Origin of the sequence: Paucihalobacter sp. (assembly GCF_036825875.1) — a bacterium.
Lineage (GTDB): Bacteria > Bacteroidota > Bacteroidia > Flavobacteriales > Flavobacteriaceae > Paucihalobacter.
In genome coordinates this window covers 1-57,671 of record NZ_DAISXK010000013.1, presented here as the reverse complement: position 1 = coordinate 57,671, position 57,671 = coordinate 1, and the positions used below count along the sequence as shown (strand labels likewise).

Genomic DNA, 57,671 nt, shown 5'->3' with positions numbered 1-57,671 from the left:
AAGCGAATTAGGAAAAGGCTCAACCTTTTTCTTTGAAATCCCCTTAACCTACTCCCCAGATTCTGTTAAAGTTAAAACAAATAGTCACGCTAAAAAAATTGAAGCATTGGATTTAAGTAACATTAAAATTTTGGTGGTTGAGGATAATAAAATCAACCAAATGATCACTAAAAAGATTCTAAATAAAATGAATCTAGAGTGTGAGATAGTTGAAAACGGCGAGGATGCTGTAGAACACGTTAAAAAAACGAATTACGACGTGGTTCTAATGGATATTCACATGCCTGGTATAAGTGGTATTGAAGCAACAAAAATTATAAGAACCTTTGATAAGGAGCTTACAATATTCGCCCTTACAGCGGTGACTCTTGAAGATAAAATGCAAGAATTTGACGATGCTGGATTTACCGATATTATTTCGAAACCGTTTAAACAAGACGATTTTGAAAAGAAACTTTACAACGCGTTAAAGAAAACTCAATCGTCGAAAGCCTCTATTGAATAATAACCTTTGATGTAGGCTTCGATGCTTTTATTAAATTCTGAAGCATTGTCTAAAGTAACAGTTATTGGCAAATAATATAAAAATGTTAATGTTCCCAGTTTTGGTTGTAACCTAACGAAATCTTTTTCGGTGGTTACAAGCATTTTTTTTGTCGCTAATAATTTAATGTCTTCCTCTGTAAAATGATGATGGTCCTTATACGACAAATGTTCAAATTCTAGTCCCTTTCCATTTAAAAAATCAACCAAAGGCTTTGGATTGGCAATGCCGGTAACCAGAGTAAATGGCGAACCTTTTAAACTATTTAAAGACAATTCAGACTGTTGGTTTATAAGGTTCTCACTGTAATTAATACTGCTGAAATGAATAGATTGGTCTTCATGTAACTTCAATCTACTTCCTATTTGTAATTTTTGAGCTTCTGAAAGTTGCGGCGGACATTTCGTAACAACAATTATCTGAGCTCTTTTTGCACCCACAATTGGTTCTCTTAAATTCCCAGTTGGTAACAATATGTCATCCACATATAAATCGTCAAAAGCAGTTAACAGCATATTGAATCCTACTTTCACTTTCCTATGTTGAAAGGCATCATCGAGCAAAATAACTTCTGGTTTTTTATTTAATTTTAATAATTTATTGATGCCGCGCACCCGGCTTTCATCGACTGCTACAATCAAATTTTTATGCTTTTTATAGAATTGAAGCGGTTCGTCACCAATAATTTCTGAATTTGAGGTTTCATCTGCTAAAACAAACCCTTTACTAGTTCTTTTGTAACCACGACTTAAAGTAGCAACTGTAAAATGTGGTTGCAGTAGATGAATTAAATATTCAATCATTGGTGTTTTACCAGTACCACCAACAACCAAATTTCCTACACATATAATCGGATAATCAAAGGATTTAGATTTCAATAAACCCCAATCAAAGCATCGATGATACAACCAAGTCAGTATCCAATAGAATGGCACCAGTACAATGGCTATTTTTCTAAGTATCTTCACGGTAACGAAAGTATAATATTTTATCTTTGGTACAAACAAATATGTTATGATTATACAGGATGTAATGGACTTTCTAGAGGAATTAGCACCTTTAAAATACGCTGAAGACTTCGATAATGTTGGTCTGCTGGTAGGTAACAGAAATACCAAAATCACCAATATTTTAGTAAGTCTTGACACCTTAGAAACGGTAATAGATGAAGCGATAGAAAAAAATTGTAACCTCATCGTCAGTTTTCACCCGATAGTATTTAAAGGGCTGAAAAAATTAAACGGCAATAGCTATGTAGAACGTAGCGTAATTAAAGCCATTCAACATAACATTGCCATTTATGCCATTCATACAGCTTTAGATAACGCATGGACTGGCGTAAATGCCATTCTCTGCAAGTCTCTTAACCTAGAAAAACAAAGTATTTTAGTACCAAAAAGCGATACTATTCATAAGCTGGTCACCTTTGTTCCTAAGAAGGAAGCTGAAAAAGTGAGAACTGAATTATTTAAAGCTGGTGCTGGCAGTATTGGTAACTATAACAATTGCAGTTTTAATGTGACTGGTCTTGGTTCGTTTGAAGGCAATGAGGATTCAAACCCAGTAAAAGGTAAAAAAGGCCGTCTTCATTATGAAGAAGAAACTATGATTTCAGTAACTTTTCAAAAGCATTTAGAAAAACCCATTCTTGAAAACCTATTTGAGCACCATCCTTACGAAGAAGTAGCTTACGAAATTACTACACTTAATAACTACAATCAGCATATTGGTTTAGGTATGATTGGCGAATTAGCTGCAGAAATGCCAATTGCACAGTTTTTAGAAACCGTAAAAACAACCCTAAAAATTCCCATAATCAAACATTCAGAGTTATGTAAAACACATATAAAACGCGTTGCCGTTTTAGGAGGTTCGGGAAGTTTTGCCATTAATAATGCCATAAACGCAAAAGTCGATATTTATTTAACAGCAGATTTAAAATATCATGACTTCTTTAGTGCTGAAAATAAAATAGTTATAGCCGATATAGGTCATTATGAAAGTGAGCAATTCACAAAAAACTATTTAGTGGACTATCTCTCAAAAAAAATTACTAATTTTGCACCTGCCTTACAGGAAAGTAAGGTGATGATATCAACCACAAATACAAATCCGGTAAAGTATTTTTAATATGGCAAAAAAAGCTGAACTTTCTGTTGAAGAACGCTTAAGAGCATTGTACGACTTACAATTAATTGACTCTAGAGTAGATGAAATAAAAAATCTTAGAGGTGAATTACCACTGGAAGTGAGAGATTTAGAGGATGAAGTTGAAGGCTTGAACACACGACTGGAAAAATTAGTATCAAGTCTAGAGTTGGTTGATGATGAAATAAAAGGAAAGAAAAACCTTATTGAAGAAGCTAAAGTTCTTATTAAAAAATACAACGAACAACAAAAAAACGTTCGCAACAACCGCGAATACAATTCCATCACTAAGGAAATTGAATTTCAAGATCTAGAAATTCAATTAGCGGAAAAACACATCAAGGAATTTAAATTTCAAATCGAACAGAAAAAAGAAGTTATTTCCGAAACAAAGGATAAGCTTAAAGACCGTCAAGCCCACTTAAAACACAAAAGAAGTGAGTTAGACGCCATCATGGCCGAAACCCAAAAAGAAGAATTAGCACTGATTGAAAAATCACAAGAGTTTAAAGATAAACTCGAAGATAGATTGGTAAACGCCTATTTAAGAATCAGACAAAATGTGAAAAATGGTTTAGCCGTTGTACCCGTTGAAAGAGGTGCTTCTGGAGGTTCGTTTTTTACAATTCCGCCGCAGGTTCAAGTAGAGATTGCAACACGCAAAAAAGTAATTACTGACGAACACAGTGGCAGAATTTTGGTTGATCCAGAATTAGCAGAAGAAGAAAAAACTAAAATGGAAAAACTTTTTGCAAAATTGTCATAAAGCATCCTAAAACATAATAAAAGCCTCTGATAACCTCAGGGGCTTTTTATTTAGTATAATTTTAAAACTTTTGATTCTTATAAATTATACTTTTATAAAAAAAATGAAAATGAAAAAATTAAATCTGTTAATAGCTTTTGTAATCTTGTTTAATTGCGAACACAAGGCACAAGTAAATCCAAAACAAGAAGCCGTTATAAATGCCGTACCCATTGAAGTGCCGCTAGAAAATGGGATGGCACGTGCCTATTTTGCCAGTGGATGTTTTTGGTGTGTAGAAGCCATTTACGAAAGTGTAAACGGCGTAGATGAAGTAATAAGCGGCTATTCTGGAGGCTATACCAACAACCCAACCTACGAATCCAGTAACACCGGAACAACAGGTCACGCCGAAGCTGTTGAAGTCATTTACAATCCGAAGGTTGTTAGTTTTGAAACCTTGGTGGATGTGTACTTCGCCTCTCAAAACCCAACCCAAGTTAACGGTCAAGGTCCTGATAAGGGTTCTCAATACCGCTCCATTATTTTTTATCAAAACGATGAACAGAAACAGATAATTCTCAATAAGAAATCAGCTTTGGCAAAAAAACTTAATGCCAATATTGCTGCTGAAGTATATCCGTTTCAAAAATTTTGGATTGCCGAAGATTACCATCAAGATTATGAAAAACGCAATCCAGGAAACCGTTACATCATAGGTGTCTCCATACCAAGACTGGAACGTTTTCAAGCTAAAATGCCCGAGGTGTTAAAAGAAAAACATTAAATTTTCGTTGCTTTAATATCGAAAATTAAAGGATACAACCTGTCTTTCGTTGTGTACATTCCTGATTTGGTTATTTCCAAATTAGGAAGTACATTATATGGACTTTCATCATATTCATTCAAGTAATCAATGTGTAGTCCTGCTTCTGTTAGTGCATTAATCACTTCGCTTAAACCGTGGTTCCAACCGTATTCTTCACTAATCATTTTAGAGGCTTGATTGGCATAAGTGCCTTCATAGACTTCATGAATCACTTCATCTTGCATATAACCGTATTTCATTATAGGATTGGAATTTTGATAATCAAACATCCATACAATAGGATGAAATTCAACCATATAAAAAACGCCACCTGGTTTTAATCGCTCTGCAATAATCCTTCCCCAAGGTTTCAAATCTGGTAACCAGCCAATCACACCATACGATGTAAAGACAATATCAAAAGTATTATGGATGTAATTAGAAGTATCCAAAACGTTGCATGCCACAAATTCAGCATCGAGATTTAATGCTTTGTTTAAGGATTTGGCCAGAGCAATACCTTCATCACTTAAGTCAATACCAACACATTTGGCGCCAGCTCTAGTCCAACTCAAAGTGTCCTGACCAAAATGGCATTGTAAATGCAACAGGGTTTTTCCTTTAACATCTCCCAAAGCAATTAATTCGTATGGCATTAATGAGGATTTCCCAGCTTTAAAAGCTTCTATGTTATACATTTCACTTTGTGCATGCACCTTAACCTTTTTGTTCCAAGTTTCCCTATTAACTTTAAAATAATTAGTGTTATTAGTCATGGTTATGTAATTTTGATTGAAAATTAAAACATCTTTTTAATATGAAACAATTCTACTTAATTATTTTATCAGCCGCGTTACTATTGGCTTGTAAGAATGATACTTCAAAAAATGTCGAATCGGAAGCTGAAACATCCGTTCTAACAACCGCTGAAAAAATAGCCAATGCACATGGTTTTGAAAATTGGAAACATGTTTCTGAAATCAGTTTTACCTTTAATGTAGATAGGGATACCACCCATTTCGAACGGCAATGGACGTGGCAACCAAAAACTGATGACCTTAGAATGATAGCAGGCAGCGATACTATTTCGTTTAATAGGAATAATTTAGACAGTATTAGCACCGTTCATGATCGCGCTTTTATCAATGATAAATATTGGCTTTTAGTGCCATTTCAACTGGTTTGGGACAGCAATGCTAAAATTTCTGAAATCATAAAAACAGCAGCGCCAATTAGCAAGGATACGCTCAATAAAATAACAATTACCTATTCGGAAGTTGGTGGTTATACGCCAGGCGATGCCTATGATATTTTCTTTGATGACACCTTTTTAATTCAAGAATGGATTTTTAGACGTCAAAATGCCGAAGAGCCATCGCTTGTGAACACTTTCGAAAATTATACGACAATTAAAGGACTTAAATTCGCCCAAGACCATAAACAAAAAGACGTGAATTGGAATTTAAACTTCACCGATATAGAAGTGAAACATTAGGTATCAAAATTGGTGCTTGTATGCTTTCCGTCGCAGTAAGGTTTGTTATCAGAGGCACCGCATCGGCAAAAAGCTGTTGTTCTATTTTTTGTTTCAGCAGTTCCATCTTTGAGTGTAACGTTTATAGTACCATAAACTAGAAGTGGTCCGTTTTTTAATACTTCAACCTTGGTTTCCATAGATTGCGCAGATTGATTATCAGCACCATTCATAAAATAACTCAAGGCACCAGAAGGACATTGTTTAACAGTTTCAACCAAAGCCTTTGTGTTAGCTTCCTTTATTTTTATCCATGGCCGCTCGTTAGGTTTAAAAACGCTGGGCAGGCCTTTTACGCACATTCCAGAATGAATACATTTTTCAGCCTCCCAAACCACAGTCACTTCACCATTTGAATAATTTTTTATTGAACTCATAATTAAAATTTTATTTAAATATACAAAAATATTATGTTGATTAATCTTCCATTTCGAGTGTTCGTTTCTAAGGTTAAAATCCTTATTTTTGTTAGAAATCAAAAATAGACACCTTGTTTGACTTCAAATCTGGTCTGGAATTCGCACTACAACAGGACCAAAACGACCAACTTTCTAACTTCAGGACCCAATTTCATATTCCGAAGGATGACATTGGTAAGGAGATGGTTTATATGACCGGTAATTCCTTAGGACTACAGCCCAAAATAACCAAAGCTTACATACATCAAGAATTAGAGGATTGGGCAAATCTTGGAGTTGAAGGCCATACGCAAGCAAAAAACCCCTGGATTGATTATCACAATTATCTCACCGAAACCATGGCGAGTATTGTTGGTGCGAAACCGCTTGAAGTAGTAGTGATGAACTCACTTACCGCAAATCTTCATTTTATGATGGTTAGTTTTTACCAACCAACAGCAAAACGTTATAAAATTTTAATTGAAGCCGACGCCTTTCCCAGTGATAAATATGCAGTAGAATCGCAGTTGCGCCATCATGGTTACGACGATAAAGAAGGTTTAATTCTTTGGAAAGCACGAAAGGGCGAAGAACTTTTAAATTATGAAGATTTAGAAAGCATTTTAAAAACCCATGGGGACGAAATTGCACTGGTCATGATTGGTAGTGTTAATTATTATACTGGGCAATTTTTTAATTTAAAACGCATTACCGATTTAGGACACACTTACGGATGCATGGTCGGTTTTGATTGTGCCCATGGCGCTGGAAACGTTCAACTCAAACTACACGATTCAGGTGCCGATTTTGCAGTTTGGTGTACCTATAAATACCTTAATTCGGGTCCTGGAAGCCTGGCTGGTATTTTTGTTCATGAACGCCATGCAAACAGAAAAGACCTCAACCGATTTACAGGTTGGTGGAGCCACAATAACCAAACGCGTTTTAATATGCGCGGCGAATTCGACCAACTTCCGGGCGCTGAAGGTTGGCAAATGAGTAACCCAGCTATCTTATCGATGGCAGCAATCCGAGCTTCTTTAGATGTTTTTAAGGATGCTGGTTTCGATAAACTTTGTAAAAAATCACAACAACTGACTGGCTATCTTGAATTCTTGATTACCGAGCTGAAAAATCCAAATATAAAAATCATAACACCTAAAAATCCTGACGAACGCGGGTGCCAACTTTCAATCCAAGTGAAAAACGCAGATAGAAGTCTTCAAATTAAACTATTACAAGCAGGCGTCATAACCGATTGGCGCGAGCCTGATGTGATTCGATGTGCTCCAACCCCGCTTTACAACAGTTTTGAAGATGTGTATAGAATGGTTGAAATTTTAAAAAATCTACTCAATGGGTAATCATAATAAACAACAAAATGTTCTTATTATTGGTGCTGGCCTTTGCGGCGCTTTATTGGCTTTGCGTCTTGGTCAACGGGGCTATAATGTTACGGTTTACGAAATGCGTCCCGATTTACGCAAGGTAGACATCGCAGCAGGGCGGTCTATCAATTTAGCCTTTTCCGATCGCGGCAACAAAGCCATGAAACTGGTTGGCATTGAAGATAAAGTAAAAGCACTCTGTATTCCAATGAACGGACGCATGCTACATGATATTAACGGAAACACAATGATGTCTAATTACAGTGGCAGAGATCATGAGTATATCAACTCAATTTCACGAGGCGGACTCAATGCTTTGTTATTAGATGAAGCTGAAAAACACAAGAATGTAAAAATTCACTTCAATAAAAAATGTGAATCTGTCGATTTCGAAAAAACAACGGCTTTTTTCAAAGACACCCTTTCAAATAAAGAATTTATAGAAGATGCCGACACTATTTTCGCAACCGATGGTGCGGGATCGGCCATGCGTAAAAGTTATTTCCTCAGCAGAAAGTTTTTGTTTAGTTTTTCGCAAGATTATTTAACGCATGGTTATAAAGAACTAAGCATTCTACCAGACGAAAATGGTGGATACAAAACCTACAAAAACGCATTACATATATGGCCTCGAGGCGATTTTATGGTTATTGCTTTACCTAATTTAGATAGTAGTTTTACGGTGACCTTATTTTTAAGTTATGATGAAGGCACCTACAATTTCAATAATTTAACCACTCCTGAAATCGTAACTGAATTTTTCCAGAAAGAATTCCCCGATGCCTTGGAATTAATGCCAAATCTAGTAGACGACTTTTTTGAAAACCCAACAGCACCGCTGGGAACTGTGAAATGTTCACCTTGGCATTATAAAGGAAACACCCTATTAATGGGAGATGCAGCACATGCCATTGTACCATTTTATGGACAAGGTATGAATGCATCCTTTGAAGACGTGGTTGAATTGGATGCTATTTTGGATACGTACGAAGGCAACTGGGAAACTGTTTTTACTGAATACCAAAAAACAAGGAAAAAAGATACCGATGCCATTGCTGATTTGGCCATAGATAACTTTCACGAAATGAAAGACCACGTGGCCAATCCCATTTTTCAGGAAAAACGAAAAATTGAAATGATGTTAGAAAAAGAATTTCCGAATGACTATTCCTCTAAATATAGTTTGGTTACCTTTAATGAACAAATTGGTTACAGAGAAGCCATGTTAAAAGGTCGCGCTCAAGATAAGGCTATTCTAAACATGTTGGCAGATGGCAGTATCTCAGTAACCGACGAAAGCAAAGCAATTTTAAATAAAGTAATAAGAGCAACACAAGCAATTTTAGAGGATGATAATATTGCAGGATTATAGCTTATCCTTATCTTCCATAAGGGAAAGCATCGGTTTGAATATTATAAACATATTAGCATAAGAGACAATCTGAAGACAGCTTCTCATTTTTGGAAAAAGCAATTAAAAGTTGGGGTAATTGTCTTAGAACAAATAATTAAGGTAATACACATGAGTAAAAAAAATGATGAGATTCCTGCTTCCGCAGGAATTAATGTAACACCAAGAGGCGCGTACCCTCACACCAAACGCGTTGGCGATTGGATTTTTGTATCTGGAACCAGCTCGAGAAGAGCTGACAATTCTATTGCTGGGGTGGATATTATAGACGACATGGGAACCAAACATCTGAACATAGAAGTACAAACCCGTGAAGTCCTAAAAAATATAGAAAGAAATCTAGCAAAAGAAGGTGCCACACTTAGGGATGTGGTAGATGTCACCACCTTTTTGGTGAATATGAATGATTTTGCAGGCTACAACAAAACTTACGCTGAGTTTTTTAACAAAGAAACCGGACCAGCACGTACAACGGTTGCAGTACACCAATTACCGCATCCCGATTTGGTAGTAGAAATTAAGGCGACTGCGTTCCTGCGATCCCGATAGGAATTGGGAGGAACCTTATATGCACAGACCTCACAGGTTTTAAAAATCCTGTGAGGTCTCAAAAACTTAACAAACCATAAGTTTAAAATGACCATAAAAAACTTTATAAACGGTAAATTTGAAAACCCAATACACAAGCATTGGATAGACAACTATTGCCCAGCAAACGGTGAAGTTTATGGTAAAACCCCAAATTCATCTAAAGAAGATGTTGAAAAAGCCTATCAATCTGCCCAATCTGCCTTTAGGCTGTGGTCGCAAACCACTTTAGATGAACGCAGTAGAATCCTCATAAAAATTTCGGAATTATTAGAAGCCAACATACAACGGTTTGCTGAAGCTGAAAGTAAAGACAATGGTAAACCCGTCAGTCTTGCAGCAGCAGTAGATATCCCAAGAGCCGCCAGTAATTTCCGATTCTTCGGAAATGCCATTACGCAGTTCGCCAGTGAAAGTCATGAAAGCGTTGGTCAAAACGCTATAAACTATACCTTACGTCAACCCCTTGGTGTTGTAGGCTGTATTTCACCTTGGAACCTTCCACTCTATCTTTTTACATGGAAAATTGCCCCTGCCATAGCTGCAGGCAATTGCGTGGTTGCAAAACCCAGTGAAGTGACACCGATGACTGCTTATCTTTTAGGTGAAATTTGCAACAAAGCCGGATTACCGAAAGGCGTTTTAAATATTGTTCACGGTATGGGAACCACAACAGGTCAAGCTATTATTGAACATCCAAGCATCAAAGCCATTAGCTTTACTGGCGGCACGGCAACCGGCGCACATATCGCCAGAATAGCGGCACCCATGTTTAAAAAATTGTCCCTTGAATTGGGCGGCAAAAATCCCAATATCATTTTTGCTGACTGTGATTATGACGAGATGCTGAAAACTACTGTGCGCTCATCCTTTGCGAACCAAGGTCAGATTTGTTTGTGTGGAAGTCGGATTTTTGTAGAAGCCTCAATTTACGATAAATTTAAGATAGATTTTGTTGCTAAAGTCAAAGAACTCAAGTTGGGTCATCCGTCGGAAGCATCAACCGATATCGGTGCCATAGTTTCAAAACAACATCTCGAAAAAGTACTTACATATATTGAAATTGCCAAACAAGAAAATGGTAAAGTGCTTTGCGGCGGACAAAAAGTTACGATTGAAGGCTTTGAAAATGGGTACTATTTACAACCAACTATTATTGAAGTCGACACCGACGAATGTAGTGTGAACCAGGAAGAGATTTTTGGTCCAGTTGTGACCATCATGCCATTTAAGAATGAAGATGACGTACTTGAAATGGCCAACAAAGTAAAATATGGCTTATCGGCAACGCTTTGGACCGACAATCTAAAGCGCAGTATGACAATGAGCAACGAATTACAAGTGGGAATTGTCTGGGTAAATACTTGGATGCTCCGTGATTTACGCACACCTTTTGGAGGCGTTAAAGCCTCTGGTGTGGGTCGCGAGGGTGGCTTTGAAGCCTTGCGCTTTTTTACTGAGGCTAAAAATGTGTGTATTAAATACTAAAGGCCCATCTTCCGTCTTCCCAAAGGGAAGAAACTTGATAGGCATTTAAAAAAATTATATATAAATTTACTTAAAAACTCTTGTAAAAGTCCTTCCCTTTGGGAAGGATTTAGGATGGACATAATATGAATCTAAACTTAAACAACAAAAACGCATTAGTCTGTGGTAGCACCGCAGGCATTGGAAAAGCAACCGCAATGGCATTGGCTTCTGAAGGTGCTAACGTAACTCTTGTAGCCAGAAATGAAGATAAATTAAAAGCTGTTTTAGCCACATTACCGCAACCGGGAAAACACAGCTACTTAGTGGCTGATTTTTCCAATCCAATAGATTTACAATCAAAAGTAGTTGCGTTTATAAATAGCAATCATGGTTTCCATATTGTTATTAATAATACTGGCGGGCCAAAAAGTGGCGCGGTCTTATCTGCTACTTTAGACACGTTTGAAAATGCTTTTACCAACCATTTAAAATGTAATCACGTCCTTGCACAAGCGACCATTCCTTTTATGAAAACGGAAGGTTTTGGACGTATCATCAACATCATTTCTACTTCGGTAAAAGAACCAATTCCAGGCTTGGGTGTGAGCAATACCATTAGAGGAGCCGTTGGAAACTGGAGTAAAACGCTGGCCTCTGAGGTGGCCGAATTTGGAATAACAGTCAATAACGTACTACCAGGGTTCACCGAAACCGAACGTCTTACTGAGATAGTAAAAGTGAAAGCAGCCAGCGAAGGTAAAAACATTGAGGACATGGCGGAAATTATGAAACATTACACGCCAGCAAATCGCTTCGCTAAACCCGAAGAATTGGCCGATGCCATTATCTTTTTAGCCAGTGAGCGTGCCGCTTATATCAATGGTATTAATTTGCCAGTTGATGGCGGCAGGACGAAAAGTTTGTAAAATAGTACGCTGGATTTATAAAATGAAAAAAAATCAATTGGTTTATAGTATCTTTATAACATTAAGTTTTGTTTAACTACAACTCAAATTCCCGCTTTGGGTTTTTCTCCTACCTGCATATAGCGCAGTCGATATGGAGAAATTAAAAAGGGTCACATCATGAGCAAACTAGTAACACCCATAAATTTTAAAACCTGGATAGAAGATCACAGGCATCTATTAAAACCACCAGTTGGCAACAAAGTGGTTTGGAAACATACCGATTATATCGTTATGGTTGTTGGCGGACCTAACAGTCGTAAAGATTATCATTACAACGAAACACCTGAATTTTTCTATCAGGTTGAAGGTGATATGGTACTTAAAATAATGGTGGATGGTAAGCCCGTTGAAGTACCTATTAATGAAGGTGATATTTATGTGCTGCCACCGAAGGTTCCGCATTCGCCGCAACGAAAAGCAAATACCGTAGGTTTGGTGATTGAATATCCACGCAGTAAAAAAATGAAAGATGCTCTAGAATGGTATTGTGAAAAATGTAATCATGAACTCTACAGAAAAACATTTAAATTAGACAATATTGAAACGGATATGCCCATTATTTTTGATAAATTTTATGGCAGCGAAAAGAAGCGTACTTGTAAAAAATGCGGCACGGTTATGCAACCACCCACAAAACCTGTTTAAATTTTAAAATGGTTTATTGAAACAATTATGAAACGAAAACTACGTATCAACGGTCATTCACATCTATTACCTTATCCTGAGGAAATTCCTCAGTTTATGAAGGATAAAGGTATTTTTTGGGTAGACAAAGACCGGAAATTCATGCTTCAAAAAGACTGGAACCGTCCAATTACAGACTCCAGCTTTTTCCTAGATGAAAAATTAGCGTGGATGGAACGTTTTAAACTGGACCATGCCGTAGTTTTAAACCTTTCCCAATTATACGGTAACGGTTTGCGAGTGGAAGAAATGAAACAAGCACTGCGCTTTCAAAACGATTTCAATGCGAGAATTCAACACGATAATCCCAGTAAATTCACCTGTGGCTTCGTGGTACATCCAGGACTTATCAAAGGAGCGCTATGGGAGATTGAACGCTGTGTTGAACAATTAGGTTTGCAGTTGTTGTGTTTACCAACACACTATATGGATACCATCGGTACCTGGCGTTGCATTTTCGACCAAGAAAACGAACCCATTTTTGAACTCGCAAGCAAATACAATCTTGCTGTTGAAATACATCCCTATGACGGTGAAAAATTTATAAAATTAGAAAACACCTCTTGGCGTTTTCATTTAATTTGGATGTTGGCACAATGTGCTGATGCCTATCATTTTCTAACCTTAAATGGCTACCAAGATAAATTTCCTAATATGAGAACATGCTTTGCGCATGGCGGACAATTAGCCCAAATAAATTTAGGAAGACGCATCCAAGGTTTTGATGGCAGACCTGATTTATTTGAAGGCAAGAGCCATCCTAGAAAAGCTGTTGGCCATAAAAATATTTTCTTTGATACCTTAGTGCACGACACGGGTTCATTAGCACTATTGATCAAAAATCAATCCTCCAAACAAGTGATTATGGGTTTAGATGACCCTTATCCGTTAGGTGAAATGGAAAGTGAAAAACAGTCCTCTTATCCTGGAAAAATCCTAGATTTAGCCATGGAGCAAAACATCATCAAACAAGATGATTACGATGCCATCTGGAATGACAATAGTGTGAGATGGCTTTGTGGAGATGATGAAAAGGCCAAAAAAGAATTGATAAATAGAATTACTGCCTAATGCATTTTATACCTGAAGAATTAGACAACTATATTGTTAAACATACCGAAAACGAGCCCGAATTACTACAGCAATTAAGTCGAGAAACTTTTCAAAAAGTATTACAACCTCGTATGTTAAGCGGTCATTATCAAGGTAGAATTTTAAGTCTGATTTCAAAAATAATACAACCTAATACCATTTTAGAAATTGGCACCTACACAGGCTATTCGGCTTTGTGTTTGGCCGAAGGTCTGCAAAAAGGTGGCTGTATTCATACTATCGATGTGAACGAAGAATTGTACGACTTTCAGCGTAAATATTTTGATCGGTCTGCATTTGGCGATCAAATCCATCAGCATCTAGGTGATGCCCAAAATATTATTCCAAACTTAAATTTGAAATTCGATTTGGTATTTATTGATGCCGATAAAGAAGATTATCCAAAATATTTTAACCTCATTATTGATAAGCTAAATTCTGGCGGTATTATAATTTCAGATAATGTGCTATGGAGTGGAAAAGTGATAGAACCATTGGAAGAAGACGATTTGGCTACCAAAGCGCTTTTAGAGTACAACAAACTTTTAAAGGATGACTTGCGAATTGAAACAGTATTGTTACCAATAAGAGATGGCTTGACCATCAGTCGTAAAAAGTAAATTAAAGCTTTCTTCTTACTGAGCCGGTTAGCTCTTCAATTTCGTCTTTAACCTTATTAATTTCTTCTGTGATATCCTTTGAAATACTGGTATCGATACCGTTTTTTGTGGCACTTTTAGTGACTTCACTTTTAATATCGTTACTGGCGTTCTTAACCATATTGATACCTTTTCCAAGGCCTCGTGCGATTTCAGGAATTTTATCGGCACCAAAAACCATGACTACAATAAATAGAATAAAAACTACTTCTGTAGTTCCGATGAATAAGAATGTTGATGCTACTATCACATTGCAAATATAATGAGATTAAAAAAGCCAACTTGTTAAAGTTGGCTTTATTTTTTATGGTCTAATTCCCGCTTTTAAATCGGTCAAACTCCGATTTTTTAATTTCTCGCGGCCATGAATTATTCGTTGTATCTATATCTGCAGTTTCCTCATCTGGATCCACAGTAATCTTCACAATTTCTTTATCTGATGCAACTGCCCTGCTCACTTCTTTGTCGTTTAATCTCCAAATCTGTGCTGGATAGGTTTCTCTTTTTGAGCTGCCATCTGCATAAGTATATTCAACTATAATAGGCATAACCAACCCACCTGGTTTGTTAAAAGTGACATTGTAGAAATATTTGGGTTCTTTAATGTTTTTGCGTTCCTCAGCCGAAAAATTCTCCTGAATATAATCTTTTAAAGGTTTAGAAGCTTCAGAAGGTGTTTTTGATTTCATACTCTCGTTAAAATCATCTGAATCTTCTTCAACAAAATAAATCATGTCTCCCGCGTTTCTTCCAAAACGTTCCGCTATACGCTTGCCCGATTCTGTTGGTTTAGATGTAACATAGTATTTTTTAACATCAGCTATACCGATATCCACCCAATCCGTTGTGTAAAACCAACCACGCCAAAACCAATCTAAGTCGAAGGCTGAGGCATCTTCCATGGTTCTAAAAAAATCTTCTGGAGTTGGATGCTTGAACATCCATCTATTGGAGTATTCCTTAAAGGCATAGTCAAATAAGTCCCTACCCATAACGGTTTCTCTTAAAATATTTAAGGCCGTTGCGGGTTTGCCATAGGCATTATTCCCAAATTGATACGTATTAAGGCCTTTGGTCATAATAGGAGCAATAAAATCCTGATCGCCGCCCATATAAAAGGTAATGTTTTTGGCTGGTCCGCGACGTGAAGGATAGGCATCTTGTCCAGGAGAGAGTGCTTTTGGATACCACTCGCCAAAATCTTGCTCAGCAACATATTGTAAAAAGGTGTTTAAGCCTTCATCCATCCAGGTCCATTGACGTTCGTCACTATTCACAATCATAGGAAAATAGTTATGGCCAACCTCGTGAATGATTACGCTAATCATTCCGAATTTGGTACGATCGTCGTATTTGCCGTTTTCGTCTGGACGTCCGTAATTCCAACATATCATCGGGTATTCCATTCCTTGTCTGTCGGCATGGACTGAAATTGCCTTGTGATAAGGGTATTCAAATGTCATTCGCGAATAGGTTTTTAAAGTACTGGCAACAGCCTTTGTTGACCATTGTTCCCAAAGTGGATTTCCTTCTTTAGAATATAAGGATACAGCCATAACATCTTTATCGCCAACCTTTACAGCCATCATATCCCATATATATTTTCTTGAAGTTGCGAAACCAAAATCTCTCACATTTTCGGCATAAAGCTTCCAAGTTTTTTTGTCTTTACTTTTTGTTTTTTCATTAGCTTCCGCTTCTTTTTGAGTGACAATTAAAACAGGTTCGTCGTATGATTTTTTTGCCTTTTCAAAACGCTCTAGCATGGTTTTACTAAACACTTCATCTCGATTCATCAAGCGTCCAGTTGCATCTAAAATATGATCGGCCGGAACGGTTATGTTTACTTCGAAATTACCAAATGGCAGCGCGAATTCATCTCTTCCCCAGAATTGTGAGTTCTGCCAACCTTCAACATCATTGTATACAGCTATTCTTGGATAGAACTGAGCAATTACGTAATTGCGGTTGTCATCTTTTGGGAAATACTCATACCCTGAGCGCCCGCCGTCATTAACGTGGTCATTGATATTATACCACCATTTTATATAAAATGAAAATTGATCTCCATTAGCCATTGGCTTTGGTAATTCAACACGCATCATAGTGCGATTAATCATGTAAATCAACGGTTTACCATCAGGCAAAGTCACCTTTTCAATTCTAAAACCGCCATCAAACCCTTCAGTTAAGTAAGAAGATGCGTAACGTTCCGGAGTTGTTAATGATGGCATACCAGAACTTTCAATAAGCGGCGTTTTAGAATCTCTTGCGCGCATATTTTGGTCTAACTGCACCCATAAATAGGTTAAAACATCTTTTGAATTATTGGTATAAGTGATGGTTTCTTCACCGTAAAGCCGTGCGTTTTCATCGTCCAACTCTATGTTCATTTTATAATCGGCTTGCTGCTGATAATATTCTGGTCCAGGTGCACCTGAAGCAGTACGAAACATATTTGGCGTTGCAAACTGATCGTAAAGTTGTTTGAATTTATTTTGATTGGTGTGTCCTGGTTTACGCTCAGGTTTAGTTTCTTCTTGAGAAAAAGCGTTAGCACCAATAAAAAATAGGGCTAAAAATGCATATTTAATTTGTGTCATGAAATAAAAATTGAATGGTGGAAATTAAGGAAATAAAAGCCCAAGCTAAAGCGATTATTAAAAATTTAACATTCTGCTTCGATCTTGCGAAATTAAAATAAAGCTTTTTTTGAGGTTGTTGATATCGGTTCTAATTATATTTTGTTGTTCTTCAAATATTTCGAATAGTGTGTTATTTTTGATTTGAATGGTTTTGATGCTTTGTACATCTTTCACTTCCAGATAAACTACCATCACGTCTATATCCATAGATTTACCAACAAAGTTCAATTTGGAAGCCTTTCCATCGATAGCTATGTCTATTTTAGACATGAAATACTCCTCAATTTGCGTGTCAAAGGAAGTGTTTTTTTCATCAGAAGGAATTCTGATAGACTCCCCAAAGCGCTCACTTAACGCATCTTCAAGGTCATCTAAAAACACCCTTGTGATTATTTGTAAGGATTGTTTTTCTTTTACATATTCAATTTGTGTCACGCTCACATAAAACTTGTGCAAGTCTACCACTGAAAGCAAAACTGGTATTGTTATTACAAAAAGAAAAAGCGTTAAGCCCTTAAATGGTTTTATTTTCAACATTTATTAATCTGGATTTGATTTGAGAATATTGTTAAAACTCTCTAATTTTAAGTATAAGAAATTTACCACTGCTAAATCGCCTTGGGTTTTCATTAAATTTATGAACTCAGGATCATCGGCACAATAGAAAAAGAACTCGTTCTTCTGGCCTTCGGTTAGGTTTTGATTTTCGAATATTTGTTCACCAAATTGGGATTTTAACCTTTCAATGTAGTTTTTTTCAGTATCGAGGACAACGAGGTGTTTCAATTTTTTGGTACGGCCGCTTACTTTGTTTAAAATTTTATTCACGTTTATTCCTAACCCTAATCCAAATGGTCCACCATTAAAGGAACTGATGTACTTTCCATGGTCAGCATCGGCTAAACGCCGTTCAGGCTGTGTTAATTGCCGACCGTAATAACCCGGAATGCCAAGTTGCTGCAAATTTATGGTGCTAGTATCGTTATTATCAATATCGGAGTCCAGACTACCTGTTAGAATTTTACCAACGAGCACTTCATCTAACAGATTAATTTTTTTATCTAATTTAACTGCGATGTACTTGTCGTTGATATGTTTTGCGGTAACAAGCATCCTTATTGGCTCGTACATAATGGCACTAACCACTATGGTATCATTTAAACTAGCAGTGATTTCAAAAGAACCTCTTTCATTTGTGACTGTATTGTTATTGTTGCTTAGGTTTAAAATGTGAATCCCTTCAACGTCATCGTCAGCTATCACATTGCCACTTAAAATAACGGTTTGTGCCTGAACATTGCCAAGAATACTGACCAAAAACAACAGCAATATCTTAGTTTTTATGCCCAAGTTCTTTTAAGTATTCGTTGCTTTTTTCACCCAGAAAGGCCATAAATTCTAATTCGCGTCCAGCCTCAAGCAACTCGAAAGTTAAGCCATGGGTTTCGACCCAATACACGAAATCCTCAATTTTATCCTCAGGTATATCGTAATTATCAATTAAAAATTTATTGCTGTAATAGGTTTTTAATCTACTTACGGGTATACTACTTACGTTATCTTCTGGATTGCCCTTTTTAAATAAAGGCTTAATCATTAAACCCATTAAATTGGCTACATTCAAACCGTTTTTTAAGGTCTCCCCATTAGGAAACATGGCTTGATTCTCTACTTGTGTTTTATAATCTGCAGGAAATTCATATTCGTCACTGTGCTTAATACCGAAATAAATGGCATTCATATCAGGGTTAAAGGTCTTGACGCTTTCTGTATCTACATTGAGATTGCCCGATAGGCCGTAGGGTAATAAAATCACTTCATCCAAAGCATTTAATCTTTCAATGAGGAACACTGTTAGTTGTCTAGTTTTCAAAACTTTTTCGTCGATGGTCACTCTGAATTCCTGAAATTGTAAGGCTCTAAATTCTAAGACGTCGTTGAGTTTAACGTTTATTTTAAACTGTCCATTTTCATCCGTTATTACACCAGACTTTGAGCCAGTATTGTACACTGTAATGCCTTCTAAATCCTCACTATCTACAATAACTTTTCCTGAAACCTCAATTCTATCTAATCCTTGAGAATGCACAAAAAATGCAGAAAGTAATAAAAATAATGTAAGGTAATATTTAGTCATAGCGGTTTTCTAATGAATGGTTCCTATAAAATTCGACATTCTTTTTGTAAAAGTCCTACAAATCTGTCTAAAATTTTGTTAAAGAATCGGAATGTTTAATTTTATGGCAAAATACACATTATTAACATGAACGTAATTTTAGCGAGTACCTCAACCGTATACGGTAGCCAGCCATTAACCTATCTAAAAACAGAACTTTTAGAGCTATATCGCAATACAAACGAAGTGCTATTTATTCCCTATGCGCGGCCTGGTGGCATTTCGCATGAAGCTTACACCAAAAGAATGAATGATTTCTTTGCTTCAATCGAAAAAAAATTAGTCGGAATACATGAGTTCGAAAATCCGCTAGAAGCAATTCACAATGCTAAAGGCATTTTTACAGGCGGTGGCAATACCTTCGTTCTATTGCATCAATTAAATAAGTCTGGTCTTTTAGAAGCCTTAAAAAACGCTATCCAACAGGGCACGCCGTATCTCGGTACAAGCGCAGGTAGCAATATTTGCGGACTTACCATCAACAATACCAATGATATGCCCATCATATACCCATCAAGTTTTAAATCTTTAGGAATAGTCCCATTTAACATCAATCCACACTACATCGATCCAGAGGCAAACAGCACACATATGGGTGAAACTAGAGCAACTAGAATTTTAGAATTTCACGTTTACAATACGCCGCCAGTTGTCGGCTTACGCGAAGGTAGTTGGCTTGAATTATCTAAAAATGGTTGTGTTTTAAAAGGCACACCAACCGCAAGAATTTTTGAACAAAATAAGCAACCATATGAGTTGCCGTCTCTTTCCGATTTAAGCTTTTTAAAATAGCATCTTACAAAAATGGGGTCGTTGGTATATAGGCAAAAAAAAAACGCCCAGACTAACAGGCGTTTTTACTAACTAACTAACTAACTCAAATAATTGCTTTGTTAAGCATTTTTCTTTTTAAAATTTTTCAATAATTGTGCCACATCCTTGGCGTTTGATAGCTCGGCATACTTTTGGGCCGTGTAGCCTTTGTTGCATTTAGTTGAAACTTTGGCCCCTTTATCAATTAATAGTTCTGCAATCTCTACGCGGTTGTATTTGGCAGCGTAGTGAAGTGGCGCCATACCATTCGATTTTTGATTGACATCTTCGCCAAGATCAATTAGTTTTTTAACGGTATCAAAATCGCCCTTTACAATGGCGATACAAAAGGAACTAACTTCTGCTGGGTTTTCAACTTTTACCGTTGAATCAATTTCTGTGTTTTCTGCTTTAGAATTGCCAAAAGCAAGACCAAAAATTAATGATGCAATAATGATTGTTTTTTTCATGATGAATGATTTTAATAATTTTGATTATACCAAATAGACGACATAATTTCGGAATTGTTACACCTTAAAAAATATCATAACATACATTTAACCATTTGCATACAAATATGTTAATAGTTTCATAAATCGAATTTTCTTGATAACAAACAGCATTGATTCAATTCATTTAAATTTAACTTTCAATATTTTGATTCTATAAATACGTATGAAACCCAACGAAGTTATTATCTTTGATTTTTAGATTTTTTGAATATGAATAAGAAAGTAATTCTCATGATTTTAGATGGCTGGGGCATGTCGCCAGACCCAAAAGTATCCGCCATAGATAATGCACAAACTCCCTATATCGATAGCCTTTATCAGCGTTTTTCGCACGCTACTTTAAGAACCGATGGTTTACATGTTGGTTTGCCTGAAGGTCAAATGGGCAACAGTGAAGTTGGTCATATGAATTTGGGAGCAGGCAGAATAGTATACCAAGATTTGGTAAAGGTAAATCTCGCAGTAAAAAATAAAACCTTAGAGCATGAACCAGCCTTAAAAGAAGCTTTTCAATACGCTAAAACTCATGGCAAAAAAGTTCATTTATTAGGCTTGGTAAGTGATGGCGGCGTACATTCTCATATCAATCATTTATTTGGATTGTTAGATGCCACTAGCGAATTTAGTTTACAGGATGTTTTTGTCCATGCCTTTACCGACGGTCGCGACGTTGACCCAAAATCAGGCTACGGATTTATTTCAGATTTAGAAGATTACGCCAATAGATCTCATGCTAAAATTGCCTCTATCACGGGTCGTTATTATGCCATGGACAGAGATAAACGTTGGGAACGCGTTAAATTAGCTTATGATGCTTTGGTAAATGGTGTAGGTGAACCATCAACTAATCTTTTAAAATCTATTGACAATCAATATACGAATCATGTCACCGACGAATTTATTAAGCCCATCATTGCTGTTGATAACCAAAGTAAACCTTTGGCAACCATTGAGGCTGATGACGTGGTTATATTTTTCAATTTTAGAACCGATCGCGGCAGACAATTAACACAGGCCTTATGCCAAGAAGATTTTCATGAACACAATATGCACAAATTACCATTGCATTATGTGACCCTCACCAATTACGATGAAACGTTTAAAAATATTAAAGTAGTGTTTAATAAAGATAATTTAAATGAAACTTTGGGAGAAGTCCTAGAAGCTTATAGCAAAACTCAAATTAGAATAGCAGAAACTGAAAAATATCCACATGTGACTTTTTTCTTTTCAGGAGGCAGGGAAACGCCCTTCAATGGGGAAACCCGCATTTTGCGAAACTCTCCTAAAGTGGCCACCTACGATTTAAAGCCCGAAATGAGTGCCTATGAGTTAACCAATGCACTAGTGCCTGAATTGGAAAAAGAATCGGCAGATTTTGTGTGTCTAAATTTCGCCAACGGCGATATGGTCGGCCATACTGGTGTTATGGCAGCAGCAATAAAAGCATGTGAAGCAGTTGATAAATGCGTTGAGCAAGTTGTAGAAACAGCTCTTAAACACAATTACACAACGCTCTTGATTGCCGATCATGGCAACTGCGAGACGATGATCAATCCAGATGGTTCGCCCAATACAGCTCATACTACCAATCCAGTACCAATTATCTGTATTGACAACGACCATCTTAAAATAAAAGACGGTATTTTAGGTGATATAGCGCCTACCATTTTAAGATTAATGGGAATTCCGCAGCCTAAAACCATGACACAGCATTCGTTAATTGATTAATTCAATTTATAATAGTATCATTGCATGCATCAATATTGCCTAACAAATGAATTTTCAAGATAAATTAATTATTGCTGTAGATTTTGACGGAACCATCGTTGAAGATGCCTATCCTCAAGTTGGTAAACCCAGAATTTTTGCTTTTGAAACTTTAAAAAGATTGCAGGAAGACGGGCACCGACTCATTTTATGGACCTACCGGTACGGTACCAAACTAGACGAAGCTGTTGAATTTTGTAAAGAAAATGGTGTCAATTTCTATGCAGTTAACCAAAGTTTCCCGGAAGAACAGTTTGACAATTCTAAAAGCAGAAAAATTTACGCCGATTTATTTATAGATGACAGAAATATTGGCGGCGTGCTTGGTTGGGGAGAAGTTTTTCAACTCATTACGAACGAAGCACCCGACATAAAAGCAAGAAAGAAAAGAAAAGGATTCTTCTCTTTCTTGAAATCCTAAACTGTTTTATTAGCAAAGCCTGCTTTCGGCAAAACTGCGTTCAATGGCTTCTTGATGGTCTGGATGTGCAATACTCACTAAAGCTTTGGCGCGTTGTTTAATGGTTTTTCCATATAAATTAGCAATACCATATTCGGTAATGATGTAATGAACATGTGCGCGGGTAGTTACAACACCAGCGCCGTTTTTAAGCATGGGTGTGATTCTGCTTATACCTTTATTGGTAACCGATGGCAAGGCAATGATAGCCTTTCCACCTTCACTCAAGGAGGCTCCGCGTATAAAATCCATTTGCCCACCAACACCCGAATACATTCTCGTGCCTATGGAGTCGGCACAAACTTGACCTGTTAAATCCACTTCTATAGCCGAATTTATGGCTACCATTCGTGGGTTTTGCTTTATAATTGAAACGTCATTTACATAATCTGAAGTTCGCATTTCAACAAACGGATTGTCATTCACATAATCGTATAAGCGTTTTGAACCCATCAAAAAAGTGGCCAAAGCGCGACCAGGATTCACTCCTTTATGATTGCCGGTAATGACATTCTTTAAAATTAAATCAATAACACCATCCGAAAACATTTCGGTATGCAATCCTAAATCTTTATGATTGGTCAATCTTGTTAAAACAGCATTTGGTATAGAGCCAATTCCCATTTGAAGGGTGCTTCTATCTTCAATAAGACTTGCCACAAAATCGCCGATTTTATTCTCTATAGGCGTTGGTGCTGGCATATTGTGTGCTGGTAGCGGTTCATCACATTCAACAAAAGTGTTTATTTCGGAAACGTGAATTATCCCGTCACCAAAAGTTCGTGGCATTTGTTTATTTACCTGTGCAATAACATAATCGGCATTGTCAATAGCCGCCAAAGTAGCCTCAACCGAAACCCCTAGCGAACAATAACCATGAATATCAGGTACAGACACATGAATTAAAGCGATATTTAAATTTATAATATTTCGCTTGAACAGCAGTGGAAGCTCACTCAAAAACACAGGCGTGTAAGAGCCATTTCCTGCAGCTATGGTATGGCGTACGTTTTTGCCAATAAAAAATGAATTCACATGGAAACTTTCGCGAAGTTCTGGATTGGCATAGGGTGCTTCTCCTTCGGTATGCAATTGGCAAATTTCAACATTGCGCAATTCTTCATGTCGGTTGGCTAATGCTCTAATTAAAACTTGTGGTGCCGCTGCGGCAGCTTGAAGGTATATTTTATCGTTTGATTTTACAACTTTTAAGGCCTCTTCGGCTGATACGGATTTATACATTTCTTATAATTTTATTCAGGTGCAAAATTAACCCACATGCACAAAATAAAAACTGTTTAATATCATGTTTTCTGATAAAAATTAACTTCTTTAAATTAATTACCTTTGCCCAATATTTGAAACTGTTATGATTGTAGTAAAAACCAGAGAAGAAATAGAATTAATGCGCGAATCGGCCTTGATAGTATCTAAAACTTTAGGGATGATTGCGAAAGAAATAAAACCTGGAGTAACCACCTTGTATCTGGACCAGCTCGCAGAAACCTTTATAAGAGATCACGGTGCAGTTCCGGGATTTCTCGGTTTATACGATTTTCCAAATACCTTATGTGTTAGCCCAAATACGCAAGTGGTTCATGGTATTCCTAATAATACACCACTAAAAGAAGGCGATATTATTTCAATTGATTGTGGCGCCATAAAAAATGGATTTTACGGCGACCATGCTTATACTTTTGGTATTGGAACTCTTGCACCTGAAATTGAAAAACTACTTCAAGTCACCAAGGAATCGCTCTATATTGGTATTGCAGAATTTAAACTTGGCAATCGTGTTGGTGATGTTGGTTATGCCATTCAGCAGCACTGCGAAAATAATGGCTATGGTGTAGTAAGAGAATTGGTTGGTCATGGATTAGGTAAAAAAATGCATGAAGATCCTGAAATGCCCAATTATGGAAAACGTGGCCGCGGTAAAAAATTTATCGAGGGCATGGTGGTAGCCATTGAACCGATGATCAATCTCGGCACCCACAGAATCAAACAACACAATGATGGTTGGACCATTACAACTCTGGATAATAAACCCAGCGTGCACTTTGAGCATAACGTTGCTATTGTTGATGGCAAACCTGAACTACTGTCTACTTTTGCATATATCTATGAGGCTTTAGGAATCGTCAGTGATGAGGAAGATATGTTTAGGAAAAAGGCATTGGTTTTGTAATTATTGAGACACGGATTTCACGGATTAACACGGATAGAAATGAATTAATATTATTTTGTTGTAATGAATAAATTAATTTACGAAGAAGATACTTATAAAATTATAGGAATTTGCATGGAAGTTCACAATGAATTGGGAAAAGGATTTAGTGAGGTGGTTTATGGCGATGCGCTTGAGATTGAATTAATTGATAATAATATTCCTTATTCCAGAGAGTCGAAATTTGACATAACTTACAAATGTTATAAGTGCACTTATAGATTCACACATAAGGCAAACACTCAATTATTTAGCCATTTCGAAATTAAAAGTTGGTTTACTAGTTAATTTTGGACAAGATAGTTTGAAATATAATAGAATAATCCTTTAATCAAATCCGTGAAAATCCGTGAAATCCGTGTCCAATAAAATTTTTAAAACAATATTAAATCTAATACCAAGGCCCATACTCATCAAACTGAGTTTTATTGCGCGGCCATTTCTTGCTTGGTGGCTCAAAGGCAATCGCTTTACAGACCCTATAGACAACAAAAGTTTTCGCTCCTTTCTGCCCTATGGCTATGCCAAGCAACGACCTAACGTTTTATCGCCGTCAACGTTATCACTAGAACGCCACCGATTGCTTTGGTTGTATTTAAAAAATGAAACCGATTTCTTTTCATCAAAGCTAAAAGTATTGCATTTTGCGCCAGAACAAGCGTTTTACAAACGTTTCAGAAAACTATCCAATTTAGTTTACACCACAACTGATTTGAATTCGCCATTGGCCGAGGTGAAAGCCGATATTTGTAATTTGCCATTTCAAAACAATGAATTTGATGTTATTTTATGCAATCATGTTTTAGAACATATCCCAGACGATACCAAAGCCATGTGTGAACTCTATCGTGTGATGAAACCCGGTGGCATGGGAATCTTTCAAATTCCACAAGACCTAAAAAGGGAATTTACATTTGAAGACAATACCATCACTGACAAAAATGAACGCAGCAAAATTTTTGGTCAATACGACCATGTGCGGGTTTACGGAAGGGATTATTTCGACAAGCTAAGAGCCATTGGATTTAAAGTTGAAGAAGTAGATTACACCAAAAACCTTTCAGAAAAAGACATCGATAAATACCGTTTGGCCAAAGGTGAAATAATTCCTGTAGTTATTAAACCCAAATAAAGCTATTCCTGAGGAAAATTGTTTAAAGACAAGTTCTGTAATTCCTGCTGTTCATTTTCAAAAATAAGATACACCATCAACTCTGGATGGGATTTCAAAAAGTCGGTGATCGCTTCAATTCCCATAGCTTTAAAAGCAGTGGCATAGGCATCTGCCGTCATGCAATCATCAGCAATTACAGACACACTCAGCAAATTGGTTTTACTGGGATAACCCGTTTTTGTGTCTATAATATGCGAATACTTACTGCCATTGGCATCGACTTTAAACTTGCGATAGGTACCAGAAGTCGCCATAGACTTGTCGGTTAAACTTATAATTTTAGAATAGGATTGGGTGCCATCAAAATTGGGATCGTCGATACCGATTTTCCATGGGTTTCCACTTGTGGTATTAATACCTTTGGTTCTAATTTCGCCACCAATATCAACGAGGTAGCTGCTTGAATTTTGAGAATTTAAAAATTCAGCAATCACATCTACGGCATAACCTTTCGCTATGGCGTTAAAGTCTAAATAAGTATCAGGATGCACTTTTTCTATAGCGTTTCCAAATCGTTTTATCTTATTGAACCCGACAGAAGACATAAGCGAGTCGATTTTTAAACTGTCTAGTTGTTCAACCGAACCTTCAGGACCAAAATCCCAAGCGTTTACAATAGTCCCGATAGTTGGATCGAAGGAGCCGTTGGTTTCGCGATGAATAATTTTAGAAGCTTCAAATACTTTAATAAAATGTTCATCTATTTCTACCTGCTCATTGTTATTAAATTTGGAGATATCAGAATCCTCAATATAGGTTGACATAGACTGATTAATCACCTGAAATAAACTATCAAATTGCTTTTGATAATTTGACGATGCCTCGTAAACAATATTGTAAGAGGTGCCAAAAACGGGTCCAGAAACCGAACGTTGTTCTAGCGTGTCAGCACACGAGCACAAACAAACATATAGCAGAATCAATGCAATAGCTTTAGTCATATAGGTAGCATAAAATTAATTTAAATTGTTTTCGATGACTTGAATGCCATTGTATTCTATAAGGTATTCTTCATTGAGATAGACTGGTAAATCCTCGCCCTTCGGATTCCCTAAACCAACACCTGCATATAATACTTTGGCATCTTTGCTACGGGCGTGTGCTTTGAATGTTTCCATCCAAACCACATCATAATTATTAGGGTTTTCAGGTAAAATCACCGCACGTACAATTACAAAAAAGTACTGACTACTTTTGTCTATACACACAAATTGTGGGTGCTTTTTAAGCTTGCTATTAATGGCGACAAATTCATAACCACGTCGCTCCAAGTCACGTCCTACGTGATTCATGGCAAGGTTGTGCAGTTCTTGTTTGGACAGTGGTTTCTGCATGTAGCAAAATTAATACATATTGTAAACTTTGGCATTTAACATTCCTAAAATATATGCAATCATAATGTTAAATATACCTTAAGCTTTCATACAAGATTCAGTATTAATTGATAGTTCCAAATATTTTTTCTAATTTAGAAATAAAAAAGCTATGCAAACTTCAACAAGGTTTAACCAAGCAGTCACAAAACTCTATCGGGCTTTTCACGACAACACGCTACATCCAGAATGTTGTAAGAGCTGTGCTGTAGGAAATATTCTAGATAATACAGACAGTTGGAAGCATCTTACAGAAACACACGGCTCCACTGAGTTGAGTTACGTAGGTAAAGTACATCAAAATTTTGGGAGAAAATTTAATGGTTACACCCCTTTAGAATTGTTAAAGATTGAACAAGCATTCTTAAGTGGATGTGGCTACAGTGGGCCATTAAACAGAAGCTGTAGGAAACCGAACGATCCAACAGACAAAGACCGTTTGTTTGATGGCTTAAGTGCTGTCATTGGTTTATTATGTCAATTAGATGGTGTTAAAAACGTGATGGATTGTAGCAAACTGTTTCAGTATAATGCCACTACGAATCAACGCAAGCATTTAGTAGAATTGTGACCTAAAAATGCCATTTATGTGAGCCATAAAGCTTGTTTTTTGAGGTTCAAACTTCATTAATTTTAAGCCTAAGGTTGATAGGTCTTTGATAGGCTTTTGGTTTAGCTTCAATAAATCTATGAACTATTTGGGATAAACAGCATGGAAGCATCTACAAAAACTTTTTGAATAATTACCGCAATAGGTTCTTAGTTTTGATTGGTTTTTGGGTTCCAAACACAATAGCATTACGCCTTGTTATTATCTAACCACTTTCAATTGGGTAATCAGTTTAAAAACCGAATTTGGACATTGATTGGGGATTGGACAAAAAAAACTGGCATAGCCAGTTTTTTTAGGGTAGAAGTAAGCATGTAAAATACTTAAATTTTAACTCTGAGATTCCTGCCTACGCAGGAATATGTTATCCTCCGAAGTCATCAAATCTGATATGCTCATCAGGGATACCGAAATCTTCACCCATTTTCTGAACTGCTTGGTTCATTAATGGTGGTCCACAGAAATACAATTCAATATCTTCTGGCGTCTCGTGATGGCTTAGGTAATTATCAATTACACAATTATGTATAAATCCGACAAAACCATCTCCAGGAGCGTCTATATTTTCTTTTACTTTCCAGTTATCTTCAGGTAATGGCTCTGACAATGCCATATAGAATTTAAAGTTTGGAAAGTCTCTTTCTAGGCTTTTAAAATGATCTATATAAAATAACTCACGTTTTGAACGACCACCATACCAATAAGAAACTTTTCTACCTGTTTCTAAGGTTTTAAACAAATGATACAAGTGAGATCGCATTGGTGCCATACCTGCACCACCACCAACATATAACATTTCAGACTCCGACTCGTTGATAAAAAATTCGCCGTAAGGCCCTGAAATCACCACTTTGTCACCAGGTTTTTGAGCGAAGATATAAGTGGAAGCAATGCCTGGATTGACATCCATCCAACCATTTTTAGCACGATCCCATGGCGGGGTAGCAATACGAACGTTCAACATAATTTCTCTACCTTCAGCAGGAAAAGAAGCCATAGAATAAGCCCGCTCAACAACTTCGGTGTTCTTCATCACTAAGGGCCAAAGGTTAAATTTATCCCATTCGGCTTGAAATTTATCCGGAGTTTCGTGTTCTTCAGGATGCGCTGTAATATCAATATCTTTGTAATTGATGGTACAAGGTGGTATTTCAATTTGAATATAACCACCCGCTTTGTAATTCATGTCTTCTGGAATTTCAACTACAAATTCCTTGATAAAGGAGGCTACATTGTAATTTCTAACAACAGTGCCTTCCCATTTCTTGATACCGAATACCTCTTCTGGTATGGTAATTTCCATGTCTTGTTTTACTTTAACCTGACAGGCTAAACGCGCACCGTGTTTAAGTTCTTTTCTTGTGAAATGGGGCGTTTCCGTTGGTAAGGCTTCACCTCCACCGGACAACACATGGCACTCGCACTGGATACAAGTACCGCCGCCACCACAAGCTGAAGGTAAAAATATTTTTTGATTCCCCAAAGTAGATAACAAAGTACTACCTGAAGATACTTCTATTTCTCGTTCACCGTTAATCGTTAATTTAACAGGTCCAGATGGGGATAATTTTTCTTTAACAACTAGTAATAACGCTACCAATAGCAATGTTACCAATAAAAACGCGGCAACAGTGGCTAAGATAGTTCCTAATGTATTTGCGACTAATATCATCATAATATTATTGAATTACTTGTGCTGTTTTATCAGCAATTTTTTCTTTTTCTTTTTCTATTTCAGTTTCAATACTTTCAACTTTTACGGCGCTATCCTTATTAGCAGCTGGTTCGTCTCCACCAGTTAGCATTCCACCGAAGCTCATAAAACCGATGGCCATTAAACCCGTGATGATAAAGGTAATTCCCAAACCTCTTAAAGGAGCTGGCACACTTGAATATCTGATTTTTTCTCTAATAGCAGCAATGGCTAAAATTGCTAAAAACCAACCTATTCCTGATGAAACACCATAGTTAAAAGCCAATCCCAAAGAAGCTATTTCTCTTGACTGCATAAACAATGATCCACCTAAAATTGCGCAGTTTACTGCAATAAGCGGTAAGAAAATACCGAGTGAATTATAAAGACCTGGAGAAAATTTCTCAACCACAATTTCCACTAATTGCACCATGGTTGCAATGGTTGCAATAAACATGATGAACGAAAGGAAACTTAAATCGTAACTTGCAAATTCAGGTCCTAACCAGGCCAATGCGCCTTCTTGAAGAATGTACTGATCTAATAACCAGTTAAGCGGAACGGTAATGGCTAATACAAAAATTACGGCTGCACCCAGTCCAATGGCAGTTGATACTTTTTTAGACACTGCGAGGTATGAACACATCCCTAAAAAGGTTGCAAATACCATATTGTCTATAAAGATTGATTTGAAAAATAATTCTACGTGTTCCATATTGTTAAAGTATCGAATTTTGAGCTTTTAGAGATGAACATCGTTTGTCCTTCAGCATGGAGCTCTTTACTTATGTTAATCTTCTATTAAGGCTTTATTTCTGCTACGTTGTACCCAAATAATTAATCCAACTACGATTAATGCCATTGGTGACAACAACATAAAACCGTTGTTTTCATAACCAATTGAATATAATCCTGTTTTCTCAATTGGATCACCTAATACTGGAACCCCTAATAAAGTTCCTGAGCCCAGCAGTTCTCTAAAGAATCCAACGATGATAAGTATCACACCATAACCTAAAGCATTTCCTATACCATCTAAAAACGATTTCCAAGGACCGTTACCTAAAGCAAATGCTTCAAAACGACCCATAATGATACAGTTGGTGATAATTAAACCAACAAAAACCGACAGGGTTTTACTCAGTTCATAGGCATAGGCCTTTAGAACCAAATCTACTATAATAACTAAAGTTGCAACAATAATCAGCTGTACGATGATTCTAATTTTTGATGGTATGATATTTCGCATTAGCGATACCACCACATTTCCAACGCCTAAAACGAAAATTACAGAAATTGCCATTACTATAGAGGCTTTTAACTCTGCCGTAATTGCCAAAGCCGAACAGATACCAAGCACCTGAATGGTAATTGGGTTATTGTCTGCTAATGGATCTAATATTAATTTAGAATCTTTTTTTGAAAGTAATCCCATTTGCTTATTGTTTTAAAGTATCGAAATAAGATTTGTACAAAGCCAAATCACTTTTTATCATTGCAGTAACACCATCACCAGTAATTGTGGCCCCAGCAATCGCATCTACCTTGTTATCTTCTTTACGGTCGTTTCGCGGATCGGCATTTCCTTTGGCCACTGTTACACCAACGAAGTTTCCGTTGTCATCCAATAAATGCTCACCAATGAAATCGTCCATGAAAAAACGCTCTTTAATATTAGCTCCCAAACCTGGTGTTTCAGCTTTATGATCGAAGTAGGCACCTTGAATTACCATATTCTTATCTAAGCCAATGTACGCCCATATATCATCCCATAAACCTTTCCCATAAATTGGAATGACGTATATGGTCTCGCCATCTTTTTCACCTATAAAAAGTGGGAGTTTTCTACTGTATGAAGCACTTTTAGCTTTCGATTTTTCCTTTTTTACATCAATTAAATACGCTTGATTATCTTCAATGACTTCACCATCCTGGATTACAACTTGGCGATTCACAAATTTTTCAAATTGAACAGGGGCTTCATTTGCATCTACAAAGTTAGCACTGGTCTCAGTGTTTTCATTCACACCAAGGGCATACAGGATATTTTGTTGCTTTTCTATTTCTCTATTTTTGGTAACCATTGGTTTGGTAAAAGAGAATAGTCCTGCCAATATAGTACCAACAATAGCCACCATAATAATGGCGAAAACGATGGTATAAATATTTTTATCAGTTGTTTTTTCCATAGTTATGCTACTTTAGCTTTTAAACGTTTCATACGTTGTTTAACATTTGCTTGAATCACATAGTGATCAATGGTAGGTGCAAACACATTCATTAATAAAATGGCAAGGAACACCCCTTCTGGGTAGGCTGGATTAAATACCCTAATCATAATTGATATAAAACCAATTAAGAAACCATAAATCCATTTGCCTTTATTTGTTTGAGACGCGGTCACGGGGTCGGTTGCCATGTAGACAGCACCAAATAAGATACTTCCGATAATTAAATGTTGCCAGAACGGGACGCTCATTAACCCGTAAAATTTACTTGTTTCTCCTATCCAACCAGCATCTACCACGGCATTGAATATAAGCCCCATTGCCAAAGCACCGATTACAGTACTCAGCATAATACGCCAGCTTCCAACTTTAGTGAAAATTAAAAACAAGGCTCCAGCAATGATTAGTAATTTTGAGGTTTCACCCACCGAACCTGGTATAATTCCTAAGAACATATCCCAATAATCGTAAGCAACCGAGCTGTTTTGTGCATAACTTCCTAAAATAGTTTCACCAGAAATAGCGTCTAAATTGGCACCTGAAGCAATTTGTGCATCGCGCTCAACGGCACCATGCACCCAAACTTTATCACCACTCATCCAGGTTGGATAGGCAAAAAACAAAAATGCTCTAATGGTTAAAGCCGGATTTAATATATTCATACCAGTGCCACCAAAAACTTCTTTTCCAATAACAACTCCAAAAGCTACTGCTACTGCAAGCATCCACAATGGTAAATCGATTGGTACAATTAAAGGCACCAACATTCCTGTCACCAGGTAACCTTCCTCAACTTCGTGACCTTTAATTACGGCGAATAAAAATTCGATTGCCAAACCAACACCATAAGATACCACTACCAAAGGCAATACCTTTATGATTCCTATGTATAAAGCATCCCATGATAAAAAATCAACTGGTGTTCCAAGGGCAGCAAAATGCTGATAACCTGCATTAAACATTCCAAATATCAAACATGGTATCAAGGCTATGATTACCGTGTTCATGGTGCGTTTAAGATCGTCGGCCGCTTTTATATGCGTACCATTGTGTGTTGTTTCGTTCGGTAAATATAAAAATGTGTGCAATGCATTAAATGCAGGCGCCATTTTTGTGCCTTTGTATTTTTCTTTTAATGTGTGTAATTTTTCTTTTAATGCCATCTTCTATTATGTTTCATTTCGTTACTGAATGAATAATTATCCAATTTCTTTCATCATCAAATCCAATCCTTCGCGTATTATTTTTTGGTGTGGTTGTTTCGATACACAAACAAATTCGGTAAGCGCAAAATCCTCTGGAGCCACTTCATACATGCCCAATACTTCCATTTCATCTAAATCATTATACATACAAGCTTTTAATATTTGCATTGGAAAAATATCTAATGGAAATACTTCTTCGTAAGTTCCTGTAGTAACAAAAGCGCGGTGCTCTCCGTTGGTATTGGTATTAAGGTCGAATTTTTTATTAGGAAACAACCAAGAGAAGGTCAAGGCACGAGAGGTTGAAATCTTATCAAAAACTGGTTTATTCCAACCAAAAAATTCATAATCGTCACCTTCTGGAATTACAGAAATGACATTGCTGTAATAATCTAAATTACCATCTGGTTTGATTTGCTTTCCTGAAAGTACATTACCTGATATAACACGATCATTACCGTCCTTTTTAACGCCTTTATCATAGATAATCGTAGCTACCTCAGCGGCTATTTTTGTTCTGAAATATCGCGGCTTTTCAACTGAAGAACCCACTAAGGCAACAATGCGTTCTGCATTAAATTTACCTGTAAGTAGTAATTCGCCGATGATAACTAGATCTTGAGCATTAACAGTCCAAACTACCTCCCCTTTATTTACGGGATCTATTTTATTGATGTGGGTGCCAACATTTCCTGCTGGATGTGGACCTGAAACCGTATGTAGTGTAATGTTTTTTAAACCTTTAAAAGGCGAATTAGGATTGCCATCAATTGAAACATGCACTTTACCTTCGGTCAATTTACTTAAGGCTGTAAGGGCTGCTTGTAACTGGGCTTCTTTACCGTTTAATACAAAATCCAAATCAGCGGCCAAAGGTGCCGTGTTGAATCCTGAAACAAAAATTGCTTTTGGCTGTTTTTCTGGATTCGCAATGATATCGTATGGTCTTTGCTTAATAAATGGCCAGCATCCAGATTCTAACAATCGATTTTTGATATCCGTTGCAGACGCTTTTGCTACATCAATCGCAGCATGTTCAAGAAAAGTTTGCGGCTTATCTGCCTGAATTTTTAAACTTAAAATACGTCTTTTTTCGCCGCGTTCTAAGTTTAGTAACGTTCCTGATACTGGTGAAACAATTTTTACATTTTCATTTGATTTGTCAAAATACAAAGGAGATCCTGCCTTAACAGTTTCACCTTCTTTTACTAACATTTTTGGAATTACCCCATGAAAATCCTCAGGTCTGATGGTGTAGAAGTTGCTAATAACAGCATTTTCAATAACTTTTTCAGCTTCTCCTTTGAGTTTGATATCGAGACCTTTTTTAATACGAATGTCGTTGGACATAGTTATATAGGTTGAAATTTATTTAAAAATCGATGCAAAAATACAAATTATTAAACCAGTAAAAACAATTTTTAAAATTATTTTAGAGACTTTAACAGCTTGGTTTTTGGCCTCATTTTTGTTTATATTTACCATTATTATAATGTAAAAATGATAAAAAAAATTAGCCAATTCTCGATTTTTGCGCTGTTTCCTTTTTTGGTTTTAGGCCAAGTTCAAGAAGTCAATCCACCAGATTACATAAAAACGATCACGTTTAAAAGCAGAAATACCGATCAAGGCGAGTTACCCATTTTAAGATATGGTGAAACATTTTACCTCGAATTTGATGCCTTACTCAATAACGAGCCTGATTTTTACTACGTAATTGAACATTACAATTACGACTGGACCAAATCTAATCTTGTAAAGTCTGAATACCTTAGAGGATTTGATAACTTTCGAATTGTGGATTACGAAAATTCTTTTAACACCTACGAAATTTATTCTCATTACCGATTGGTCTTACCCAATCAACAAACCAAAGCATTATTAGTTTCAGGCAACTATATCATTTCCATTTACAACGACTACCAGGAGCTCGAATTTTCCCGAAAATTTATGATTGTTGAAGATTTAGCCAATGTTGGTGTTTCCATAAAACGCTCGCGAGATGTTAGTCAAATCAACGAAAAGCAATCGGTTGATATTATTGTATCACCCTTATCGTTAAATTTCAACAATCCTAATGAGACTATAAAAACCCTGATTGTTCAAAACAATAACCTCAACACTGCCATTTACAACGTAAAACCACAATACACATTAGGAAATGAACTCATCTACCGCTACGTAACCGAAACAGCCTTTTGGGGCGGAAATGAGTACCTGTTTTTTGAAAACAAGGATGTGCGCGCCGCTAATATTGGCGTTCAATTCATTGATTTAAAAGATATTTACCACAATTATCTCTTCACCAATATTATACGTAAAGATTTGCCTTACACCTACAATCCAGACATCAATGGTCGATTTTTGGTCACGGTAATAGACAGAGAAGATCCTTCGGTAGAAGCAGATTATGTCAATATCCATTTTTCATTACAGCACCCCGAACTTAAGGATGGCAGTACCATTTACATTTACGGCAACTACAACAACTTTGCGACAGAAGAGACTAATATGATGTATTTCAATCCGCAAAAAGGTATATACGAGGCTGTATTAAAATTGAAACAAGGATTTTACAATTATAAATATGTGATTGTAGATAAAAATAACACGCTTCATGAAGGTGCCATTAGTGGCGATTTTTGGCAAACTGAAAATAATTATAAAGTTTTAGTGTATTACAGAGATTTAGGAGCGCGATACGATAGATTAATTGGATTTGGGGAAGGAAGCTCGATTAATATTTCAAATTAATTATACAAAGGTTTTGTATTATTAATAAATTCTGCTCCTATTAAATATATTATTACCTTTTTATGGCCTAAAAAATCGATGAACAACAAAAGGTGTTAAAAATTGCATTAAAAGCACACCCAAACATCTTTGAATGGATAAAAATTGTTAATTTAGCAACAACATCTACATACTATAATGATACAACAAGTAACGAGTGGTATTAAAATAATGGTGGAAACCACCTTTGAAGGAACTTTTTATAAAAACTATAAAGTTCATTTTGCCTATGGTTATAAAATAACTATTGAAAACCAAGGTAAGGATGCCGTTCAACTCAATTCACGTTACTGGAAAATTTACGATGCCTTAAACAATACCGAAATTGTAGAGGGCGAAGGTGTTGTTGGAAAGAAACCAGTTTTAAAACCTGGTGAATTTCACACCTATAATTCAGGTTGCTTGTTAACCAGTCCGTTTGGCGCTATGCAAGGACATTACAATATGGTAAATCTCAATAACACCAATAAGTTTAAGGTTTTCATTCCATCTTTCAAGTTGTGCGCACCGTTCGCCTTAAACTAAAAAAAATTTAGTTACCCAACTCCTTATTAATTTCAAATTTCAATGTAATAATTGACAGTGCATTTCATTTCTAAAATAGATGAGATTAATTAAAAATTGTACCTTTACAAATCAAACAAATAATAACTTATAAACTTTAAAAAAACCATGGGAAAAGGATTTTTCAATGTACCAATAGCCGTAAATGAACCTATTAAATCGTACGCTCCGGGAACGGAAGAACGCGAAGCAGTTTTAAAGGCCTACAACGACATGTACAATTCTAAAATTGAGGTTCCGCTATACATCAATGGGAAATATATTAGTACTGAAAACACCCAAACTATGTCGCCTCCCCACGACCACCAACATGTGGTTGGCACCTACCATTTAGCCAATAAACAGCATATAGACGAGGCCATATCAACGGCCTTAGAAGCGAGAAAAAGTTGGTCTTTGATGCCTTGGGAACAACGCGCAGCCATATTTTTAAAGGCAGCCGAATTGGTAGCTGGTCCTTACCGAGCCAAAATAAATGCCGCAACCATGATTGCACAATCCAAAACCATTCACCAAGCTGAAATAGATGCTGCGTGTGAGTTGGTCGATTTCTTGCGATTCAATGTGCAATACATGACCGATATCTATTTAGAACAACCAGAAAGCACAAGCGATACTTGGAATAGAGTAGAATATAGACCACTTGAAGGTTTTACCTATGCCGTAACACCCTTTAACTTTACGGCCATAGCTGGCAACTTGCCATCGTGTATGGCCTTAATGGGAAATGTAGTTGTTTGGAAGCCCAGTGACAGCCAAGTGTATTCGGCGAAAGTTATTATGGATGTTTTTGAAGAAGCAGGCGTACCGCCAGGTGTCATCAATGTTGTATTTGGTGACCCAGTTATGATTACCAATACTGTTCTGGCTAGTCCAGATTTTTCTGGATTGCATTTTACTGGTTCTACATTCATTTTTAAAGAACTATGGAAGCAAATTGGCAACAATATTCACCATTATAAAACCTATCCGCGTATAGTTGGAGAAACTGGTGGTAAAGATTTCATTGTTGCACACCACAGTGCCAAACCAAAACAGGTTGCTACCGCTATTGTGAGAGGTGCTTTCGAGTTTCAGGGACAAAAGTGCAGCGCGGCCTCTCGAGCTTATATTGCAAAAAGTATTTGGTCTGATGTTAAAAAATATGTAATTGAAGATCTCAAATCTTTCAAAATGGGTTCGCCAGAAGACATGCGCAATTTCATCACAGCTGTCATTCATGAAGGCTCCTTCAACAAACTAGCGAAATATATCGATGCTGCCAAAGCAGACAAAAATGTTGAAATCATTGCTGGAGGCCATTACGATAAAAGCAAAGGATACTTTATTGAACCAACGGTGATATTAACAAGCGATGCAAAATATGTGACCATGTGTGAAGAATTATTCGGACCCGTGATTACTATATACATTTATGAAGATAATGATTACGAAAACACACTCAAACTAGTCGATAATACAAGTGCCTATGCCTTAACTGGTGCAATTTTGGCAACCGACAGATATGCCATTACTCAGGCTACGGAAGCACTTCAAAATGCCGCTGGTAATTTCTATGTCAATGATAAACCAACAGGTGCAGTTGTTGGTCAACAACCATTTGGTGGCGCGAGAGCTTCGGGCACAAACGACAAAGCAGGAAGTGCACAAAATTTACTGCGCTGGGTGTCGCCAAGACTCATAAAAGAGACTTTTGTTACGCCAATAGACTATAGATATCCATTTTTAGGATAAATATTCCGGTTCTTAAAATTAAAAAAATCCTTCTGATACAAATTTGAAGGATTTTTTTTTGCATTCATATTGAGGATAGTAATAAAAACCATATCTTTAAACCGCTATTAATCAATACTGAAATTTATGTTTAAAAATTACTTTTGGGGAATATGCCTGCTAGGCCTATCGCTTCAAGCTCAAGTGAGTATAATGCAACTGGATGTTAACTTCAATACATCCGAAATGAATACCAAAATTTTATTAAGTCCAACCCTAACCCAGGCAGATTTGTTAAATTCTGATAATCTGGAATTTTCAACCTTTAGATTTATTCAAGCATGGCAAGAACTAGGAAGTGTAGACTTTGAACGCAGATTTAAGCCCGCAGCTACACTCTTAGATGCGAGAAAAAACAGTTTGGTTGACGCTCTCATTCCCATCGGAATTATTTTAACCGAATTCGACATCATTAAAAGTACGGCCTTGACAAATCAAGAAGTTTATATTGAAAATCAAACTCTAAAACGCAGTCCAAGTGCGTCAAATATTTTTGAAACCAGGCAGCTGTTTGCATCGGCACCTTTAAACGAAAAACACAAAGGATTACAAACCAGTTTTATCATTAACCGTGACTTCGTAATCAATACTACCAACGCCGAACTAACAGAAATTCAAATCGATTTTGGCGATGGCAACGGGTTCAGAATGGTTGGTATTGGCGACATTGTCAACATTCATTACCAAAATGCAGGACTTAAAACTCTGCAAATAAAGGCTACTTTAAACAATTCTGCAGAGATGATAAGCAGCTCTTCTATTAAAATTAGCCTTAACAGAGACGAACAAAATCTACGCAATACCAGTCGCAATACCAGCGAAATTTTACCCATAACAGCCTCTAATATTGTAGATTTATCGGCCTATGGTGAAACCAGCAATGAGCCTGGACAAGGCGAATATGAAATATTTTTTGATACAGTAGACGGCGTTTTAGATAAACCCATTATTGTAGTAGATGGATTTGATCCTGGAGATACAAGAGATATCCCTGGTATTTACAATCTTTTAAATTACCAAGACCCTGTTAATGGCGCTCAAAATTTGGCCGATTTGGTAAGAGCCGAAGGCTTTGATGTAATTATATTAAACGCGCCTCAATACGTATCCAACAGCATACCAATAGATGGTGGTGGCGATTATATGGAACGCAACGCCATGGTTTTAGTTGAACTCATAGAAACTATCAACGCTCAAAAAGTAGGCTCAGAAGAACTTGTAATCATCGGCCCAAGTATGGGTGGACTCATCTCCAGATATGCACTTAATTTTATGGAAAATAATGGGCTCGCGCATGAAACCCGCTTATGGATGTCTTTTGACTCCCCGCACCTAGGTGCCAATGTTCCAATTGGTTTCCAACACCAATTTAACTTTTTAGCCTTTGGTTTGAATTTAGGAGGCGTTCTAGGCAATCAGAATGTAGTGGCACTACAACCTTTAGTTGAAGATTTACTAAAATCGTCAGCAGCCAGACAATTACTGGTCGATCATTTCGAATCGCATTTGGCCGATGGAAGTGCTGTGAATTTTAATCCCGCACTTTTAAATCCTGATCCACATCCGTTTAGAGCCATTTTTCAAAATAATATCAATGCGCTAACCGCTACTGGCTTCCCAGAAAATACAAGAAATGTAACAATCATTAATGGTTCTGGGATAGGAAATCCTTATTTTGCCTTAGGTAATTCAGGGCCAACGGTTACCAATGGCTATTCAGTTATCAATACTTCAATTAATGTTGCTATTTTAACCAATATCAATTTGTTGGTAAGTCTAACACCGGCAGCAACTGTTAACCAACAAGTAAGTGGGGTTTCGATAGTTAGTTTTTTCAACACGATTGTTTCATCATCAGCAAATTCACAATCGTTTTCTTTCACTGATGGTGTTGATGCAGCACCAGGCGGCTTGTTTGATTTGTCTGGACTAACTGGCGCTATTGAACTTACGGGTATTGCGGCGGATTTTGTTAATTCCTTGGCTATTGACAAGTTTAATTTTATACCAGCAGTGAGTGCTTTGGCGATGACGGTTACCAACAACGAAATAGATTGGTTTCACAATATCGATTTAGGAACGCCATCTGGTAGAGCTGTTTTAGACGAAACGCCGTTCGATAATTGGTTTTTACCAGACGATAACGAACCACATGTTCAGCTAACCGAGGCAAATGTTATATTCGCTTTGGAAGAAATTATCCCTTCAACCTTAAGTGTTAATACTGAGTTAGCGAATGGTTTTAAATTAAACAATAACCCAGTAAGCACAGTCTTGAAATTTACAAGCAACAACACCTTAGAAAACAACCAACTCATAGTGACAGATATTACTGGTAAGCAAGTGTTTGAAATTAATAACATAAGTATAAGCAATGAAACAAGTATTCCTATTGACTTAAATAACGGCTTGTATATTTTGAGTATACAAAACCCAGACGGTTTTAATTATATTAATAAAATTATTATCAATAAATAAGATAAGTAAGGGCTGAAATCAACATTTCAGCCTTTATATTTTATGGGAATATGCACTACTTTTTTAGTTTCAAAAAATTCATCTTCAAAATAATCGCTTAAAGGGTAAATAGTTGCTTTTGGAAAGTCTTTAAGTTCTTCTGTCAAATCACCTCCTTTTAGGTATAAAATTCCATTTTTTAAGTTGTTTTTTTGCTTCTTGGCAACCTTGTCTTTTATCCATATAACAAATTCAGGCATAGTCGTTACTGCACGACTCACCACGAAATCGAACTGTCCTTTCACTACTTCTGCTCTGCAGTGTGCCGCAGTTACATTTGTTAATTCAAGTGCTTCAACCACAGCCTCTACGACTTTTATTTTTTTTCCGATACTGTCAACCAAATGAAATTGGCAATCTGGAAATAAAATCGCCAGCGGAATGCCTGGAAATCCTCCACCAGTACCTACATCTAAAATCTTAGTGTTTTTTTCAAAGGAACACACCTTAGCAATGCCCAGCGAATGCAATACATGCTTCACATATAAATCGTCAATATCTTTACGGGAAATAAGGTTGATTTTAGAATTCCAATCGGCATATAAATCTTGCAGTTCCGAAAACTGTCTCAATTGATTGTCAGTAAGTAAACTAAAATAATTGCCAATTAATGTCATTGTTACTTTGTTTTAAGCAAAAATAGCTATTTTCGTTGAGTTATATTTTGTGATATAGCTAACATTAACCATTGATTAAATACTTATCTTTGTCAATAAATTTATTAAAAGCTATATTGCGTTAAGCAATTAAAAAGAATCTATGTCAAAAACAACTTTATCTTTCTCGAGAACGGACTCCGCAAAGTTCTTTAGAACCTTAAATAGTCGCGTTAACGACTATTTTAAAGAAAACAACATTCAGCGAACTGGAAACTGGAAATTATGGTTAAAAACCATCGTCATGTTCAGTTTATTTTTAGCACCTTATTTTTTACTTTTAACCATTCATATGCCAGGCTGGGCACAACTTCTCTTAACCATTGTTATGGGAATTGGTATGGCCGGTGTTGGCATGAACGTTATGCACGATGGCAATCACGGTTCCTTTTCTAATAAAGAATGGGTTAACCGTTTAATGGGCAGCAGCATTTATATTTTGGCTGGAAATGTTTACAATTGGAAAGTACAACACAACGTTTTGCACCACACCTATACCAATATTCACGGTCATGATGAAGACTTAGAAGCTGGTCGTATTCTAAGATTTTCAGAACATGCCGAATGGCGCTGGTATCACAGATTTCAACATTACTATTCAGTATTATTATACGGTTTGTTAACCATTAACTGGGCTATTACTACCGATTGGCAACAAATGAAACGTTACATGAAACGCAAATTATCTTACGGTAAAATGCCCGATCCGGTTGCAAATTGGAGTAAATTGGTTATTTCAAAGGTCATTTATGTTTCTATGTGGATTGTATTACCACTATTGATTCTAGACCTTGCCTGGTGGAAAGTGCTACTCGGTTTTTTTATTATGCATTACACAGCAGGTTTAATATTAAGTATTGTATTTCAACTAGCACACGTTATGGATGAAGCCGAAATGCCACTACCACAAGAAAACGGTACTATGAAAAATACTTGGGCAATTCACCAGCTGTTGACGACGGTTAACTTTTCGACTAAAAACAGAATTGTAAACTGGTTTACAGGTGGCTTAAACCATCAAGTAGAACATCATATATTTCCGAATATTAGTCATGTTCATTACACCCGTATTTCAAAAATTGTGAAGGAAACTGCCAAAGAATTTGGACTACCTTACAAAGAATATAAAACTACAAGAAAAGCTATTATTGCACATTTCAAATTTTTACGTGAAATGGGTATGAAGCCAGCACTACAGCAAGCGTAACTATTATTGTACCCTCATGAACCAACTATCCGATAGAATTAACTATCTATCCACATCAGCCACTTTGGCCATGGCGGCTAAAGCTAGAGAATTACGTCAAGAAGGAAAAGATATCATCGGGCTTAGTTTAGGCGAGCCCGATTTTAATACACCCGATTTCGTAAAAGAGGCTGCCATACAGGCGATACATGACAATTACAATTCCTACTCTCCTGTAGATGGATATGTTGAGCTGAAGCAAGCAATTATTACTAAATTTAAAAGAGATAACAACCTACACTATACGATGCCACAAATTGTGGTTTCTACAGGCGCTAAACAATCTTTAGCGAATATTGCGCAGGTACTCATCAATAAAGGCGACGAGGTTATTCTTCCTTGTCCTTACTGGGTGAGTTATGCCGATATGGTAAAGTTGGCCGATGGTGTTCCAGTGGAAGTGCAAACTTCTATAGAAAACGATTTTAAAATCACACCCGAGCAACTTGAAAAAGCCATCACACCAAAAACCAAAATGATTTGGTACAGTTCGCCTTGCAATCCAAGTGGTTCTGTGTATAGCAAAAACGAACTACGCGCTTTGGCCGATGTGCTGCAAAAGCATCCTAATATTATAGTAGTTTCTGATGAAATCTATGAACATATAAATTTTGTGAGCAAGCATTTTAGCATGGCCGAATTTCCTGATATGTTCGACAGAACAGTCACGGTAAATGGCGTTTCAAAAGCCTTTGCTATGACGGGCTGGCGTATTGGTTACATCGGTGCACCCGATTGGATCGCACGCGCTTGCAACAAAATGCAAGGACAAGTAACGAGTGGTGCCAATTGCATTGCACAAATGGCAGTGGTTACCGCTTTAAACGAACCACCATCGCGTATCCAGTATATGGTTGATGAATTTAAAGAGCGTCGCTCCTTGATTTTAAACCTGCTCAATAAGGTGCATGGTTTTAAAACGAACGAACCAGAAGGTGCCTTTTATGTGTTCCCAGATGTATCGTATTTCTTCGGAAAAACACTTAGAGGAAAATTAATTGAAAACGCTGCTGACTTTTCTTTGTATCTGCTAGAAGAAGCGCTTGTAGCGACGGTTTCTGGAGAATCGTTTGGGGATCCTAATTGCATCAGAATTTCTTATGCAGCGTCCCAAGAACAAATCACAGAGGCGATTAAAAGAATTGCGGAAGCTGTTAGCTAAAAATTAACAAGTACATAAAAGCGGTCGCAAGAAATACAACAAGACCGGTTGTGACCATATTCTGCAACTTCTCGCGCTTTGCAATTTGAAGTTCATCGTTAACCAACCGCAATGCGTCAGTATTAATATTTAAAATCTGTTTAGTTTCTGTAGCACTTGTTTTTAACCTTACACCGTTAAGTAATCTGTTGTTCGAAACAAATTGATGTTTTGAAGTGGTTACAAAAATTGCCGAAGAAGAAAATGAATCGGTACACATTATTTATGCCATTTATTGTTTACACAAATAGGACTATCAAATCCTAGTTTTGTTACAAAATGTATACAAAAAACTGAAATGCTATTGCTTACGCCAGAAAAACGGCGTTAAAATAATAAGGACCGTAAACAGTTCTAATCTTCCTACCAACATTAAGAATGACGACCACCATTTTGCTAAATTCGGCAAGGCGGCATAATTGTTTACCGGACCAAAATCGCCTAAGGCTGGGCCCACATTTCCCAAACTTGATGCCGACAATCCGATTGACGATTTGAAATCGATATTAAACATCGAAAAAACGAGGGCACCCGAAATAAATAACAGCATATACAGTATAAAAAATCCAAGAATATTAAACACAATATCCCCGGAAATAGACTTTCCATTATAACGCAAAGGCAGAACAGCATTGGGATGCAAAGCGCGTTTAAATTCTAAAAATCCATTTTTAATCAGTATTAAGTGGCGTACGACTTTAACACCGCCCGAAGTACTACCCGCAGAACCCCCTAAAAACATCAGCCCAAAGAAAAACACCGTTAAAAAAGGAGTCCAACTGGTATAATCCGCCGACACGAACCCTGTGGTGGTAACAATAGCTAGTACTTGGAACAAGGCATGCCTGAAAGCGCTTTCACTCTCACCAAAAACCATAGGATGATCAATTGAGGATTGTGAGACATCTGCATAAAAATAAATAACCAAGGCAGCGATGATGGTGAAAATGACAATAAATTTAAAATACAATTTAAACTCTTCGTCTTTGATTATTTTTTGAATTCTTCCTTTAAATGCAAAATAACTCAACACGAAATTAGTGCCCGCCAAAAACATAAAAGTAATTACTATGTACTGTATGATGGGCTTATCGTTCCAATAGGCTAAACTCGCATTTTTTGTTGAAAAACCGCCCGTTGAAAGCGTAGACATGGCATGGTTAATCGCATCAAAAAAGGACATACCTGCCAAACTTAATAACAGCGTTTCTACGGCCGTGTATGCGAAGTAAATTAACCATAATCGTTTGGCAGTATCGGTAATTCTGGGATGTAACTTGTCATTATTAGGTCCAGGTGCTTCCGCAGCAAACAACTGCATACCACCAATACCTAATAATGGTAAAATTGCGATGGCCAAAACAATTATTCCCATTCCACCTATCCAATGGGTCATACTACGCCAAAACAACACACTTTCGGGTAATACTTCAATATCATTCAATATGGAAGCTCCTGTGGTGGTATAACCTGACATAGTTTCAAAAAAAGCATCCGTAAAGCTGTCCATTGAATTGGTGAGCAAATAGGGCAAGGTTCCTGAAAATGCCATAACAAGCCAACCAAAAGCAACCACCAAATAACCTTCGCGCTTATTCAGTTCCTTTTTGTGATTCCTAGTATTCACCATCAGGACGGCTCCAGCAAGCGCTACCGTTATCCCCGATAAAAATATTTCCAAGGCCACACCATCGTCATAGGCCAAACTGATAATGGTAGATAACAACATAAAACCACCGTTAAACACTAGCAGCAGACCGAAAAAATGAAAAATAATTTTGTAATTAAGATGCATATAAAAAAGTTAGTTGAAATAACTTTCTACCTTTCCTAAAGATTGCGGCAGCGAACAAACCACTACCCGATCGTTGGCTAAAATTTTAAAATTACCTAAAGGAATCAGGCCTTCGTTATTTCTTATAATACCACCAATAATTGCCGATCTTGGGAAATCTAAATCTTTAATGAGCTTGTTACAAATTTTAGAATTCGGTTTTACCACAAATTCAAGTAATTCGGCATTCATATTGGCCAATTTTGTCATGGCAACCACCTCACCTTTTCTAATGTATCTAAATATATTATTGGCTGCCAATAGTTTTTTATTGATGAGCGTATCAATTCCAATGGATTGCGATAATTGATAGTAATCCATATTTTCAACCAGTGCAATGGTTTTTTTAACACCTTTTGACTTGGCTAATAAGCAGGACATAATATTGGTTTCAGAATTACCAGTAACCGCAATAAACGCATCCATGTCTCCAATATTTTCCTCTTCTAAAACTTCAACATTCCGGCCATCGGCGTGAATCACTAACACATTTGGCAATTCATCGGCCAAATCATAAGCAATGCTTTTATTGCTTTCTACCAATTTAACTTTAAACTTACCTTCAGATAAGTCTTTGGCTGTTTTAAATCCAATTTTACTACCGCCAAGAATCATGACATTCTTTATTTCAGTTCGCACCTTTCCTGAAAGCTCAAAGAGCTCCTTATCACCACCTTCCGAGGTGATAAAAACTACCTTATCGCCTTCTTTAAAAACCGTATCGCCACGCGGAATAATGGTGTATTGCGTTCCAAACCTTTGAATGGCAATCGGCACAAAATGCAAACCGGTAAATAATTTGGCAGCATCCTTAACGCTTTTATCTACAAAAGCGGCAGTACGCGATAATCGCAAGCCCAACATGGTTAAAGCACCGTTATCAAATTCATAACTATCGTTAAAACCAGACTGGTTGAGAAGCAATTCGATTTCACCAGCCGCTAGTGATTCGGGTGAAATCAATTCATCAATCCCAAATTTTGAGAACCCTACAACATCCTTTTGTTCAATAAATTCGGTATTGGCAATTCTTGCAATGGTTCTACCAGCCCCTAACTGCTTGGCTAAAACGCAGGCTGTTATGTTGGTTGTTTCGGACGATGTAACGGCAATAAATAATTTAGATTCTTGAATTTTTGCTTCTTTTAAAATGGCAATAGAAGTGGCGTCGCCTTTTAAAACTCTAATATCTAAATGTTCGGAAGCATATGTAAGACAAGATTTATTGGAGTCTATTAAAGTAATTTCTTGAGATTCATACGACAATAATTTAGCCAAATGAAATCCAACTTCGCCTGCACCCGCAATGATAATCTTCATGGATTTTTTTTATTAAAAAATACTTGCAAATATACCACCAAATTTAATTATGCTCCTTTTAAGTGCATTAAATTTAAATGAAGCTTATCTTTTATGGATTTTGATTGTCATATATTTGCAAAAAAAATGCCATGTCTACCAAAGTAAATCCATACAAAGACAGTGAACTCAACAAAAAAGAACAGGTTACAAAAATGTTCGATAACATTTCTGGTGAATACGATGGTTTAAACCGCGTCATCAGTTTCGGAATTGATGTGAAATGGCGCCAAGAAGTAGTAGAAATTGTAGCCAAACACAAACCAGAGTCTATTCTAGACATTGCGACTGGCACGGGCGATTTAGCCATAAGTCTAACCGCCACAAGTGCAAGCGAAATTATAGGTTTAGACATTAGCGATGGTATGTTGGAAGTTGGACGCCAAAAAATTAAAAAGAAACAACTAGAGAATACCATCCAAATGGTGATTGGCGATTCGGAGGATTTACCTTTTGAGGACAACAGTTTTGATGCTATTACCGTGGCATTTGGCGTGCGAAACTTTGAGAACCTGGAAAAAGGACTTGCCGAAATCCTGAGAGTGCTCAAGCCTAACGGTATTTTTGTGATTCTGGAAACTTCGGTACCCACAAAAACGCCTTTTAAACAAGGTTATAAATTTTATTCAAAAATAATCTTGCCTACTATTGGTCGTGTCTTTTCAAAAGATAAATTTGCGTATCGTTATTTAAGCGATTCGGCTTCGGTATTCCCATTTGGTGAAGTTTTAAACAATATTTTGCGAAATGTTGGGTTTATAGAGGTTGAAAATCATCCCAGAACCTTTGGTGTCGCAACCATTTACACGGCATCAAAATAAAAGAATGACACATTTAAACATGGTACACAAACCTATGAAATGCCGGTTCAATACTTGTATTAATTCAACCAAACTATTGTTAGGCATTGCTTATAACCATTAAAAACACAGAAACAAAACAGATGAAATACGCACTTTATTTAATTTGTTTATTATTGGTAAGTCAATCTGTATCGGCCCAGCTTTTTAGCAAAGAGAAAATTTTAAATCAAGAAAATTTTGACAAGCAACGCTTAACTTGGGGCTTCTTTTTGGGCTATAATAGTTACGATTTTAAGTTTGAATATGAACAAGATTTACCCGATATTTTAGTTGAACGAACTGGCGGTTTTAATGTGGGTCTTATATCCGACCTGCGTATTAACGACTACATCAATCTTCGTTTTGAGCCTGGACTTATCATCACACAGCGCAATTTACAATACGATCCGCTTTACTTTCAAGGACAGGATTTTAATGACAGTGATTTGCTGCGCGAAGTAAAATCGACCTACATTCATTTTCCTTTATTGGTAAAGTTTTCCACCAAGCGTATCAACAATTTCAAGCCTTTTATCGTGGGTGGATTTTCAACGGCTTTAAACCTGTCTAGTAATCAAGACAATCCAGAAGACAATAGTGGCAACGAGTTTAGAACCAAAAAAAATATGTTGTTTTATGAACTTGGATTTGGTATCGATTTCTATTTGTATTGGTTTAAATTCACACCATCCATACGCGGCGTATTTGCCTTAAATGACGAATTAATTAGAGACGTAGATCCGAATAGCCCTTGGACAGGTAATGTTCAGTCTATGCAAACCCGCGGTGTGTTTATCAACTTTACCTTTCAATAAGCGTGCCGTCTGAATTCATTTAACATAATGGCGGTTGCTGTGGCAACATTTAAACTTTCGGTAGGCTGCTGCAAACCAAACTGAGGAATACTGATTTTGGAAGTCACCAAAGCTTCAACTGCTGCTGAAATTCCATTACCCTCATTCCCCATCACAACCAGGGCTTTTTCAGGAAGTTCTGTATTGTAAACTGTCGCTCCATCCATAAAGGTTCCCAAAATTGGATGTGGATAGGCTTGTAAAAAATCCGGCAAATCTACATAGCTAACATTTACCCGACTTAAGGAACCCATACTCGCTTGAACCACTTTTTCGTTATAGCAATCGGCTGTGTGATGCGAGCATAGCAAATCTTGAACACCAAACCAATCGCACAACCTGATTATCGTTCCTAAATTGCCAGGGTCGCCTATATCATCTAGCGCCACTATCAGCTTGGAAAAATCAATATCTTTAGGTTTGGGAATTTGAAATACTGCCAATGCCTTGTTGGGCGATTTTAAATAACTGATTTGGGATAATTGCTTTTCTGTTACTGCCACACCTTCGTGCTGTTTGGCAAAACTAGAGTCGATGGTAAACAGGTATTTAATTACATACGCTGCGTTTACAAACTCTACAATACTTTTCAAACCTTCAACTACGAATAATCCGTGCTGCTGACGATACTTTTTTTGCTTTAAGGACCTAATTAATTTTATTTGATTATGCGATAACATTAAAATGTATTTACTTTTGTTCGGTTTGATTTGTTAGATTTACAAAATAAACCATTTTGGACTAATATTTGATCATTCATTCAGGCTAATTACAAAATTAAATTAATCTATAACCTTGGGATTTAACGCTAAATTTTATGTTGTTATTTCTATAATAGCCGCTGGCTTGTTAACTTCTTGTGATGCGACAAAACGGCTATCGAACAATCAACTTTTACTGACAAAAACAAGCATTAATGTTGATGGCAAAAAAACCAATTCCGAAACCCTAAGCAATTTCATTACCCAAAAAGAAAACAGCAGATTTTTAGGTATCCCATTCAAACTTCACTTTTACAACCTGGCGCGACCAAATCTCGATTCAATTCTAGACGAAAAGATTTATCAAAATCCCGAAAAAGTTGCATGGAAAACCAAATTATTATCCAGAAAGCAATTAGATAAAGATGTACAATCGAGACTAGCACTTAACAATTGGATAAAAAATACAGGTGAAGCGCCGGTTATAGTGAACGAAGCACGTGCCGAAAGAACCGTGAACACCTTAAAACGCTACTATTTTAGCAAAGGATGGTTTAATGCCAAAACCTCTTACACCTTAGAAACCAGCGACACTAATAGGGCACAAATTACCTATGAGGTAAACAGAGGCAAGCCTTGGGTTTTGGACACAATCCGCACTAAAATTGGAACAGCATTAATCGATTCAACTTATAGAGCGACCATCAAGGATTCCAAAATAGCGCAGGGTCAGCAATACGATGAAAGCAACTTTACCGCAGAGCGCAAACGCATAAGTGAAGTGATGCGAAATTCTGGATTTTTCAACTTTGGCCAAGAATATGTGCTATTCGAAATAGATACCCTAGAAGAAAAAGGACGCGTGCTTACCCAACTTCAAATACAAAATAGGCCTATAGACGGTATTAACACCTTGGTTAGACAGCCATTTAAAAAATACACCATAAAGGAAGTCAATATTTTTACCGATTTTAACTACGAAACCAAAGACACCACAATCAGAGATTCTATTAGCTACAACGGTTATAATCTATACAGCATAGATAAATTAAGATACCGTCCACAGGCCATAACCGATGCCGTTTTAATAACAAAAGGCAGTGTTTTTAGTGACACCGACCGAACCAACACCAATAGATACATTAGCCAGCTGCGCACCTTTAGATATCCGAGTATTGAGTATGTTGAAAACACTAACGACACCACCTTGATCGCCAATGTATATCTATCCCCTCGAAAGAAGTACGATTTAGGGTTTAATTTTGATGTAGCCACCAGCAATATTCAAACTATAGGCTTTTCATTCAGCACAGGTTTAATTATAAGAAATATTTTTCGGGGTGCCGAAACCTTAGATATTTCGGCTATTGGTTCTATAGGGTCTTCAAGAGATGCTGCAGACAGCGGCGATGCCTTTTTTAATATTAACGAATTTGGAGGCAATTTAAAACTCACCATTCCACGACTATTTTTTCCTATAAATACCGAAAAAATTATTCCAAAGTTTATGTCGCCAACCACACGTATCAATTTATCAGCTACCAGCCAAACCAACATTGGATTAGACAAACGCACCTTATCAGGAAGTTTGGGATATAATTGGTTCCCGTCGGATGGAATTATCAACACTTTCGATTTAATGAATGTACAGTTCGTTCGCAATTTGAACCCAGATAACTATTTCGATATTTATTCCAATTCGTTTAACAGATTGAACAGCATAGCCCTAAACAATAACTATATCAACCCGGGCGAGACGCTTCCAATTCCAGAAGGCGCCAACCTGTATATTGACGATGTGTTAAGAGGCAATACCAATTTAAATCCTAACGATTCCGACTTTGTTGAAGTCAGTAACATTCAGCAACGTCAAATTAGATTAACCGAAAACAACCTTATCGTTGGCTCGAATTTTTCCTTTGTAAAAGACAAGCGTGCGTCACTGTTCGACAATAACTTTTCAATTTTTAAAATGCGCTTAGAATCGGCGGGCTTGCTTATGTCGTCACTTTCCAATGTGCTAAATATCAAAACCTCCGATGACGGAAGGGAGTCCTTATTTGGGGTTAACTATTCGCAATACATCAAAACTGAGTTTGATTATATCAAATACTTTGGCCTTGGAAACAAAAACACCTTAGCCTTGCGCAGTTATTTCGGTATTGCCATTCCGTATGGAAATTCGGGAAACATTCCATTTGCACGAAGCTTTTTTGGCGGCGGGCCTAACGACAACCGTGCTTGGACGGCGTATAACCTTGGTCCTGGAAGCACCTCGTCTACCAACGAGTTTAACGAAGCCAACCTCAAACTACATTTTAGCACCGAGTACCGATTTCCAGTTGCAGGCAACTTTTTAGGCGCCTTATTTATCGATGCGGGTAATATCTGGAATGTTTTGGACGATATAGACGATCCTAAAGCAACCTTCACCAACTTAAATTCCCTCAGAGATATCGCTGTTGGCACAGGATTCGGACTGCGTTATGACTTCACTTTCTTCGTATTAAGAGGCGATATTGGTTTTAAAACTTACAACCCATCTGTAGAAAGCGGTAGCCGTTGGTTTAAAGATTATAATTTTGGCAATGCCGTTTATAATATCGGTATCAACTATCCTTTTTAGTTTAGCTGTTGCGTAGCTAAATATGGAATTTAGTAAGTCATTTAGCTAATTTTTCTTTATTTTTGACCTTAATTTAAATCAGAAACGACTATGGCTCACAATATCAAACCTGGCGTAGCAACAGGAACAGAAGTTCAAGCAATTTTCAAACTCGCAAAGGAAAAAGGATTTGCCTTACCAGCGGTAAATGTAATTGGTTCCAACACCATTAACGGCGTTTTAGAAACGGCAGCAGCGCTTAATGCGCCGGTTATTATACAATTTTCTAACGGTGGCGCTCAGTTTAATGCGGGTAAAGGACTCAGTAATGACCATCAAAAAGCTGCCATTGCCGGTGCCATTGCCGGTGCAAAACACGTACATCAATTAGCCGAAGCTTACGGGGTGCCTGTAATACTTCATACCGATCATTGTGCCAAAAAATTATTGCCTTGGATAGATGGTTTGCTCGATGCCAGTGAACAACACTTTAAAGAAACAGGTAAACCACTATACAGTTCGCACATGATTGATCTTTCGGAAGAACCCCTTGAAGAAAACATTGAAATATGCGGACAATATTTAAGCAGAATGAGCAAAATGGGCATGACCCTGGAAATAGAACTAGGCGTGACTGGCGGTGAAGAAGATGGTGTGGATAATACCGATGTTGACGATTCTAAACTGTACACCCAACCTTCAGAGGTTGCTTACGCCTACGAACACCTCAGTAAAATAAGTCCAAACTTTACCATAGCAGCAGCTTTTGGCAATGTACACGGCGTTTACAAACCAGGAAACGTGAAGTTAACGCCTAAAATACTTAAAAACTCACAAGAATATATATCGCAGAAGTTTCAAGTTGAAAACAACCATATCGATTTTGTATTCCATGGTGGTTCAGGTTCAACCCTTGAAGAAATTAGAGAAGCCATCGGCTATGGTGTTATTAAAATGAATATAGATACCGATATGCAATACGCGTTTATGAGTGGTATTAGAGATTATATGTCAGAAAAAGAAGCCTATCTTAAATCACAAATAGGCAATCCTGACGGTAGCGATGTACCCAACAAAAAATACTACGACCCACGCGTTTGGTTAAGAAAAGGAGAAGATACATTTATCGCACGATTAAAGCAGGCATTTGAAGACTTAAATAATGTGAACACCTTGTAATTGTAACCTGTTTTAAAATTGACAACTAACTAATTTTTGGAATTATTATGGCTTGGTTTAAACGAAAAACAAAAGGTATAACCACCACCACTGAAGAAAAAAAGGACACCCCTAAAGGATTATGGTACAAATCGCCTACGGGTAAAATTATTGATACCGAAGAGTTGGAAAAAAATTTCTACGTAAGTCCGGATGATGGTTACCACGTAAGAATAGGTAGTAAAGAGTATTTTGAAATTCTTTTTGACGATAACAAGTTTAAAGAATTAGACCCCAACCTTTCCTCTAAAGATCCTCTTAAATTTGTAGACACTAAGAAATACAGCGATCGACTTGTAGAAGCAGAGCGAAAAACCCATCTAAAAGATGCGGTTCGTACTGCAGTGGGTAAGTCTATGGGCAATGATTTGGTAGTCGCTTGTATGGACTTCGCCTTTATTGGTGGATCTATGGGTAGTGTGGTTGGTGAAAAAATAGCCCGTGCAGCCGATTATTCTTTGAAGAAAAAAATACCCTTACTCATTATTTCAAAATCTGGTGGCGCCCGAATGATGGAAGCAGCATTATCTTTGATGCAGTTGGCCAAAACATCGGTAAAACTAGCGCAATTAGCCGAGGCTAAAATTCCCTACATATCCTTGTGCACCGATCCTACCACAGGTGGTACCACCGCATCCTTTGCCATGTTGGGCGATATCAATATTGCGGAACCTGGGGCTTTGATAGGATTTGCAGGTCCAAGAGTCGTAAGAGACACCACGGGTAAGGAACTACCTGACGGATTTCAAACCAGTGAATTTTTATTAGAACACGGGTTTTTAGATTTTATCACCCATCGCAAAGATTTAAAAAAGAATATCAATCGCTATATCGATTTGATAAAAAATCAACCATTAAGAGCATAAAAAAAGGGCGAACTTCAGAGTTCGCCCTTTTCATTATTAATCATTTTTATCAGTTTAAAGTAATCTGAACCACCTCACCATTGTTAAAGGTAAACGTAGCTTGGTTATCACAAGTACCATCTCCAAAATCAAAAACACCACCAAAATTAGTGTGTGCGACGCTAAAAGAACCACTCACAAAATGAGCACAGACCACCTCGCGTCTTAAAGGTATAATCACTTCATAATCGTGGGAATTGCCATTTACAAAAGTCGTATTCCAAAAACCAGTTATTAAAAACACATTATCTTCAAAAGTCCCACTGCCAAATCCTTCTATCCACTCTCTTACTTTTTCACCAGTTCTAGAAGCCTGGGCACCATTTGGCCAAATAACCGTCATATCTAAGGTATGCGTAAACTGAGGATTGTTATTTTCGTTAAAACGCTCTCTTAAAATGGTACGCGTAGCAATCACATTTTTAGCATTAAAATAAAAATCAACTAAGTTGTAGGATATTAATACCTGCATCATTTCAGGATTGCGCTCATAAGTCATTTGTATCTGACCACGTATCAAATTGCCGTTTACCAAACATCCCAGGTCACCAAAATCAAGCGTTACACTCACATTATTTTGAGCTAACACCGCGGTTATCGTAACACAATCAGGCAATTGGTTGTCATATACAGAACGATCGGTAGTAGAACTTTCCTGCTGCTGAAAGCTATTCACCACCAAGTCGCCCAATACCATATCTATCTCATCCATCTCCGATGAACGTGACATTTCAACCATATCCTGGGTTTGATCGTTCACCACTACGGCATCGTCTTCAATACAACTGCTCGCTGTAATTAAAATGAACAGCAAAACCATGCTTGTGTTTAAATAAATTCGTAAATTTTTCATAATACTTTGTTTAAAAGGTTTGAATCTAAGACTAGAAATAAAACAAAAGGTTTAAACAAAAACGTCAAATTTTTCTATTTATGCGGAATTTGTTTTTAAATCGCTAAAAAACATTATCTTTGCAGCTTGAAAGAAAATCTTTCATAATACATAAAAATCATTTTAATAATATTAGCATGTATTTAACTAAAGAAGCTAAACAAGAGCTCTTCGCAAAACACGGTAAAGCCAAAAACGATACTGGTAATGCGGAAGGACAAATTGCGTTATTCACGCACAGAATTAACCACCTAACGGAACACTTAAAGAAAAATCGTAAAGATTATAATACAGAGCGCTCCTTGGTAAAATTAGTAGGTAAGCGTCGTGCTTTACTTGACTATCTAACAAAGAAAGATATTTTAAGATATCGTGCTATTGTTAAAGAATTAGGATTAAGAAAATAATTCAATAAAAAGCCACGCCCAAAAGCGTGGTTTTTTAATTTCAATATACTCAAGCGTAAGAGTTTAACATTCGCGAAATAAGAAGCTAAATACCGATGTAAATTTGGTAATATAGGTTTTTCATTGGTCGCACAACTACTACTACAACACAACCCTGTCCGTCCGGTAAGGCGAAGACCATTGTTTAACAACGCTCTGTTATTCAATTATTTTTAAACAGAGCAAGAAAAAAAATTTATGATTCCACAAGTTTTTAAAGAGGTCATAGACCTAGGCGACGGTAGAACTATTTCTATCGAAACCGGAAAATTAGCAAAACAGGCCCACGGTTCTGTTGTTGTTCAAATGGGCGATGCTATGTTGCTTTGCACCGTAGTATCCTCGTACAAAGAAAGTACTATGGATTTCTTTCCACTAACAGTTGACTATCGCGAGAAATTCGCAGCAGCTGGCCGTTATCCAGGAGGATTCTTCAAAAGAGAAGCCAGACCAAGTGATGGCGAGGTATTAACCATGCGTATTGTAGATCGTGTATTACGACCTTTATTCCCGTCTGATTACAAAACTGAAACTCAGGTGATGATTCAGTTAATGTCGCATGACGAAAATGTGATGCCCGATGCTCTAGCTGGTTTAGCCGCTTCAGCCGCCATACAATTATCCGACATACCATTTGAATGCCCAATTTCAGAGGCCCGCGTTGGCCGTGTTAATGGTGCATTTGTACTCAATCCAAGTCGTGCACAATTAGCAGAATCTGATATCGATATGATTATCGGTGCTTCTGCCGATTCTGTGATGATGGTGGAAGGTGAAATGAAAGAAATTTCAGAAGAAGATATGGCCGATGCTATTAAATTCGCTCATGAAGCCATAAAAGTACAATGTGCTGCCCAGTTAAAATTAGCAGAAGCTTTTGGTAAAAAACCGGTAAGAGAGTACGCTCCAGCACCCGCTGATGAGGCCATTGAAGCTAAGGTTCGCGAAATTGCCTATCAAAATATATACGATATCGCTAAAGGTGGTCACGGCAAAAGAGAACGCAGTGAAGCCTTTTCAGCAGTAAAAGATGAAGTACTAGCAGCCTTTTCTGAAGAAGAACTAGAAGCAAACGAAGGTTTAATTAAAACCTATTTCAATAAAATAGAAAAAGAAGCCGTAAGAGAATTAACACTTGCCGAAGGTTTGCGTTTGGATGGTAGAAAAACTACCGATATTCGACCCATCTGGTGCGAAATTGATTATTTACCTTCGGTTCATGGGTCAGCTATCTTTACCAGAGGAGAAACTCAAGCACTTGCCACCGTTACCCTTGGTACTTCGAGAGAAGCCAATATGATTGATATGCCATCGTTTGAAGGAGAAGAGAAATTCTACTTACACTATAACTTCCCACCATTTTCAACCGGGGAGGCACACCCTTTAAGAGGAACCTCACGTCGCGAAATTGGTCACGGTAACCTGGCTCAACGCGCCTTAAAAAATATGATTCCAGCCGATTGTCCTTACACGGTAAGGATTGTATCTGAAGTACTTGAATCTAACGGATCATCTTCTATGGCTACGGTTTGCGCTGGCACAATGGCGATGATGGACGCGGGTATTCAAATGACAAAACCAGTGTCTGGTATTGCTATGGGACTAATATCCGAAGGTGACCGTTACGCTGTGTTATCCGATATTTTAGGTGATGAAGATCACTTGGGCGATATGGACTTTAAAGTAACCGGTACCGCCGATGGTATTACCGCTTGCCAAATGGATATCAAGGTTAAAGGTATGCCTTACGAAATATTAATCAAAGCTTTAAAACAAGCTAGAGATGGTCGTCTTCATATCCTTGAAAAATTAACAGATACCATCGCACAACCTAAAGCTGATGTTAAACCACATGCGCCTAAAATCATCACTACTACAATTCCAAATAGTTTTATTGGTGCATTGATAGGTCCTGGCGGAAAAGTGATTCAAGAATTACAAA

At 37.1% G+C, this 57,671-nt stretch carries 55 protein-coding genes and 1 pseudogene (1 of these 56 running past the window's edge); 33 read left to right on the top strand and 23 right to left on the bottom strand.

Features of this window, described 5'->3' with window-relative positions; translation table 11 throughout:
* A protein-coding gene (locus V7Z48_RS05885) for an ATP-binding protein (RefSeq protein ID WP_334112472.1) crosses the window boundary here: on the top strand, window positions 1-505 show its final stretch. It extends 1,730 nt beyond the left edge of the window; the window shows 505 of its 2,235 coding nt (coding positions 1,731-2,235); its start codon lies off the left edge, out of view; the stop codon is at window positions 503-505.
* Here V7Z48_RS05885 and lpxK read toward each other — a convergent pair.
* The gene (lpxK, locus tag V7Z48_RS05880; protein ID WP_334112471.1) at window positions 478-1,512 is read right to left on the bottom strand and encodes a tetraacyldisaccharide 4'-kinase; all 1,035 of its coding nucleotides are present in this window, start codon (window positions 1,510-1,512) and stop codon (window positions 478-480) included. The genes V7Z48_RS05885 and lpxK overlap by 28 nt on opposite strands.
* Window positions 1,513-1,558: 46 nt before the next feature.
* On the opposite strand from lpxK, the gene V7Z48_RS05875 reads away from it, so the two are divergent.
* The 3 genes from V7Z48_RS05875 (at window position 1,559) to msrA (ending at window position 4,224) form a co-directional block, all read left to right on the top strand.
* Window positions 1,559-2,674 carry a Nif3-like dinuclear metal center hexameric protein gene (locus V7Z48_RS05875; RefSeq protein WP_334112470.1) on the top strand — a complete coding sequence of 372 codons (1,116 nt, stop codon included), beginning with the start codon at window positions 1,559-1,561 and terminating at the stop codon, window positions 2,672-2,674.
* A gap of 1 nt (window position 2,675) precedes the next feature.
* Window positions 2,676-3,458 carry a zinc ribbon domain-containing protein gene (locus tag V7Z48_RS05870; RefSeq protein ID WP_334112469.1) on the top strand — a complete coding sequence of 261 codons (783 nt, stop codon included), beginning with the start codon at window positions 2,676-2,678 and terminating at the stop codon, window positions 3,456-3,458.
* A 109-nt stretch (window positions 3,459-3,567) separates the two neighbouring features.
* Window positions 3,568-4,224: a peptide-methionine (S)-S-oxide reductase MsrA gene (gene msrA / locus V7Z48_RS05865; protein WP_334112468.1), complete on the top strand. Its 657-nt coding sequence runs from the start codon at window positions 3,568-3,570 to the stop codon at window positions 4,222-4,224.
* Here msrA and V7Z48_RS05860 read toward each other — a convergent pair.
* Window positions 4,221-5,021 carry a class I SAM-dependent methyltransferase gene (locus V7Z48_RS05860; RefSeq protein ID WP_334112467.1) on the bottom strand — a complete coding sequence of 267 codons (801 nt, stop codon included), beginning with the start codon at window positions 5,019-5,021 and terminating at the stop codon, window positions 4,221-4,223. The two genes, msrA and V7Z48_RS05860, sit on opposite strands and share 4 nt — an antisense overlap.
* 41 nt (window positions 5,022-5,062) lie before the next feature.
* Between V7Z48_RS05860 and V7Z48_RS05855 the strand changes: the two genes are divergently transcribed.
* Window positions 5,063-5,740 carry a hypothetical protein gene (locus V7Z48_RS05855; protein WP_334112466.1) on the top strand — a complete coding sequence of 226 codons (678 nt, stop codon included), beginning with the start codon at window positions 5,063-5,065 and terminating at the stop codon, window positions 5,738-5,740.
* Here V7Z48_RS05855 and V7Z48_RS05850 read toward each other — a convergent pair.
* Window positions 5,737-6,156, bottom strand: a complete 420-nt coding sequence (locus V7Z48_RS05850; RefSeq protein WP_334112465.1) for a (4Fe-4S)-binding protein — start codon at window positions 6,154-6,156, stop codon at window positions 5,737-5,739. The genes V7Z48_RS05855 and V7Z48_RS05850 overlap by 4 nt on opposite strands.
* Before the next feature lie 113 nt (window positions 6,157-6,269).
* Here V7Z48_RS05850 and kynU point away from each other — a divergent pair, with 113 nt between their 5' ends.
* The 8 genes from kynU (at window position 6,270) to V7Z48_RS05810 (ending at window position 14,398) form a co-directional block, all read left to right on the top strand.
* Window positions 6,270-7,541, top strand: a complete 1,272-nt coding sequence (kynU, locus tag V7Z48_RS05845) for a kynureninase (protein WP_334112464.1) — start codon at window positions 6,270-6,272, stop codon at window positions 7,539-7,541.
* The gene (locus tag V7Z48_RS05840; RefSeq protein ID WP_334112463.1) at window positions 7,534-8,937 is read left to right on the top strand and encodes an FAD-dependent oxidoreductase; all 1,404 of its coding nucleotides are present in this window, start codon (window positions 7,534-7,536) and stop codon (window positions 8,935-8,937) included. Before kynU ends, V7Z48_RS05840 begins: the two co-directional genes overlap by 8 nt.
* A 150-nt stretch (window positions 8,938-9,087) precedes the next feature.
* On the top strand, window positions 9,088-9,525 hold the full coding sequence (locus V7Z48_RS05835) for a RidA family protein (protein WP_334112462.1): 438 nt from the start codon (window positions 9,088-9,090) through the stop codon (window positions 9,523-9,525).
* Between the two features lie 87 nt (window positions 9,526-9,612).
* The gene (locus tag V7Z48_RS05830) at window positions 9,613-11,052 is read left to right on the top strand and encodes an aldehyde dehydrogenase (protein WP_334112461.1); all 1,440 of its coding nucleotides are present in this window, start codon (window positions 9,613-9,615) and stop codon (window positions 11,050-11,052) included.
* A 125-nt stretch (window positions 11,053-11,177) separates the two neighbouring features.
* Window positions 11,178-11,960: an SDR family oxidoreductase gene (locus tag V7Z48_RS05825; RefSeq protein WP_334112460.1), complete on the top strand. Its 783-nt coding sequence runs from the start codon at window positions 11,178-11,180 to the stop codon at window positions 11,958-11,960.
* Window positions 11,961-12,119: 159 nt separating this feature from the next.
* The gene (locus V7Z48_RS05820) at window positions 12,120-12,647 is read left to right on the top strand and encodes a 3-hydroxyanthranilate 3,4-dioxygenase (protein ID WP_334112459.1); all 528 of its coding nucleotides are present in this window, start codon (window positions 12,120-12,122) and stop codon (window positions 12,645-12,647) included.
* Window positions 12,648-12,674: 27 nt separating this feature from the next.
* A complete protein-coding gene (locus tag V7Z48_RS05815; RefSeq protein WP_334112458.1) occupies window positions 12,675-13,757 on the top strand; it encodes an amidohydrolase family protein in 1,083 nt (360 codons plus the stop codon).
* Entirely contained in the window at window positions 13,757-14,398 is a 642-nt protein-coding gene (locus tag V7Z48_RS05810; RefSeq protein ID WP_334112457.1) for an O-methyltransferase, read from the top strand. Before V7Z48_RS05815 ends, V7Z48_RS05810 begins: the two co-directional genes overlap by 1 nt.
* A 1-nt stretch (window position 14,399) precedes the next feature.
* Here the strand turns inward: V7Z48_RS05810 and V7Z48_RS05805 are convergent, their stop codons facing one another.
* The 5 genes from V7Z48_RS05805 to V7Z48_RS05785 all read right to left on the bottom strand — a co-directional run bounded on the left by V7Z48_RS05805 (window position 14,400) and on the right by V7Z48_RS05785 (window position 19,219).
* Window positions 14,400-14,687, bottom strand: a complete 288-nt coding sequence (locus V7Z48_RS05805; RefSeq protein WP_334112456.1) for a Sec-independent protein translocase subunit TatA/TatB — start codon at window positions 14,685-14,687, stop codon at window positions 14,400-14,402.
* A 61-nt stretch (window positions 14,688-14,748) separates the two neighbouring features.
* Window positions 14,749-17,040, bottom strand: a complete 2,292-nt coding sequence (locus tag V7Z48_RS05800; RefSeq protein ID WP_334112455.1) for a M1 family metallopeptidase — start codon at window positions 17,038-17,040, stop codon at window positions 14,749-14,751.
* A 57-nt stretch (window positions 17,041-17,097) separates the two neighbouring features.
* Entirely contained in the window at window positions 17,098-17,619 is a 522-nt protein-coding gene (locus tag V7Z48_RS05795; RefSeq protein ID WP_334112454.1) for a DUF6702 family protein, read from the bottom strand.
* A 3-nt stretch (window positions 17,620-17,622) separates the two neighbouring features.
* Window positions 17,623-18,432 (bottom strand): carboxypeptidase-like regulatory domain-containing protein, encoded by an 810-nt coding sequence (locus tag V7Z48_RS05790; RefSeq protein WP_334112453.1) that lies wholly within the window; start codon window positions 18,430-18,432, stop codon window positions 17,623-17,625.
* Window positions 18,416-19,219: a carboxypeptidase-like regulatory domain-containing protein gene (locus tag V7Z48_RS05785; RefSeq protein ID WP_334112452.1), complete on the bottom strand. Its 804-nt coding sequence runs from the start codon at window positions 19,217-19,219 to the stop codon at window positions 18,416-18,418. The genes V7Z48_RS05790 and V7Z48_RS05785 overlap by 17 nt, the downstream gene beginning before the upstream one ends.
* A 126-nt stretch (window positions 19,220-19,345) precedes the next feature.
* On the opposite strand from V7Z48_RS05785, the gene pepE reads away from it, so the two are divergent.
* Window positions 19,346-20,050, top strand: a complete 705-nt coding sequence (gene pepE, locus V7Z48_RS05780; protein WP_334112451.1) for a dipeptidase PepE — start codon at window positions 19,346-19,348, stop codon at window positions 20,048-20,050.
* A gap of 101 nt (window positions 20,051-20,151) precedes the next feature.
* Here the strand turns inward: pepE and V7Z48_RS05775 are convergent, their stop codons facing one another.
* On the bottom strand, window positions 20,152-20,541 hold the full coding sequence (locus tag V7Z48_RS05775; protein WP_334112450.1) for an ankyrin repeat domain-containing protein: 390 nt from the start codon (window positions 20,539-20,541) through the stop codon (window positions 20,152-20,154).
* 252 nt (window positions 20,542-20,793) lie between these two features.
* On the opposite strand from V7Z48_RS05775, the gene gpmI reads away from it, so the two are divergent.
* The gene (gene gpmI, locus V7Z48_RS05770; protein WP_334112449.1) at window positions 20,794-22,314 is read left to right on the top strand and encodes a 2,3-bisphosphoglycerate-independent phosphoglycerate mutase; all 1,521 of its coding nucleotides are present in this window, start codon (window positions 20,794-20,796) and stop codon (window positions 22,312-22,314) included.
* A gap of 46 nt (window positions 22,315-22,360) precedes the next feature.
* Complete coding sequence (locus V7Z48_RS05765; RefSeq protein ID WP_334112448.1) at window positions 22,361-22,774, top strand: BT0820 family HAD-type phosphatase; 414 nt, start codon at window positions 22,361-22,363, stop codon at window positions 22,772-22,774.
* A 9-nt stretch (window positions 22,775-22,783) separates the two neighbouring features.
* Here V7Z48_RS05765 and V7Z48_RS05760 read toward each other — a convergent pair whose 3' ends face one another.
* Complete coding sequence (locus V7Z48_RS05760) at window positions 22,784-24,055, bottom strand: acetyl-CoA hydrolase/transferase family protein (protein WP_334112447.1); 1,272 nt, start codon at window positions 24,053-24,055, stop codon at window positions 22,784-22,786.
* A gap of 127 nt (window positions 24,056-24,182) precedes the next feature.
* On the opposite strand from V7Z48_RS05760, the gene map reads away from it, so the two are divergent.
* From map to V7Z48_RS05745, 3 genes and pseudogenes are all read left to right on the top strand, one after another.
* Window positions 24,183-25,001, top strand: coding sequence for a type I methionyl aminopeptidase (gene map / locus V7Z48_RS05755; protein ID WP_334112446.1), 819 nt, complete (start codon window positions 24,183-24,185; stop codon window positions 24,999-25,001).
* Window positions 25,002-25,064: 63 nt separating this feature from the next.
* Window positions 25,065-25,371 (top strand): annotated as a pseudogene (locus V7Z48_RS05750) (GxxExxY protein).
* Between the two features lie 27 nt (window positions 25,372-25,398).
* Window positions 25,399-26,172 carry a class I SAM-dependent methyltransferase gene (locus tag V7Z48_RS05745; RefSeq protein ID WP_334112445.1) on the top strand — a complete coding sequence of 258 codons (774 nt, stop codon included), beginning with the start codon at window positions 25,399-25,401 and terminating at the stop codon, window positions 26,170-26,172.
* Window positions 26,173-26,174: 2 nt separating this feature from the next.
* Here V7Z48_RS05745 and V7Z48_RS05740 read toward each other — a convergent pair whose 3' ends face one another.
* Both V7Z48_RS05740 and V7Z48_RS05735 read right to left on the bottom strand, forming a co-directional pair.
* The gene (locus V7Z48_RS05740; protein ID WP_334112444.1) at window positions 26,175-27,155 is read right to left on the bottom strand and encodes an FAD:protein FMN transferase; all 981 of its coding nucleotides are present in this window, start codon (window positions 27,153-27,155) and stop codon (window positions 26,175-26,177) included.
* A 15-nt stretch (window positions 27,156-27,170) separates the two neighbouring features.
* Window positions 27,171-27,548: a Na(+)-translocating NADH-quinone reductase subunit F gene (locus V7Z48_RS05735; RefSeq protein ID WP_334112443.1), complete on the bottom strand. Its 378-nt coding sequence runs from the start codon at window positions 27,546-27,548 to the stop codon at window positions 27,171-27,173.
* A 151-nt stretch (window positions 27,549-27,699) separates the two neighbouring features.
* On the opposite strand from V7Z48_RS05735, the gene V7Z48_RS05730 reads away from it, so the two are divergent.
* A complete protein-coding gene (locus V7Z48_RS05730) occupies window positions 27,700-28,158 on the top strand; it encodes a Na(+)-translocating NADH-quinone reductase subunit F (protein WP_334112442.1) in 459 nt (152 codons plus the stop codon).
* A gap of 403 nt (window positions 28,159-28,561) precedes the next feature.
* Here V7Z48_RS05730 and nqrF read toward each other — a convergent pair whose 3' ends face one another.
* The 6 genes from nqrF to V7Z48_RS05700 all read right to left on the bottom strand — a co-directional run bounded on the left by nqrF (window position 28,562) and on the right by V7Z48_RS05700 (window position 34,673).
* Entirely contained in the window at window positions 28,562-29,869 is a 1,308-nt protein-coding gene (gene nqrF, locus V7Z48_RS05725; RefSeq protein ID WP_334112479.1) for an NADH:ubiquinone reductase (Na(+)-transporting) subunit F, read from the bottom strand.
* Between the two features lie 7 nt (window positions 29,870-29,876).
* Window positions 29,877-30,605, bottom strand: coding sequence for an NADH:ubiquinone reductase (Na(+)-transporting) subunit E (nqrE, locus tag V7Z48_RS05720; RefSeq protein WP_334112441.1), 729 nt, complete (start codon window positions 30,603-30,605; stop codon window positions 29,877-29,879).
* A 75-nt stretch (window positions 30,606-30,680) separates the two neighbouring features.
* Window positions 30,681-31,325 (bottom strand): NADH:ubiquinone reductase (Na(+)-transporting) subunit D, encoded by a 645-nt coding sequence (locus V7Z48_RS05715; protein ID WP_334112440.1) that lies wholly within the window; start codon window positions 31,323-31,325, stop codon window positions 30,681-30,683.
* A 4-nt stretch (window positions 31,326-31,329) separates the two neighbouring features.
* A complete protein-coding gene (locus V7Z48_RS05710; RefSeq protein WP_334112439.1) occupies window positions 31,330-32,079 on the bottom strand; it encodes a Na(+)-translocating NADH-quinone reductase subunit C in 750 nt (249 codons plus the stop codon).
* A gap of 2 nt (window positions 32,080-32,081) precedes the next feature.
* The gene (locus V7Z48_RS05705) at window positions 32,082-33,281 is read right to left on the bottom strand and encodes an NADH:ubiquinone reductase (Na(+)-transporting) subunit B (protein WP_334112438.1); all 1,200 of its coding nucleotides are present in this window, start codon (window positions 33,279-33,281) and stop codon (window positions 32,082-32,084) included.
* Window positions 33,282-33,317: 36 nt separating this feature from the next.
* The gene (locus tag V7Z48_RS05700; protein WP_334112437.1) at window positions 33,318-34,673 is read right to left on the bottom strand and encodes a Na(+)-translocating NADH-quinone reductase subunit A; all 1,356 of its coding nucleotides are present in this window, start codon (window positions 34,671-34,673) and stop codon (window positions 33,318-33,320) included.
* Window positions 34,674-34,823: 150 nt separating this feature from the next.
* Here V7Z48_RS05700 and V7Z48_RS05695 point away from each other — a divergent pair, with 150 nt between their 5' ends.
* The 4 genes from V7Z48_RS05695 (at window position 34,824) to V7Z48_RS05680 (ending at window position 40,931) form a co-directional block, all read left to right on the top strand.
* Entirely contained in the window at window positions 34,824-36,077 is a 1,254-nt protein-coding gene (locus V7Z48_RS05695) for a type IX secretion system plug protein (protein WP_334112436.1), read from the top strand.
* A gap of 177 nt (window positions 36,078-36,254) precedes the next feature.
* Window positions 36,255-36,641, top strand: a complete 387-nt coding sequence (gene apaG / locus V7Z48_RS05690) for a Co2+/Mg2+ efflux protein ApaG (protein WP_334112435.1) — start codon at window positions 36,255-36,257, stop codon at window positions 36,639-36,641.
* 147 nt (window positions 36,642-36,788) lie between these two features.
* Entirely contained in the window at window positions 36,789-38,414 is a 1,626-nt protein-coding gene (pruA, locus tag V7Z48_RS05685; RefSeq protein ID WP_334112434.1) for an L-glutamate gamma-semialdehyde dehydrogenase, read from the top strand.
* Window positions 38,415-38,540: 126 nt separating this feature from the next.
* Window positions 38,541-40,931, top strand: coding sequence for an alpha/beta fold hydrolase (locus tag V7Z48_RS05680; protein WP_334112433.1), 2,391 nt, complete (start codon window positions 38,541-38,543; stop codon window positions 40,929-40,931).
* 26 nt (window positions 40,932-40,957) lie between these two features.
* Here V7Z48_RS05680 and rsmG read toward each other — a convergent pair whose 3' ends face one another.
* Complete coding sequence (gene rsmG, locus V7Z48_RS05675; RefSeq protein ID WP_334112432.1) at window positions 40,958-41,587, bottom strand: 16S rRNA (guanine(527)-N(7))-methyltransferase RsmG; 630 nt, start codon at window positions 41,585-41,587, stop codon at window positions 40,958-40,960.
* Window positions 41,588-41,729: 142 nt separating this feature from the next.
* On the opposite strand from rsmG, the gene V7Z48_RS05670 reads away from it, so the two are divergent.
* The gene (locus V7Z48_RS05670) at window positions 41,730-42,833 is read left to right on the top strand and encodes a fatty acid desaturase family protein (RefSeq protein ID WP_334112431.1); all 1,104 of its coding nucleotides are present in this window, start codon (window positions 41,730-41,732) and stop codon (window positions 42,831-42,833) included.
* A gap of 16 nt (window positions 42,834-42,849) precedes the next feature.
* On the top strand, window positions 42,850-44,034 hold the full coding sequence (locus tag V7Z48_RS05665) for a pyridoxal phosphate-dependent aminotransferase (RefSeq protein WP_334112430.1): 1,185 nt from the start codon (window positions 42,850-42,852) through the stop codon (window positions 44,032-44,034).
* Between the two features lie 340 nt (window positions 44,035-44,374).
* On the opposite strand, the gene V7Z48_RS05660 is transcribed toward V7Z48_RS05665, so the two are convergent.
* A complete protein-coding gene (locus tag V7Z48_RS05660) occupies window positions 44,375-45,868 on the bottom strand; it encodes a TrkH family potassium uptake protein (RefSeq protein WP_334112429.1) in 1,494 nt (497 codons plus the stop codon).
* Window positions 45,869-45,877: 9 nt separating this feature from the next.
* Complete coding sequence (gene trkA, locus V7Z48_RS05655) at window positions 45,878-47,227, bottom strand: Trk system potassium transporter TrkA (RefSeq protein WP_334112428.1); 1,350 nt, start codon at window positions 47,225-47,227, stop codon at window positions 45,878-45,880.
* 131 nt (window positions 47,228-47,358) lie between these two features.
* Between trkA and ubiE the strand changes: the two genes are divergently transcribed.
* Window positions 47,359-48,087, top strand: coding sequence for a bifunctional demethylmenaquinone methyltransferase/2-methoxy-6-polyprenyl-1,4-benzoquinol methylase UbiE (gene ubiE / locus V7Z48_RS05650; RefSeq protein ID WP_334112427.1), 729 nt, complete (start codon window positions 47,359-47,361; stop codon window positions 48,085-48,087).
* A 122-nt stretch (window positions 48,088-48,209) separates the two neighbouring features.
* Window positions 48,210-48,923 carry a type IX secretion/gliding motility protein PorT/SprT gene (porT, locus tag V7Z48_RS05645; protein WP_334112426.1) on the top strand — a complete coding sequence of 238 codons (714 nt, stop codon included), beginning with the start codon at window positions 48,210-48,212 and terminating at the stop codon, window positions 48,921-48,923.
* Here porT and V7Z48_RS05640 read toward each other — a convergent pair.
* The gene (locus tag V7Z48_RS05640) at window positions 48,917-49,642 is read right to left on the bottom strand and encodes a TrmH family RNA methyltransferase (protein WP_334112425.1); all 726 of its coding nucleotides are present in this window, start codon (window positions 49,640-49,642) and stop codon (window positions 48,917-48,919) included. The genes porT and V7Z48_RS05640 overlap by 7 nt on opposite strands.
* A 115-nt stretch (window positions 49,643-49,757) precedes the next feature.
* On the opposite strand from V7Z48_RS05640, the gene tamL reads away from it, so the two are divergent.
* The 3 genes from tamL (at window position 49,758) to accD (ending at window position 54,352) form a co-directional block, all read left to right on the top strand.
* The gene (gene tamL / locus V7Z48_RS05635) at window positions 49,758-52,289 is read left to right on the top strand and encodes a translocation and assembly module lipoprotein TamL (RefSeq protein WP_334112424.1); all 2,532 of its coding nucleotides are present in this window, start codon (window positions 49,758-49,760) and stop codon (window positions 52,287-52,289) included.
* 90 nt (window positions 52,290-52,379) lie between these two features.
* Window positions 52,380-53,447, top strand: a complete 1,068-nt coding sequence (gene fbaA, locus V7Z48_RS05630) for a class II fructose-bisphosphate aldolase (RefSeq protein ID WP_334112423.1) — start codon at window positions 52,380-52,382, stop codon at window positions 53,445-53,447.
* Between the two features lie 47 nt (window positions 53,448-53,494).
* Entirely contained in the window at window positions 53,495-54,352 is an 858-nt protein-coding gene (gene accD, locus V7Z48_RS05625) for an acetyl-CoA carboxylase, carboxyltransferase subunit beta (RefSeq protein WP_334112422.1), read from the top strand.
* Between the two features lie 49 nt (window positions 54,353-54,401).
* Here accD and V7Z48_RS05620 read toward each other — a convergent pair whose 3' ends face one another.
* Window positions 54,402-55,244 (bottom strand): hypothetical protein, encoded by an 843-nt coding sequence (locus V7Z48_RS05620; protein WP_334112421.1) that lies wholly within the window; start codon window positions 55,242-55,244, stop codon window positions 54,402-54,404.
* A gap of 176 nt (window positions 55,245-55,420) precedes the next feature.
* Here V7Z48_RS05620 and rpsO point away from each other — a divergent pair, with 176 nt between their 5' ends.
* Together rpsO and V7Z48_RS05610 are read left to right on the top strand one after the other, a co-directional pair.
* Window positions 55,421-55,690 (top strand): 30S ribosomal protein S15, encoded by a 270-nt coding sequence (gene rpsO / locus V7Z48_RS05615; protein WP_334112478.1) that lies wholly within the window; start codon window positions 55,421-55,423, stop codon window positions 55,688-55,690.
* Between the two features lie 237 nt (window positions 55,691-55,927).
* Window positions 55,928-57,671 (top strand): polyribonucleotide nucleotidyltransferase (locus V7Z48_RS05610; protein ID WP_334112420.1); only part of this gene is annotated, 1,744 nt, incomplete at its 3' end.

What these genes read in the sequence shown, in the direction of transcription:
- nqrE (WP_334112441.1), bottom strand. Translation starts at nt 30,605, where the DNA reads ATGGAACACGTAGAATTATTTTTCAAATCAATCTTTATAGACAATATG.
- V7Z48_RS05735 (WP_334112443.1), bottom strand. Translation starts at nt 27,548, where the DNA reads ATGCAGAAACCACTGTCCAAACAAGAACTGCACAACCTTGCCATGAAT.
- V7Z48_RS05855 (WP_334112466.1), top strand. Translation starts at nt 5,063, where the DNA reads ATGAAACAATTCTACTTAATTATTTTATCAGCCGCGTTACTATTGGCT.
- V7Z48_RS05825 (WP_334112460.1), top strand. Translation starts at nt 11,178, where the DNA reads ATGAATCTAAACTTAAACAACAAAAACGCATTAGTCTGTGGTAGCACC.
- V7Z48_RS05815 (WP_334112458.1), top strand. Translation starts at nt 12,675, where the DNA reads ATGAAACGAAAACTACGTATCAACGGTCATTCACATCTATTACCTTAT.
- accD (WP_334112422.1), top strand. Translation starts at nt 53,495, where the DNA reads ATGGCTTGGTTTAAACGAAAAACAAAAGGTATAACCACCACCACTGAA.
- V7Z48_RS05835 (WP_334112462.1), top strand. Translation starts at nt 9,088, where the DNA reads ATGAGTAAAAAAAATGATGAGATTCCTGCTTCCGCAGGAATTAATGTA.
- V7Z48_RS05775 (WP_334112450.1), bottom strand. Translation starts at nt 20,541, where the DNA reads ATGAAAAAAACAATCATTATTGCATCATTAATTTTTGGTCTTGCTTTT.
- V7Z48_RS05730 (WP_334112442.1), top strand. Translation starts at nt 27,700, where the DNA reads ATGCAAACTTCAACAAGGTTTAACCAAGCAGTCACAAAACTCTATCGG.
- pruA (WP_334112434.1), top strand. Translation starts at nt 36,789, where the DNA reads ATGGGAAAAGGATTTTTCAATGTACCAATAGCCGTAAATGAACCTATT.
- gpmI (WP_334112449.1), top strand. Translation starts at nt 20,794, where the DNA reads ATGAATAAGAAAGTAATTCTCATGATTTTAGATGGCTGGGGCATGTCG.
- V7Z48_RS05860 (WP_334112467.1), bottom strand. Translation starts at nt 5,021, where the DNA reads ATGACTAATAACACTAATTATTTTAAAGTTAATAGGGAAACTTGGAAC.
- ubiE (WP_334112427.1), top strand. Translation starts at nt 47,359, where the DNA reads ATGTCTACCAAAGTAAATCCATACAAAGACAGTGAACTCAACAAAAAA.
- V7Z48_RS05760 (WP_334112447.1), bottom strand. Translation starts at nt 24,055, where the DNA reads ATGTATAAATCCGTATCAGCCGAAGAGGCCTTAAAAGTTGTAAAATCA.
- V7Z48_RS05710 (WP_334112439.1), bottom strand. Translation starts at nt 32,079, where the DNA reads ATGGAAAAAACAACTGATAAAAATATTTATACCATCGTTTTCGCCATT.
- V7Z48_RS05665 (WP_334112430.1), top strand. Translation starts at nt 42,850, where the DNA reads ATGAACCAACTATCCGATAGAATTAACTATCTATCCACATCAGCCACT.
- rsmG (WP_334112432.1), bottom strand. Translation starts at nt 41,587, where the DNA reads ATGACATTAATTGGCAATTATTTTAGTTTACTTACTGACAATCAATTG.
- map (WP_334112446.1), top strand. Translation starts at nt 24,183, where the DNA reads ATGATTGTAGTAAAAACCAGAGAAGAAATAGAATTAATGCGCGAATCG.
- V7Z48_RS05875 (WP_334112470.1), top strand. Translation starts at nt 1,559, where the DNA reads ATGATTATACAGGATGTAATGGACTTTCTAGAGGAATTAGCACCTTTA.
- apaG (WP_334112435.1), top strand. Translation starts at nt 36,255, where the DNA reads ATGATACAACAAGTAACGAGTGGTATTAAAATAATGGTGGAAACCACC.
- rpsO (WP_334112478.1), top strand. Translation starts at nt 55,421, where the DNA reads ATGTATTTAACTAAAGAAGCTAAACAAGAGCTCTTCGCAAAACACGGT.
- V7Z48_RS05640 (WP_334112425.1), bottom strand. Translation starts at nt 49,642, where the DNA reads ATGTTATCGCATAATCAAATAAAATTAATTAGGTCCTTAAAGCAAAAA.
- V7Z48_RS05620 (WP_334112421.1), bottom strand. Translation starts at nt 55,244, where the DNA reads ATGAAAAATTTACGAATTTATTTAAACACAAGCATGGTTTTGCTGTTC.
- V7Z48_RS05840 (WP_334112463.1), top strand. Translation starts at nt 7,534, where the DNA reads ATGGGTAATCATAATAAACAACAAAATGTTCTTATTATTGGTGCTGGC.
- V7Z48_RS05800 (WP_334112455.1), bottom strand. Translation starts at nt 17,040, where the DNA reads ATGACACAAATTAAATATGCATTTTTAGCCCTATTTTTTATTGGTGCT.
- V7Z48_RS05695 (WP_334112436.1), top strand. Translation starts at nt 34,824, where the DNA reads ATGATAAAAAAAATTAGCCAATTCTCGATTTTTGCGCTGTTTCCTTTT.
- V7Z48_RS05740 (WP_334112444.1), bottom strand. Translation starts at nt 27,155, where the DNA reads ATGACTAAAGCTATTGCATTGATTCTGCTATATGTTTGTTTGTGCTCG.
- fbaA (WP_334112423.1), top strand. Translation starts at nt 52,380, where the DNA reads ATGGCTCACAATATCAAACCTGGCGTAGCAACAGGAACAGAAGTTCAA.
- V7Z48_RS05795 (WP_334112454.1), bottom strand. Translation starts at nt 17,619, where the DNA reads ATGTTGAAAATAAAACCATTTAAGGGCTTAACGCTTTTTCTTTTTGTA.
- porT (WP_334112426.1), top strand. Translation starts at nt 48,210, where the DNA reads ATGAAATACGCACTTTATTTAATTTGTTTATTATTGGTAAGTCAATCT.
- V7Z48_RS05820 (WP_334112459.1), top strand. Translation starts at nt 12,120, where the DNA reads ATGAGCAAACTAGTAACACCCATAAATTTTAAAACCTGGATAGAAGAT.
- V7Z48_RS05700 (WP_334112437.1), bottom strand. Translation starts at nt 34,673, where the DNA reads ATGTCCAACGACATTCGTATTAAAAAAGGTCTCGATATCAAACTCAAA.
- V7Z48_RS05850 (WP_334112465.1), bottom strand. Translation starts at nt 6,156, where the DNA reads ATGAGTTCAATAAAAAATTATTCAAATGGTGAAGTGACTGTGGTTTGG.
- V7Z48_RS05715 (WP_334112440.1), bottom strand. Translation starts at nt 31,325, where the DNA reads ATGGGATTACTTTCAAAAAAAGATTCTAAATTAATATTAGATCCATTA.
- V7Z48_RS05810 (WP_334112457.1), top strand. Translation starts at nt 13,757, where the DNA reads ATGCATTTTATACCTGAAGAATTAGACAACTATATTGTTAAACATACC.
- V7Z48_RS05670 (WP_334112431.1), top strand. Translation starts at nt 41,730, where the DNA reads ATGTCAAAAACAACTTTATCTTTCTCGAGAACGGACTCCGCAAAGTTC.
- msrA (WP_334112468.1), top strand. Translation starts at nt 3,568, where the DNA reads ATGAAAAAATTAAATCTGTTAATAGCTTTTGTAATCTTGTTTAATTGC.
- V7Z48_RS05765 (WP_334112448.1), top strand. Translation starts at nt 22,361, where the DNA reads ATGAATTTTCAAGATAAATTAATTATTGCTGTAGATTTTGACGGAACC.
- V7Z48_RS05660 (WP_334112429.1), bottom strand. Translation starts at nt 45,868, where the DNA reads ATGCATCTTAATTACAAAATTATTTTTCATTTTTTCGGTCTGCTGCTA.
- pepE (WP_334112451.1), top strand. Translation starts at nt 19,346, where the DNA reads ATGAACGTAATTTTAGCGAGTACCTCAACCGTATACGGTAGCCAGCCA.
- V7Z48_RS05785 (WP_334112452.1), bottom strand. Translation starts at nt 19,219, where the DNA reads ATGACTAAATATTACCTTACATTATTTTTATTACTTTCTGCATTTTTT.
- trkA (WP_334112428.1), bottom strand. Translation starts at nt 47,227, where the DNA reads ATGAAGATTATCATTGCGGGTGCAGGCGAAGTTGGATTTCATTTGGCT.
- V7Z48_RS05680 (WP_334112433.1), top strand. Translation starts at nt 38,541, where the DNA reads ATGTTTAAAAATTACTTTTGGGGAATATGCCTGCTAGGCCTATCGCTT.
- V7Z48_RS05705 (WP_334112438.1), bottom strand. Translation starts at nt 33,281, where the DNA reads ATGGCATTAAAAGAAAAATTACACACATTAAAAGAAAAATACAAAGGC.
- V7Z48_RS05870 (WP_334112469.1), top strand. Translation starts at nt 2,676, where the DNA reads ATGGCAAAAAAAGCTGAACTTTCTGTTGAAGAACGCTTAAGAGCATTG.
- V7Z48_RS05830 (WP_334112461.1), top strand. Translation starts at nt 9,613, where the DNA reads ATGACCATAAAAAACTTTATAAACGGTAAATTTGAAAACCCAATACAC.
- nqrF (WP_334112479.1), bottom strand. Translation starts at nt 29,869, where the DNA reads ATGATATTAGTCGCAAATACATTAGGAACTATCTTAGCCACTGTTGCC.